This is a genomic window from Porcibacter vitabionis (assembly GCF_046263795.1).
Classification (GTDB): domain Bacteria; phylum Bacillota; class Clostridia; order Lachnospirales; family Lachnospiraceae; genus Lachnocurva.
In genome coordinates, this window is record NZ_JBJYZD010000006.1 from 57,499 (window position 1) to 113,865 (window position 56,367).

Sequence of the window (56,367 nt, forward strand, 5' to 3'; positions counted from 1 at the left end):
AGAGTAAAGCAGGGCAATGCTTGGATCGATCAGGAAAAGCCGTTTGTTTTCGGCATGGTCATGGGAGACGCCACTTATTCCGTTGACCAGACCAAGACCGGGAACAAGCGTATGCGTGCTCAGTTCCACATCGAGGAACCCTACAAGGATAGCACCGTCATTGTTTCCGACAAGGCAAACCTGATTTCCAGAAATGACGAGAAGTCCAAGGCTCAGTTCGACAGATTCGTAAAGCATCTGGAAGGTGCCTGCGAGAAGGCAAATCTGGAAACCGTAGCAAATGCAGAATATCGTTTTGAGCGTTATCCGTTCAAGTCGGTCTTCCTGTTCCGTGAGGAAGCAGAGAAGTACAAGGACGATCGTTATGCCCAGATTCAGGAATTCACACCGACCGAGGGCAGGAATCAGGGCAACGTTTACTACTATCGTTCTGAATTCATGTATCAGCCGGACTTCGCAAACTTCGGAGCACTTGACATGGAAGCCATCCAGTCGAGGGAAGAAGAAATGCACGCCTTTAACGACCGTGAGGACACCAAGGCGGAAGAGACCGAGACCAAGGAAGAGGACAATGCCGTTTATGACAATCCGTTCGAGAAAGCCACAGATGACGGCAAGGACTATAACGACCTCTGGTGATTCGGTTAGGTTAGACAACTTGTTTTAGCTTAAAGATCGGGGAATCGGAGAAATCAGCAGGACTGACGAAAGACACCGGTTCCCCGATTTTATAACTCTGTTGGAGATTTCTATGGTTGACGAAGATAAGTATTACATGGACTGGGATGTGTTCGGGAACAATGCGGATGACGCACAGAAAATGTTTCCGATCAAGGATGTACTGGCCGTTCACTTCGGCATTACTCCCAATAGCGTAGGGCGTTGTCCCTGTCCGATTCATGGCGGTCATAAACCAAACATGGCCATCTATGAATCTGATAACACGGTGCATTGTTTCAGCGACTGTGGAAAGTCATGGAATGCGATCACTCTGGTGCAGAATGATTTGCAGAATCAGGGCTACAATCAAGGGTCTTATAAGAAAGCTTTCCTGACCCTCTGTGACGAGTTCGGTATGGATCCACTCAGTTTCCCCGGAATCTCCCTCCGACATGAGACACGGACAAAGACAGAGACAAAGATAAAACCAATGTCTGACTTAGAAAAACTGTTTCAGAGCAAACACCCGAATTACAAACAACTGCTTTATCTTTCCAGAAACCCCTTTCAGCCGATGGTACAAAAGCACCTGTCCCCCGATGGAAAGGAGACGCTTACCACCTACCACATCACAGACAAAGAAGTGGCGTTTCTCGTCTTTCAGGAACTGAAACGAAAGGCAAAAGACCTGCACCGGGCCATGGTGATAACGAACGACATCTTGGGAGAAAATACCAGTCCTGCCTTTCAGGAACTGGCACATTGTTACGATAACATCCTAAAGGCAGTACAGAAGGTCGGAATGGAAGAACCAAAGAACAAGGACGACCTGAAAAAGGCTTTGGAATTGGATACAAATAGCAGAGAGTACAAAACCCTTCCATTTCCAACCTTGTTTGACCGTTATGACATGACGGAAGTCGAATTTGATCGGGAGAACCCAAGCGTTCCCCTGAAAAGCGTTTCCATGGAAGAAGTCGAGCATGGTCTGTGGAGTCCGATCCCGAAATTATTCGACCAGAAAACGGAAGACTTCATCCGAGACGAATTCCATTTCCCCATTCCACATACAGGAGACAGGATACCAAGTCCTGACGGAAAGTTTCTCGCCGTACCGGATGTATTGGCATGGTGTGATAAGGCATTCATCTATGTGGACAGTAAAAAAGACCTTCTGAACACCTTGAGCGATACCTTAGCGAAGGAGTTCAAGGACTTTTCAAAAGCCACGGATATGCTTTCGGTATTGCAGGATGAAATTCAGCGGAAGTTAGCCTATTGTGACCGCATGGAAGAAATCCTGTTTGACATAGAGAACCATGAAAAAGAGCACGAAGAAGAGAGAGAAGAACGAGAAGAGAGCAGTTTAGAGAGGTAATGTACCATGAATTTATTTGAGAAGAAAGCCAATGATGCGATTGTTTCCGTTCACACGAAAAAGCAAAAGGTCATGGACTTGAAGGGGGAGTATCATTATTCCGAACTCATTTCCGGAGACGAACCCCTTCAGTTACAGATGCAGAATCAGTTACTGGATCGCTTGCAGTTTGCAAAGACATTAGGATATGACGGCATTGGAAAGTTTGAGACCTATGGTGACTTCACGGCGACCCTGAAACGGTTCGACACCTTCAATCAGAATGCGGAGCGGTTAAAGGAAATCGCATCCGAAATCATCGAGATCGAAAACATCACCAAGGAAACCAATGCGTTCATTCAGAAGAACCTGCCGTTTCTTCCGACCGAAGAGCAGCAGCTTATTCCGGAGCACAAAGCCCTGTACGAGGTCGCAAAGGAATATCTGATCAAGTCCCCGATGATCCATACCTTCGAGCGTGCCAATTTACGAACCAATATCATTCGGGAAGCCTTAATGGATCTGTCCGAAAAGCAGATCACTATGGCCGTGGATCGGAAGATGATTGAGAAGGAAGATGTCATGGACATCAGCCACGTCATTGACCTGTCCGGAGAAAAGGCAAAGCACTTTGAGCATAATCTGGACTATGTGTTAAAGAAGTTTGGTGTGACACAGGAAGCTAACAAGGAATACAAGGAACTCCATACGAACGTCCGAGGAACCAGTTTCAAAAATGACGACACCGGAATTGAACGGCAGGTGATTTTAGACAGACTGAATGACTGGGTCAAGGCAGAAAAGCCGGTCTATTTCAAACTGAATAAGACTGTTGTTCATGACAAGCCTGCTTATGAAGTGCTCTGGGGACATGACAATTCGATTGAGCGTCTTGGCTATCTTGCGGACTATCTGGCACAGCAGATGGATAAGGTCTATGGCGATGCTGAAATTCCGATTGTCTTCGATCAGGTGACCGGTGGTGGAGTTGGTCGGAACGGAAAGTCTTACAGTTTCGGATGTAACTTCACCTTGCGGCTCCCTGACCTTGCAAAGGCAGAACGAATCGTCCCGTCCGAAAGACAGACTCCTGCACCAGAGCCGACTCCTGCACAGGAACAGAACAATGCCTTGGAGAACGCTCGGAATCAGCTCTTAGCTTCCCTAGACTCCCTTCAGCCCGCACAAGGACAGGCACAGACCGCAGAAATCCCTGACCCGACTACCAGACAGAATCAGTCCCAGAATATTTTACGATAAAGAAGATGTAAGAGATAAAAGGTCTGCAACAACAGAATTCTGTTGTTTCTTTTGGGAGACCTTGAAACCGCCTGAATGTAACCTTTCGAGAACAAGGACATGGAAAATTTGGTCAATGGGTTGGAAAAATCAGGCCGTCTATTCGGGAAAATTTGGAGCAAAAGAGGGAAATATTGGCAGATGGGTGGAAAGATTGGCAGACCAAATCTTTTCAATGACAGTACCAATGTCTCCCTTCTTGGATTGTGGTGGAAAATTTGGCAGACAGGAAAATATTTTCTCTGCCATTTTTTCCACCCTTTCTTTTTGTACATCTTTTGTACGACAAAATCGGAGCATAATAGGAGCATTTTCCTGTCTTATCTTTCGCAAACCGACACTCTTCTGCCAATCCTTCTCCCTTTTCCCTTGCAATCTGCCTTTTCTTCCCCTATACTAGGGGTAGTTTTTCTGCCATTTCTTCTACCGACAGAGAAAAGCTACCAATTTTTCCACCCAAAAAAGAAGGGGATTACCTTGTATCACGATACGGCACCATTGCAGGAACTGTCCGTTCGGAAGTCGAACGAAATGGTCTCTGCAAAATACAAAAGCACCTTATTAGAAAACCAGATCATGACGATTGCTCTGACACGGATCGAGGAACGGGCACGGGATGAAAATGCACCGCTTATGGCAACCTTATATCCCGGGGAACTCAAACGAATCATTGGGGATCCGTCTCACATCTACCGAACCTTAAAGACCGTTTCGAAGACCATGGTGGGTCATACCATGTTTCTGGAAGACCGGCAGGGTAATTTCCATGCCTATGCCATTGTGACCGATGCCGAATATCAGGACGGTGTGTTCCGTGTCAAGTTCAATGAAAGCCTGCGGAATCACATTCTTGGACTGGAGAAGAACTATACGACCTATGAACTGTCCGTGCTGACCGACTTCAAGAGCAATTCTTCCTTCCGACTGTATGAACTGTTGAAAAAGGAAATTTACAAAAGCAGAAAGAACGTCAATAACGGCAGGGTGGATGTGGAATATCGTCTGTCAGAACTTCGCTTTATGATCGGTCTTGCGAACTCGGACGATGCAGGCGTGAAGAATGCCATGGGACGTATGGGCGAGGACATTGACTGGGACGCCCTGTATGACCTTCTGGACAAGAAGGACAAGAAGTATGAAGCGTGGAAGGACATGAGACGGTATGTCATTGAGCCTGCTCAAATCGAACTGGAAGAAAAGTCCAATATCCGATTTGACTTTGACGCTTATCGGAGTGGCAGACGGATCGACCGGATCGTGTTCCATGTCTATCCCAATGTCCCGAGGAATCAGGACATCTTGGACGAGCGACAGGTCCTGATCGAGAAACAGAAGAACCGACAGTTGGAGATCCCACGAGACCTGCCAAAATATCAACCCCTGTATGCCGAATTTACCGGGCATAACGGACTGACCGAAGAAGACATTGACCTTTTGTTGAAGAAGGCGAATGGAGACCCCGAACAGGTACGTTCTGCCATTCTGCTCTGCGACAAGCAGGAGTCCGTGCAAAATTACATGGGTTGGTTGATCCGTTGCATTGAACGGAACTACACCACGACAGAGACCGCCCTTGGCTCAAAACAAACGGCAGAGATCACTCATGCCATGCGAAAGGAAATGACGGAACAGGCGGACAATCTGGCAGCCGTCTTCTGGAAACGCACCAAGGAGCGAAACGGGGAGAAGTTTCAGGCGTTTGTGCAGATGTTGTCGGAACATGGACTGACCTTGGAACTATTTGAAGAAGCGTGCTCCGGCAATGCAGAGTGCGGAGAGCGTTACATTGCATGGACCAAAGGAAAACTAAAGTCGGTTCTGTAAGTAGAAAGAAACACATAAAAAGCGGACACCTCAAAGGAGAGATGTCCGTTTTTGTTATTTGTTCGGTAAAAACTTGTATTCTTTTGTCCACACGGTACCGTCTGCACGAATGGGGTATCCCTTGTTATTGACCAGAAAGTCCATACCATTGTCCGATGTGACTTCGTACCAGTCGTGTTCCTTGTCGCAGGTAAAGGGTTTGACCGTCCAGACGTTTGCCTGTTCTGCCTGCAAGTCGAACGAGGTTTTCGGATGGGCACAGGCAGCCCAGAGCGGGATCAACAGAAACACGGCGGAAAGCATGGCCATGGAAAGAGAAATGCGTTTCCAAAGCACCGAGGAATCCCTTTCTTTTTCCAAGACACCGAAGGCGATACTGTCTGCCATAGCGATAGCAGACAGTACGATAAACAGGATCTTCACGAGAGTTCACGCTTTCTTACTTTCTGATGGTACTTCGGCATCTGAGCTTTCGCAAAGCGAAAGCGAGGAATTAAAGATCGTAGAGCGAATATTGGCATCCATGCCACAATGTCGGTCATGGTAAACCATTCCTCGTGATCGTCCATAAATCCGGGCGGAGTAGCAGAATCGTAGGTAAATCGGGTGATGTACCCGGTTTTGTCCACGCCAAGAACAACCTGCTTGTTTCTCGGGCGTTTGTCTTTTAATAAATGCCATGCTGAGTCCATTATTCTACGTCACCTACACTTTCAGTATCTGCCTTACAGTAAGCGGATTCCTTGGGAGAAATCTGATTGACTGACATACATACGTCATTGTTAAAAATGGCTGTCCAGAGGGTAGAGTCCTTCGAACCGTAGAGGACGATTCGCTGACTGTCAACCCCGGGAATTTCAGAGTAGGTCAGAAGGACACCCTTTCCGCACTTCTTTACCATATCTTCATACTTCACGTTTTCCCCAAAGGTCTGAATGTCCGTAGACTTGACCTTCTTGTTGGGAGCGAAGAGAGAGGTCTGTCCCTTACCAACGACCTTGCCACCGGATACCAGAACGGAGAATCCATACCGGTTTTCAGCGGCTACAAAATCGTACTGCGTGCAGTCCACATCGGACACCTTAGTCTTACTCTTGGCATTGAAGTCCATGCCGACTGCCGAAAGCATTTCCTGTTCGCTCATGCCGACCTTGACCTTGGGGAAGGCCTTCTGCATGGACTGAATCTGTTTCTTCTCCTTGGAGGTCGGCTTGTAGTTGTCCGTCACGGCGGATGTTTCTGTCTGGGCCTCTTGACTCTTCTCCGCCTTCTTTATCTTTCCTGCCAGAAGAATAGATGTCATAGCAAAGCCAATGGTCAGGATACAAAGAATCACAATGGCAAGCTGACGCTTGTCGATTCTGACCTTCTTCTTGGTTTCGGGGGTCTGGGGTTCCATCATAAGCTCCATAATTTGTTTTCCTTTCTTTTTGTGAAAATTACATTAAAATTGAGTGGAACGCATCGTTTGTGGCGGGTTGTTCCTCTTCTTTTGCTGCTTCCTGCATCCGAAGATATTTTTGTTCTTCTTCGTAGTTGTACTTATAAATCAGCTCGTAGTTGTAGTCGTGCGTCTGGTCGTTAAATCCATGGATTTCCAAGATGGTTCGTACCTTGTAGCCTTCCATGTAAACGACCGTGTCCATGGACGCAAGCATTCGTCTGGCATCTTCGAAACTGTAATCCGAACCATACTTTACAAGGTCGGCCAGTTTGTTCATGGTCTCGTAGGCATTGGTCGAGTGAACGGTGAGTGCTGCATAGCCACCGGCATTCAAAAGAGTCATGACGGAACGCATTTCTCCGCCCTTGACCTCACCGATGATGAATTCATTACAGCCTTCGACCAGAGCCATCTGGCCCAAGTCCTGCAAGGTATAGGGGCGATTGCCGTCATATCCATGGGTAACGTGCTTGAACATAAATCCCGGCTGATTGGTAAACAACTCATCATTTTCCTGAATGACCAAGGTCTCACGGGTCTTTGGAATGTGCTCAATGAAGGCATTCAAGGCGGTGGTCTTGCCACTTCCGGGCTCTCCGGCGAACACGATCCCTTTGGAATACTTGGCACGGTTTCTCAGATAGTCTGCAATCTGCGGAGTCATCATGTGGTTCTGCTTTGCCGTACATAAGTCCGCAAAGGTGGGTTTCACCTTCGGAATTTTTCGGATATGGAGATACGGATAGTCCACCGCATTGACCATGGGATCGGAAATAACGAATCGGAGAATGTAATTTTTGTCATGTGCGTCAGCAAAGGTAATGACCGGAGTCCGACCGAATTTCATCTTGTTCCGAATGCAGATGGCCGACACAAACATTTTGAGGTCATACTCGTTTTCAAAGCATTCCGAGGAATTGTATGCCTTGCCCTTGATCCGGACACGAATATCCTTCGGTCCGCAGACCTTAATATCGGTCGTGTCGGGATTATCAATCAACGGCTGTAAGACGTAGTATCCGAAAACTGCCGTGTGCAGTCGGGTCAGCATGACACGCTCATCGGATTCATAAGAGCAGATGATCGGGTGCAGTCTGGCAATGTCGTTGTGCAGTCTGGTATAGAATTCCTTGTCGGAAATTTCCCCGGACTGGCAACGATCGAAAAATAGGGATTCTGTCGTTTCGTAGTAGTTCAACATCTTATGGAAGATGTCATTGAACTGCCGTTGGTTGATATGGATTCGAGTCTGGATATTCGAATTCCGAAACTGAGCCATACTGGTATCAAACAGAATCGCTTTGTCGTCTTCCTGTGTCCGTTCCTTTCCCTGATCGGGAGCATAGGGAAGGTTCTTTTCTTCCAGAGCGTTGAGATAGGGGAGTGTCCGACTGGCTTGGGTCTTCTCGTAATTTTCTTTTGTCAAGATACACCACCCTTTCGATATTGTTCGATAAATGCCTGCTTCTTTGCCCGGCTGAACGGATTGGACTTCCAGTCGTCCATCTTCTGCCGTAACAGGTCATGGTAGGCAACGAGGAATTGTTCCCGTGTGAGATAGGTCCGGCAGACGTTCCATAGGTCATCCATCGAAACCCCGCACCCGACATAGGCTTCCTGAAAACTATGCTTTGTGTCGTAACTCAAGCGGAGGGTGTTGCCCGTTTTGAAAGCAAATGCAACCAAAGTTATCAATCCTTTCTATTTTCTCTACAGTTCTTCTATGGATAAAAAATTAAGAAGAAAACAGGATTTCTGAAAATTGGTTGAAAAATTTTTGGATGATAAATTTGAGCAAAAGAAAAGACCTACCAAACAGAGTTCTCTGTCAGTAGGTCTTGTTTATTTACCGCTCTATTTCGTAATCCGGTTCATATCCCCGCATACTGCAAATATTATCAAAAACCTCTTCCGGTAACTGACGGATAATGTCTTCGTCTCTTGGTAGTTGTAAAGCCGTTGCCATGCTAATATAATCTGCTACCGCTTTGTTAAACCCGTGAAGGTTGAATTTGATACCGAAATAGTTCTCCCATTCTTTCAGTTGATCGTATGCCTGAACCAAATGACGAACACCGTCTTTGACATTAAAATCGTCTTCAAAATGGATAACATTTCTTCGATCCCAATCGCCTGCATCACCTTCCATTTCATATTCAAGAATCTTCTTTGCCTGCTCTTTTAATTCGGGATGCTGCTTTGCCACTTCCACATGAATGCCATATCCGCAAAGACCGAAATGTTCTTCACCCCATCTTCTTGTCAGGTTACTACAAGCAAATCGTTCATCGAACAGTCTGGCAAGGCTTCCATCGTCCTCATCAAAATCCATCATCTCCCATGCCAAGTCTTCCTGAAACTTACGCAATTTTTCAGGATGGTTCTTCTTTATATCAGATTTCAGAATATCAATCACCGTTTTGCTGTACTGATCCATAAATGTCTCTCCTCTTGAACCGAATTGGTTTTCTTATTTCTATCCCTTCTATGCGTAAATTTTATGGAAAAATGCGGAAGTACAAAGTAAGGGAAATCAGCGAACTTTCCTTATTTTTACGCATAGAAAGGGTGTAAAGAAAAACGGCGTCTGCTGCCTGACGCAGACGGGTCAAGGTTGATCCGATAAGGATGGAAAAGGAGAAATAGAAATCTATGAGAAGTTCTAGTGAACTCACACCGCAGGCTTTTTGCGGGAAAAATCAGAACACCAACCTGACGGCACACAAGGAATTTATTATCCGTGCTTCTGCCGTCAAGGAAGTATGGAACATGGTGCTTGCAGGAGATCTGCCAAACGATGAGCAGGAAATCCGGGACGAACTGGCATCCGCTTTTGAGATGCGTGGCATCGTCTTTGAGCAGCAGTATCAGAAACAGGGCATTATCAATATGTATGCAGGTCTGATTCATGACTACTGCAACTGGGAACAGAGAAATGTCATTTTACCCGAAATGGCAGACCCGACCAATCCTTCTTCTCCCCTGTTGTTTCCCGACTCGCACGGGAACATGGTCGATAATGTCGTGACATGGCTAGACGGAAAACCCATCCGTGCCGTGTGTGACTACATCACAAAGAACGGAAATGAGGTCACGATCGTGCGGGAGCACACCGGTCGAACCAAGGCACAGAAAGACATTTCCCAGATGGATGAGATCTATCCTTTGATCCTGTTGGGAAAGAAGCTCTATCCGAATGCCAAGATCCGTGTCGAAGAGAACTTCCTTCGGAATCAGAGTTCGAAAGAGGATAAGTTTGCACAGGAACATCAGTTTTCCTATGAGCCGTCCGAAGAAGAACTTCGTGCTGCTCACAGGCTTCCCCGGTCCTATCCGCAGAGACGGCACGTCATTTTAGACACCCCGGAACTGGAAGCCGAGCTTGTCGAGCACTATGACGAGAGCATGGAAAATGAGGTCTTAGACGGGGAAAATTGTAATGACTGTCCGAGATACAACATTTGCCACTATACCGAACCGCCCATTCCACGGACGACCGATGTCAATATCCGCCCGTTCTCGGAAATTCAGATGAACGACAGTCAGCAGGCCGTGGTCGAGAACGATTCCGGAATCAGCCGCGTCAATGCCGGTGCAGGATCCGGAAAGACCATGACGGTTGCCATGCGGAATGTCCGGCTTTTACAGAACGGCGTGTTACCCGAGAATATCTTAAACATCACCTTTACCAATGCAGGTGCAAGTGAAATGAAGGAACGGATCAAGCGGTACGCTGCCTTCTCCGGTGTAGATGTCGATTTTGATAAGTTGCGGGTACAGACCTTTAATTCCTATTGTCAGGACTTGATTTCGGAATATTATGAGGAGCTTGGATATACCGCTCCGCCAAGACCCTTACAGCCGGATCATGAAATCCGTGCTGCCATCATCAATGACATTCTGGGAAAGTACCCGAAGATCAGTTGTTGGGCGGGGTCTTATGAACGATTCCAGAGCACGACCTCCTTCTTCAATGCGTCTGCCTTGGATAAGTGCAAAGACGTCTTCACCCGAATCAAGGAAGGCGATAAACTGGGTTCTTTTACGAGAGACCGGAATCCTTGGCTGAATCCGGTCACATCGCCCATTAAGTTTACCCGTGGCGACTTGGACAACATCTTTCTCATGTATGACGAGTATAACAACACCTTAAAGGCACACAATCTGGTGGAGTTTGCCGACCAGATCAAGGGCGTACAGGAACTGGTACACCTGCATCCGACCTTATTCGACACCATCGGATTTGAGCATATCATGGTCGATGAATTTCAGGACACCGACTTTCCACAGGTTCAGCTCTTACAGGAATTAAAGGAGTCGGCAAAGTTCAAGTCTTTGATGTGCATTGGCGATGACAGTCAGGCCATCTTCGGATTCCGTCATACCAGTCCGGAGTACATGATAAACTTTGGCCGGTATTTGGGCGAAGGAAATGAAGCGGTCGGCTATACCTTCAACGACTTCAACATTCTGGAGAATTACCGGAGCACCGGGAACATCATTCAGGGAGCAAACGCCGTCATTGACCTGTCCGACAACCGAATTGATAAGACCCTGACTCCGACCCGGGAAGAGGGTGCACCGGTTCTGGTGAACGGATGCTACACCGAGAAACAGGAATACGAAACCGTTGCACAGAAAATCAAAGACATGGTCGACCATGGAACCGACCCTGCCGACATCTCCTTTTTGGCATCGACCGGAGCACAGTTACAGAAGATGGCAGACGCTCTGACAAAGATCGGTGTTCCATCCATCTTAATGAACCCGATTCCATACAGTCAGAACAGCCGTTGTGCAGCAGTCGCATCCTTCTTTGATTCTTACCTGTACCGTACCACACAGGGCGTTGCCGACTATCTCAATGCGAAACTGCACGGTGGTTTGATGGATGCAAGCAATGAACAGATCGAAGACCAGATCAAGACCTTTACCGAGGAACATCTGGGCGAAGAGCCGAGCGTGGAAGATTTCCTTTCTATGTGTGATGAACTGGACCCCGATCAGACAGATGAGTGCTTTCAGGACTTTCTGGACACCAAACTTCGTCCCTGTAAGTCTATGGATGAACTCATCAATTTGTTCGATGCCATTCGAAAATATGGTCAGTCCTCCAAGTTCAAGCGGGAAAAGCAGTATGACGGTGTTGCCCTGTCCACCATCCATTCCGCAAAGGGCAGAGAATGGTGTCATGTCTTCTATACGCTTGACAACTTCGATTCTCCTTCCTTCCGTCACATGGCAGGGTGTCACAACGAAGCCATGGAAGAAAAGTACCGTCTGTGGTTCGTTGCTGCATCGAGAGCCAGAGATACCTGTGAATGTGTCGGCACATACACGACCAAGGCCAATCCTGCCAAGGGCGAGTACAATCTGAACGGATTCTTAAAAGAAGCCTATAACGTGGTCGGAAGACCCTTCGGATTCAATTCCATGAGCCTGTGGGCGGAGATTTCGAGAGAAAAGCAGGAAGCAAAAGAACAGGCAGAACGGGTTGCCGAGCGGAGCAGAGAACGTGCCCTGACCCGTGGAGCAAGACAGAACGACCGACTCTGGCCGGACAATCCCAATGAAAGGCAGACACCTCTGAACGGAAGAGTGGAGGGCTATCAGCCCATGACTCCAGAGCAACGGGCACACGTTATGGACCATCTGTCATTTGAAGGGCAGATGTCGATTGACGACTACGTTAACGAGCAGAACTGATCGGAAAGGATTACCGCTATGGTACTTTTTAATGGAGAAGCACAGAAATATACACCCAAGCATATCAAGAATGACAACATCGTGATCGACATTTTGTCAGACCGGCTGTTGGAAGAGGTTTTAGGATTCATTGAACAGGGAGAACCCCTGCCGGAGGGAACGACCGTCAAAGCCTTCCATCGTTCCGATCAGGAACCGCATTATGACATCGACAATCCGATCTTAGAGGACGGTGTCTTATACGATAATACATATCTGACCGAGGAAGACCTGATCGAAATGGACGATGACTTCTACGAAGAGCCGGATCTTTTGACGAGGTATCGCCCCTTCCGAAACGGGGTACTGGAACGGCAGCATAGTTTTTCTTCCTTTACCCCGGAGAAGAAGACATTGACCGATGAGATTCAGGACGCTCTGGGGATCCTGCCTACGCTGATGAACGTGTCCGAACCCATTCGGGAACGGATCCGCCTGTCGCAGGTTGGAAATGACCTGTTCTGGCATTTCAATGATGATGAGGGACGTATCTCTTCCAAAAACCGCTATCCGGACGTTGACACGATCCGATACTACGACAAATTCACCCCGTATGAGAAACGGATCGTTACCGAAGGACATATTCATCCACGGAAGTTTGTGGAATTAAAACGAAAGATCGAAGAAGAACGACCGGGATACATTTTAACCAAACAGGCGTTTGACCTGATGAAGGATAAAGAGAGCAATTACTATATCAGCGGAACAACGCCCATCGTAACCGTTGGTTCTTCCCTGTCTCTGGAAGACGTCCGAAGGGCGTTACTATATCCGTCTATGGAAGTTCAGCACGCAAACGAAATGGATGAGTGTGTCAATAAGGCGGATGCAGAGTTCAAGCGAATCATTGGCCGATCTCCACGGGTCTTACGGGAATATGTCGTTTCTCATTGCATGAGAGAAGGACACGTCCTGTCAGATGACGAAATTCGGAAAATGGTCGCCGACTTCTCTCTTCCGAGCCTGAGTAAGGTGGCACGGATGCACAACTTTGCCCTGTATGCCCTTGCCGACAAAATCCGTTTTCAGGAAACACCGAAGGAACACATTGAAGCCTTTGCAACATTCCTTGACCCGAATAAGATAAATCTGTATGAAAAACGAGGGTTCTTTACATGGTACAACGCTCATAAGGACATGAAAACGGCAGAACTGATGACGGTCATGGAATCCATTGACGACATTAAGGAATTCGGCGAAAACAAGTCCGTAACAGAACTAATCTATGACATCAGGCAGAACCGTGGGAAACAGGATGCGGAAAGGTTTAAGAACAGTTACCGCATTGATTTTGCAGATACCGACCTTTCCATCCGTGGACGAAACATTGAAGTGACGGACGGCAAGTACACCATTCTCATGTTGGATGCGAAGGACTACCGAAATCTTCTGGTCGGCTATGATACGCATTGCTGCCAGAGATTCGATGAAGCGGGCGAGTCCTGTGTCCGTGACATTATCACCAGTCCGACCTCCGGAATCACGGCGATCGTCCGAAACCGTGACATGAAGGACGGACAATGGGTTTCCGGGAAATGTCTGGCACAGGCCTATACCTGGGTCAATGAAGAGCATAGCACCATCGTGTTCGATAACATGGAGTTTGCAGACGACCGGAAGGTGTCGGAATTCTCTGACCTGATTGCGATGTGGGCGGAGCGAATGCCTTATCAGAACGTACACGTTGGCACGGGCTATAATCAGGGCATGACCGGTTGGGGCATTCGTGTTCCAAAAACGGTTGCCAAGCCCACCTTGTACGATGGCGATTCTCTGTATAGCGACTATCACGAAAACGCACGAGCCTTGAAGAATAACGGTGCTATGATGCTTGCTATCAAACACCCCGAAAAGCTCCATGTCAGCGAGAGAGCACTCATTCCGTCACGCTATGACCTTTTGATGAAACCGGAACTGGCGTGGTTGTCCCATGTGGTTATGCCACTACCCAGTCGGTTACATCTGGGGCAGGCATTCCTTTCTGATCCGGACAACAAGGACATTCAGATGCGAGCAGTTCGGTTAAACGGTGAAGCCATTAAGTTCATTGAACACCCTGACCTTACGGTTCAGCAGGAAATCGTGCGGTGTCACCCGGAACTCATTCCTTCGATCCAGAACCCCGACCCGTCCATCTACAATATCCTTTTGGAACAGAATCCCAGAGCCATTCTTACCATGGCACACCCGTCTAAGGAAGCATGGCAGATTGCCCTGTCGAGAAACGGACTGTTACTGAAGAACTGCCCCTATCGGGACAAGGACTTGGTCTTATCCGCCGTACGGCAGAACGGCATTGCCATTCAGTTTGCGGGGAATCTCCAGAACGACCCGGAAGTGCAGATGGAAGCCGTAGAGCAGAATTCGATTGCCTACAAGCACATTCAGAACCCGACCGAAGAGGTGACGATTCTGGCTGCCGAAAAGAATATCGACAATATCAGCAAAGAAACCGACCTGCCGATCCTCATGCAACGGGAACTGGTCGAGGACAATCCCACCAATATTCTGAATTTTAAGGACAAGGCAGACCCGAGCGTGGTGCTTTTGGCTTTGAGTAAGAACGGACTGTTACTTCGGAATTTCCGTCAGGCAGACGAAGAAATGCAGATGACTGCCGTGCAGAACAACGGTCTTGCCATTCGATATATCCGTACCCCAAGCATGGATCTGCTTAAAGCAGCCTACGAGAGCAACCCCCGTTCTCTTCGGTATATGCGGATTACACCAAACCAGAAGGCAGAACTCCTTCGGGAAGTCGAGGAAGGCGAAGAACTAAGCCGTTAACAAAGGTGACTTACAAAAGGACGGGCAGGTAAAGTTCGACCTTCGGTCATTAACTCTGACCCTTTGCTTTGCAAAGGCTCAGAAACTGCCTGTCTCTTTTTGTACTGAGAGAAATACACGAATATGAAAAGTCATCTCCGTATGAATTTGGGGGTATGGACATCGAAATGGTATAATGAAATTGTAAGGAAATATAGTTACGTTTGAAAATGTATTGAGGTGGATTTATGGAAATGTTATTGGCTGTATTCATGGTTTTGAAAGCATTGTTTTGGGGAATTGTATATACCTTTGCGTATAAGACGCCACGGACGATTGCCCTTTCTATTCTTATTCCTGCTGGCGTTTATGGTCTCCTTTCGGCAAGCCATGTAGGAAATATGACAACGGCGATGATGGCTATTTTTGCCCTGCTTTTGTATTACAGTATCGAGTTTCATTTCTTTACCAAGGTTGCGATTTTTGCGTTGGGTATGCTTGTCGTATTCATCACAAGTTTTACCATTATCGCTCGGACATGGAATGCAAACGAGGACGCTGTAGACATGGATACTGTTTACCCTGTTATCGGTCAGATCATAGACCAGTCGCAAACAGATAAAAAACTCAATCCTGTCAATTCGATAAAGAAATTTGCAGTCGTTGGTATGACGGCAGACGCTTACCATTATGGTGTGTCTGATGCTGAACACCCTGAGCTTTTAACTTCTCCTGTCTATGCCAATCCAAAGTATGCCAAGGAACGGGTATTACTGGAGAAGTACAAGGCATTGGAAGATAAGAAGAATACGGAACTGAACGCTTTACGGCAAGACGAAAGGTCGGACTGGTTGAAGACGTATGTGAACAAGCCAGTCGCTTATGCCGTCCAAGAAATCGGCTTTTGTTTCCGCTTTGCGTGGATGGAGCTTGCACCACTCTTCCTGCTCCTCGGCGGGATTACGGTTGGTCTGGACGTGCTTTTGATATTTCTGCTTTGAACTTTGGGAGGGTTTCATGAACGTTTATCTTGTGGTCTTTTGTATTGCATTCCTCATTGCCATCTACCGTGTGGTTCGTACCTTCTTGGTTCAGCACGGTGTGGAACATGGCATGACCGAGCATGAAGCTCAAAGGCGGTATGACAACCTCTTCTCCCTGCTTTGGATACGCCATCGGGAGAAACGGAAGAAACAACAAACGAAGGTATCGGACAAACCATTAGACGTACCCAAGACCGAGCCAGAGACACCCAAACGGGTACAAACTCGATGGACGTCCATCGGAACAAAGGTTCGGAAAGAACGCTAAAGAACAACCCCTTGCATCCTACGATGTGAGGGGTATTTTTTTGCCTTTTTCTGCAACTTCTTCCCCACTCAACTTGACGTATTATATAATGATATGCTATTATATAACTATCAAAGGAAAAGAGAAAGAGAGGACAGAAGATGTATTTTATTCGGGAAGAACGGGATAACGGACAAGTTTTTATCCATAGATATAACAGATACAGAAAAGAGGAAGAAGTTCTTTATTTTGCAGACCATATGTGGGAGCAATACATCTCTGACAATGAGAAAAGCCACATCACATCCTTCTGCCTGATGGAATCTGAGCCTTCGCAAAGCAAAGGCGAAGAATTAAAGACCGAAGGTCGAAAGTCAGAAGACCCTGACGGAAACGATGGCAGAATAGTGAAACGGTACAAGGGAAACGACCGTTTACACGATGGAAAGGAAAAAGAATTATGATGACAATTACCTGTTCCGAAGCGGAAAAAGAGTGGTTGGAAAAGCTGATGATCGAAAGCGAGCATTGTGACCTTGATTGTCATTGTGACCTGTTAGGCGACACCAGTAAAACAAATATGCGTCACATCTGCAAGGAGTGTATCGAAGAGAACGTAGACTTCGAGATCGAGAGGTAGAAAGGACAAAGCCCATGAGGTACGGTGTCTATCAATGTAAAGAAACGAAATGTACAACCTACTGGGCATTCTCCTCGGATATCTGTGAAGAAGCAGAAAAAAGGGGATTTATGAAGGTAAAAGAGACAGAAACGGAAATGGAAGCCATTCAGGAAGCGAGACGATTAAACGCCCTGATAGCAAATCAGAAAGGAAGACATTGAAATGTTCAAGTACGGTATGCGACTTCGCCCATTTTCCATTGGATGTCAGCCGATGGCAGGATTGCTGAAAGTGGAGGAGGATCCGACAGGGGACTACTGGAACATCCTCTACTATGCCGACCCGCTGAACGACCATGAGCAGGACGGATTTGAACTGGACTATCTGGGAGAGGAAAGGGAGAAGGATGACTACGACAGATAACAGATTGATTTCCTGTAATGAGAGAATGCCAGAGCACAACGAACGGTATGAGGACAGGACACGCAAACACTATCTCATTCTGGACGAATATGGAGACTTCCACGTTGCTTATTACACAAGCATCGGATGGATTCCAACAGACGGTTTCCATATCACAGACAATGAAGTGGAAGTAATCGCATGGATGCCACTACCGGAGAGACTGGAAATAGAGAGGGAAGAAAGATGACGAAAGCAGAAATGATGGATTCACTCAATCGGGCAAAAACATTATTAAAAGCCACAAAAGACCTGTTAGAGAAACAGGAAAATTCTTATTATGTTCTGAATTTATTAGAAGAAACCGTTTTCTATGATGGGGCAGAGTGTGATGGCACTTGTTTGAAAGACGATATAGACGATTGGTTCGATGAATTAGAGGAGCAGACAAAAACGGAGCCTAGGGAAGAGGAGAGGGGAGAAAGATGACGAGAGAGGATGCAATCAACAGAGTTCAGGGGTATTTGACCGATTATCTTCCAGTCGAAGACCTTGACGAATTGGAAGAAATTATCAAAGCTCTAAAGCAAAAGCCAAAGTGGATTTCTTGCAACGAACGACTTCCGAAAGAATCTGGTAAATATTTGTGTACATTCGGTGGGACGAATCTTACAGGAATTGACTCATATACTACGGAATCCTATGCGAAAACAATCTTTGATGTTGCCGAAGAATGTGATATTGGTTGGCAGTCAAAAAATGTAATAGCGTGGATGCCGTTACCGATTCCGTACAAAGCAGAACTGGAGAGATGAAATGACGATTGACGAAGCAATTCAAAGATATGTCGATAATGCCGAATATGAACGTACTCACGGAAACTTACAAGGGTTTTTGGAATTCACGCAGTTGGAGAAGTGGCTAAAAGAATTAAGAGCTTATCGAAAGATAGATGATCGCTTGAGGGCAGAAAGTAAGGAACGAAATGACAAGTGAAGAATCAAACGCAAGACGGATATGCTGCCCTATGTGTGACAAGAAGAAGTGTGACAGAGAAGCGGATGACTGCGATGTAAAAATTTACTTGGAAAGCAGGAAAGGTGAAGAAGAATGACCATACAGAAGAAGGCAATCGAACAACTGGAACGGATCAGCAACCATTTAGCTTCCATCGGAGAAAAAGAAGACTACACCGATGTGGCCATTCAAGCCTTAGAGCAGACAAGATGGATTCCTTGCAGCGAACGACTGCCGAAAGAAAACGAGTATGTGGACAATGTAAGAAAACATTATCTCGTACAGAACGAGTACGGAGATATGTTCGTTGCAAGCTATATCAAGAAGGACTATTGGGAAGAGATTTATCACATAGGACCTGTTACCGACAAGATTGTAGCGTGGATGCCGTTGCCTGAGAGGTATCAGGAGAGAGAAAAAGAGGAAGAAGTGCATGAGTATTCTGACAAATCCCTCTGACACACTTACGCTCAAAACAATGTACAAGTGTCAGAAGAAAACAATTCGTTTTCACACCTCTTCCATCGTAAGGACGGGAGGGGAGAGTGGAATCGAACTGACCGAACGGTGCAAGAATTTCTTGGACGAACTAAAAAAGGATGGAAACAAGATATGGCAGATATAGACGAGAGATACATAATCAACATCTTAACCACATTGGATAATCTCAAGGATGAGTATGGCGATACGTTTTCCTCTGCTTATCCGGAAGAAGCCAAGCTGATCGAAGACGCTCTTTACTTGTATTACGACAAGGTTAAAGAGGAAAGGGGAGAAGAAAAGATATGAGCGACTTAATCAAAGAGACGGTCTTTTATAAAAAAATCACCAGTAGGATCTATGACGATGGTAAGCCGCTATGCAGGCATGAAGTTACAGAAGAAGAAATCAATATCATTACTTGCAAAGAGTGTAAGTATTGGAACAGGAAGGAAGGGTATTGCAAGCATTTATCTACCAAAATGGGGTATTTAGAGGATGAGTGCTATCTGGTATGTACAGATGCAGACTTCTTTTGTGCAGATGGAGAAAAGAGGGAATAAGGCATGAGTGTTCCAATCAATGAACAGGAGACGACCTTTGTTTTCAAGCGGAATAGCGACAAAGCGACGATTCACTCCTCTGACGAAACCGTACTTGCAAAACTGCATGAGTTTGTGAAGAAAAACCCGAACGAATGGAAACTGATCGATCAGGTCAAAATAGGCGAAGAAATCGTCAGCGAAACGTTCGAGTGTCCACGAAAGGAAGGAAATAAAGTATGAAGTATGTGGCAATTTTAGATAGCCTTGATGAATTATCAGAAGAAGCAATCGAACAGATGAAGAACGTAGTTTTTTCCGGTGGCGGTGAACAAGCCCCGTGGTGCTTTGACATTACAAGTATTGAGAAGGTCAAAGAGGAAGTCAAAGAGGAAAGAATAGAGGATAAAGGAGAAGAAAGAGTATGAGTATTTCTACAAGAGAGCAAGAAACAACAGTTGTTTTTGAACGTAATTCCAAAAAGGCAACCATTTATACCTCTGACGCAACAATGCTTACAAAATTACACAAACTAATGGAGAAAAACCCTAAAGAATGGAGACTAATTGGTAAGGGAAGATTAAACGGAGATATAGTTAGCGAGACTTTCGAGTGCCCGAAGAAATTGATTAGTTTTAGAACGTCTACGACTTCAAGAGTGATGACGGAAGAACAGAGAGAAGCGGCCGCCGAACGTCTGAAGAAATGGATGAAAAACAAGCGGTACGAGAAGGTAGAGGACATTTAACTATGAAGATTCGGATTGTGGTATATGATAGATGTAAGTATGAATACAATTCCAAAGTTGTCTGGATAGACACTCAGGAGATTACACGCTTTAAGGTGAAGCAAATCCCGAAAGAAGAGATCTTAAAAGAGACCAGTTTCGATAGTGTGGATCCTTTGGATGAATATTTAATTCTCGATTGGAGCAATGGGGGGAACAAGTACCTATCGAAACAGTTTTGTTGATATTTTTGCATATTGATATAATTGATATAATGGAGAAAAGTTCATTGTAACGATTGACAATAATTCATAGAGTATATGCTGACCTAACGGCGAACGGGGGAAAGAAAGGAAGGAAAATCACATGAGTGATTGTATGGAATACAAATCGAACAACGGATATATAGGCCGAATGTACGGCAAGTCATCCCTTTCAATCTTTGATGCAAACGGGAAAGAAGTATTCCATACAGGGTTTCGGAAATGCAATAGTTTGACAGAGTTACAGGAACAAGTAGATGAATTTCCAAAATTCTTAGCCGTAATCGGTAAAAGACAATAATCAGCAAAAGGCAATAGAAAGGAACAATAATGCAGAAAATTATCAGGGGAAAACGATATAATACAGAAACCGCACACCTTTGTGGGGACCGGGAATTCGGTGACACCCCAGAGGAACGTGCCTACGAAGCCTTATTCCAGAAGCGGACCGGGGAATTTTTCCTGTACGGATCTGGTGAATCAAAGTCCAAGTATGCCAAGGAAGTCAGTCTGAACAACTGGGCGTATGGGGAAGAGATTATTCCCTTGACCGAGACACAGGCAAAGGAATGGGCAGAAACCCATCTGTACCCGGTAGAGTACCAGAATCTCTTTACCATCAAAACACCGACCGACCCCGGGAAGAAGATCCAGTCCTTCTCCCTGTCCGGGGATGTGATCGCAAAGCTCACACAACTGTCAAGGAAACACAAGATGTCACGATCCAAGATCATCGAGGATTTGGTTCGGAAGGCAGACTGATTCCTTCCAAACTTGGAACTAACTTGGGACTAACTTGGAACTAACTCGGAACTGAAAATAGCGGAAAACGTCTCAAACATCGTCTTTGTTGACTCTAACTTGGGACTAACTTGGAACTAATTGCGACCAGATTACGACCAGATTATGACTAATTGCGACTAGATTGACTAGGTTGCAATTAGTATTAGGAGAGAAAGCATGGTAGAAAAGAAAATAGACTTTTGTACAAAATGCAGAAAAGAAACAAAATATTCCTTCACGAAGAAAGGCATCGTAAAGAATATCGAAGGCAGGGACTACTGCTTTTTCGTTACCGCAGCCATCTGTAAAGAGTGTGGTGCGATGATGAGTCCTCCGGGCCTGATCGACCAGAATGTTCGGGAAGTCGAGGAACAGTATCAAAAAATGCAGGAACGTATCTGACTTTCACCTGTTTGATGTTAGAATGTCTGAGCTTTCGTATAACGAAAGCGAAGAGTTAAAGACCGAAGTTCGACCTACGGTCGTTAACTCTTCGTTATCGCTCTGCGATAACTCAGAAGGTCGAACTTAGATTAACAGTTCACTCCACACCTCTTTACTTTATGTAAATGTGCCAAACGGAGAGACTTTTTTTTGATTTCAGGAGAACTAGAATGGATAAAAAAGAATCGATCGTCAGAGTTAAGACGTGGGAACGTGTCACAATAGACGGATACACGTTCACAGTTAAGGTGTTTTTCATCAATCACCAAATCGACAAAATACAGTTGGTTCCTATTCTGGAAAGGAAGGATCCGGGGTATCCCGATAAAGAATATCAGGAAGAAAAGAAGAAAGTGACAGATTCTTTTTTGCGTTCCAAACTGGGTAATCCTTCCAAAGAGAGCAAATCTGTCCTGTACTACGAATTTGACTGGGGCAGCGTTTCATCGGTAGCGTTTTTAAGTGGGCGGAATGAATACGCGGGTGGATTTATCGACATTTGTATGTAGTTAGTATATATTTGTCAAATCAAAGAGAAAGCGGCTTTCATCCCACAGGCAAGCCTGTGGGTTTTGCGCCGCTAATCCGCTAATTATAACCAGTAAAACAGTCTGAGAAGTACACTCTCTTTTTGAAGTCTCCGAAACTCCTGATAGTTTGGATTTGCTTGTAACTTCAAGAAAAGAGCGTCCGTATCCTCTTTGGAAACAACGGGGGCTGTATCTATTGTTGCACTAGAAGTCTTTTTCATGTTTTGTCTGTTTCCTCTTCTTCATCAATTATTTAGCCAACGATTGGTCAATTTTTCTCTACCTTTTCTATGCGTAAAATCTTATACAAATGACAAAAAAAGAGAGTACGATTAGGTACTCTCTTTCGTTTGGATCCATGTTACTGGGAAAGGTTCGAGAAGAACTGGTTCATGAGCTTGGCCGTGTTCGGACAAGCCTGAGCGAACGTGTCGGGATGTAGGACATACTCGGTAAACGCTTCCTCAAACCATGTTGCCGGGTCTGAGGTTTCTGTCATGGTATTGTCGACTCCGCTGATCTGATTACTCTCTGATATTGTGTTTTGCCAGTCAGGTTCATTAGACCACTTCTTCAGGTCATTGATCTGTTTGGCAAATTCCGTCATGATCTCTGTCTGGATCAGGTTGTCATTTGCCACGGTGTCCTGATTGACATAGATGGTTCTGGACGTGAGATCGGAACATACCGTTGCTCCATTGGAGCTACTCGGCATAGCGTCTGTGGTTACAATCTCGATCGAACCGCCTGCGGATTCAAAGGTCTGCCGTATCGACTGCGGAATGGTCTGATAAGCCGACTGAACGGCTACATTGGCGTTGTTCTTTTTCTCCGCATCTGCCTTGGCTTTTTCCGCTTCCTCGGCTTTTCTTTGTTCCTCGATTGCCAGTTGACGCTGACGTTCCTCTTCCTCCTGTCTGGCCTTTTCCTCGGCGGTCTTTCTGTTCACGAACGATGTCAGAAGGTCGTTCAGCGTATTGGAATCCCGATAGGCACTTTTATACTTTCCCTTTGCCATGTCGTCTGCAATCGTGGAAATAAGCGTGTTCTTCTCTGCAAGGACCTCGCTATCAGTATAATATCCGTCATCGCTCGGGAATTTGGACAGCGTATTCGCCTTTTCTGCAATGCCCTTGGAATTCCGATATGCCCAGAGAATCGAAGAGTAGGCATTGACCGGGTCTTTCTGTAACAGTTCTTCATACGTTTGGTTGGCAGAGTCGGACTGGATCGTTTCGGTCAGCAGTCGTTCTCCTGCGATTCGATATGTTCCTTCCTTGGGGTCAGAAAGCTTCGTAAATCCGTATGCGGCTAATGGATTCTCCCGTTTTGGTACGATCGTCTTTTTTTGTTCCGGTTTCTTTGGTTTCGGTTGATTGGTCACCATACCAAGGAACGCCCCCAGAGCCAGACATGGCACGATCAGGACTGCAATGAGCGTTTGTTTCGTAGTAGACTTCATTGGTTTTCATCCCCTTTCGTCAATGCTTCCGATTCTGAGTCTTTACTTCGTAAAGACGAAGCGTTAAAGTTCGTAGAACGAACTTCTGAGCCATTGCGTAGCGATGGCGAAGAGTTAAAGTTCAAAGAACGAACTTCAGTAAGACTCTTGTCATTGAGATTCCCGAAGATTTCGGAAAGCTGTTTTCTCGTGTCCGATCGTGTGTTCGTGTTCTGGATTTCTTCCATGTCCCTTGTCAACTCGGCTACGAAATCGTTTTTGTCTTGGTCTGTGCCCTTAAATGCTTTTGCCTTTTTCAGCACCTCGTTTTCCATCGCTATATCGTCTCGATAGTCCTTGACCGTATAGCCCTGTTGAATGACCTCGTTTGAGAAGTAATAGGGGAGCGGTTCATTCTCGTGCGGAATCGTAAGGTTCACTTTCAGCTTTCCCGTTCCTGCTGCTTCAAAATGAGCCGGTTGTTTTCTATTGACCAAATTCTGCATGACGTCTTTCCAGAGATAAGCCGGAGCGACCGAGGAGATCTGTCCGTCCATGCTTTTGGCATCATCACGTCCCATCCAGACGGAAGCGGTATAGTAGGGCGTGTATCCTGTAAACCAGACATCCTTGGTACTATTCGTTGTTCCGGTCTTTCCGGCAGAATCAATGTCGCCTTCGATCGGGCCTGCTTTCCTTGCCGTACCTTCCGTCAGTACGCCCTTCATCAGGTCTGCCATCTGGTCAACCGTGTCCCGGGAATAAACCTTCACTTCATCGGGTTCTTCATAGATATTGGTGCCGTTCATGTCAAGAACGCCTGTCACACAGGTCGGGAATCGGTAATATCCCTGATTGGTAAAGGTACTGTAAGCCGAAGCCATCTCCACGGGATTTGTACCATAGGTCATACCGCCGAGAGCAGTCGAAAGGGAATTGTCCTCGGGGGAAAGACCGCCAAAATACATTTTCGACAAAGCGTCCATTCCTGACGAAACACCGATCTTGGCAGAGAGCCAGTAGGCAGGACCGTTCATGGAACGGATCAGAGCCGTGTACAAGTCCACCGGAGCACCGCCAAGAGCAAGGACATTCTTACTATGCTTGGCAACGGACACCGTGACATTGGTGAGCTTGGAAGCTCGGTTATAGCCCCGGTCAATCGCAGGAGCGTAGACAAACAACGGCTTCATGGTAGACCCCGGCTGACGGTAGGACTGAAAGGAACGGTCAAACGACCCGCCGTTTTCCTGCGACCGGCCACCGACCGTTGCGATGATTTTTCCGGAATTGTTATCGTAGACCGCCATTGCTGACTGAACGGAATACAGACCATTGTCCCCTGTTTTCGGAAAGGACGACATCGCCTTGTCGAGAGACCCCTGTGCGAGTTGGTAAACCGCCGGGTCGATTGCCGTCTGAATGGTGTACCGTCTCTTGTAGAGCCGTTCCTTTGCTGATGTATAGGCATCTTTGTAGGTCCTGTCGTATGCCTTCTTTTCGTCATCGGTAGGGAATGCCGACTGGAAGGTAAATCCGTTTTCCCGCATCAGTTCTTCTACGGCACAATGAATGGCAAAGGACTGTTCTGCCGGGCAGGAAGAGGTGTTGAATGCCTTGGCGGATTCCTGTTTCGGCTGAACTTGGATCGGTTCTTTCTCTGCCTGTGCCTTTTCGGATGCGGTGATAAATCCGCACTCTGCCATATCATTTAAGATCTTCCGTTGCCTTTTGATAGCGTTGTCTTTGTTTTTCCACGGGTCATAGTAGGACGGACTGTTCGGGATCGCACAAAGGTAGGCGGTCTCACCGAGCGTCAGGTCTTTAGCAGGTTTTCCAAAATAGACATTGGCTGCCTTCTCAATGCCATAGATATTATTGGCAAAGCAACAGTTGTTGATGTAGAAAGTCAAAATGTCCTCTTTGGAATAATGCTTGGTCAGTTCATAGGCGTAGAACATCTCCTTGACCTTTCGGGAAATGGTCTGCTCAGGAGAGAGGAAAGTCATCTTCGCAAGCTGCTGCGTGATCGTGGACGCTCCATGCCGTTCTTTTCCCCCTGTCAGGGCAAACCGTAACAGGACTCGTGTCTGTCCTTTGAGGTCAAGGCCTTTATTTTTGTAAAAGGTTCGATCCTCAATGGAAATAAACGCCTGCTTGGTCCACTTGGGAATGTCTTTCCCATCCAGATAGGTAAAGATCTTATATTCCTTCGTTGCAACGGCAAGGACGTTTCCATCCTTATCAAGGATCCGGGATGCCATGTCGGGATAGAAGGTATCTTTCGAGGATAAGGCGACATCCTTTTTCGCCTGATCCCAGTCCTTGGACAGGGTGGGGTAGAAGGCAAGGAAGGAAAGCAGAATGCCTACGATTCCAAGCAGGATCAGATATTTGATTAAATTTCCTAAGATAGCAAGTGTTTTCTTTATCATCGTTCCAACTCTATTTCTTCTTCTTTTTCCTGTGTCATGAATTCTCGAATGGTAGTTAAGAAATTTTGAATCTCTTCTCGATCTGTTCCATGGATTTGTTCAGGCGGTGTGAATGGAAAGGCAAGACCTTCCGACAAGGAGAGGAACTTCTTGGTCGGGATACAAAGGGTATATTGAATCCGCCTGTCTTTTTTCCATGTAAACAGTAAATCGCCCAATGGGAATCCGAAGTCGTCCACTTCTTCATTGACAGAAAATCCGGGGCATTGATTCCGCACTAAATCGCTATAATCTTTGCATAATCGTTCCCGTTCCGCAGTTAAAAAATACTCGGGATGTTGTTCCATCTGGTAAAGGAAAAGACCTCTTACACGTTCTATCAGGTCTTTCGGATAGATTTTGGAACATTTATCCAAAGATACCTCCAAATCTTCTAACGTATATTTGGTTCGAAACAAAGAACTTACGCCACAAATCTGTTCAATGGCATTTACTTGCAAGGAATGTGTTTTCGAAAAAGGCACAGAGAAAGCCAGATTCGAGATTGTTTCCATCGAAAGATCCGGATGTTGTAATAGTTCCTTGGTCATAAAAGAACGACCATTATCAAAAACGATCGGCAGATATGTCCCGTCTGGCTTTTGAAGCAGGCTAATGTTTCCAAAATTCCGGTCTGTATTTAATACCAACTGGTCAAATTCCAAAAGTTTGCAGAGAAGTGTGCTGATGTCATATCCATCGGTTTTCTCTTTTGCAAGTTGAATGAACTCTCGAATGGTTTGCTCTGTTGGCTGCTCTTTTCGAAGTCGTTCCGGGTCAAAATTAGTCCTGCTAATGATATTCGTTCCTGTTACGAGCCGATTGTCTTTTAGGAAGTTGGGACTTTCGCATCCACGAAATGTAGAAAGACCTACCTGAATTCGCACGGGGCGATAATGTGCATGGAGTCCAATGTTTGACTGGTCTAAGAGGTCGGAACAGATTGTTTCCGCTAATCCTTCGCAACCACCGTATGATTTTTTATCATCCGCTTTGAGAAAAGAATCTGTCTTTGAATCATACCATTTTGACTGTGTTCCACCATTCTGTAATGGCTTTAAGAATCTCATCTTACTTTTCCTCAATAAAATCAATCCAACAATGATCTGCTGCAAAGCGTCCTTTGAAATAACGAACCAATGCTTCGGGGTCATACTCTTTCAGATGGCAGGATTTGAGAATGTCTTTAATATCAGAACGTCCTCTTGGAAAACAACGCTCTTCGAAGAAGTCAAGAACGTCTTGCCATGTCGGGTTTTGCTTTCCGTTGAACACTTGCAGAACCGGGGTTTTGTCATATTTATAATTCTGATACCTGACTGTCTGCCGGTCTGCCGACACCCAGACCTCTGTGATTGGGCTATCGTCATAGTCCCGAAAGATAAAATGAATCGGTTTCTGTTTTTTCTGAAATAGCATAAATTTATCCTTTCTTTGAAATTCCAGAGAATCCAGTCTCTTTGATCGTCTGTTGTAAGGCGTCCATGTGCTTTCCATCCCGGGAGATGCCGACCAGAAGAACGGTATGTGACCTTGCACCATACCCTGCCACGCCGTTTCCTTCTGCATGAACGACGGAGCGGTGTCGTGTGTCCAGTTCGACATTGACCGTACCGATCTTTCCCAAATGTTCCTTGACGGCATCCATCATGGCGTCAGCGGTATTCTCTTCAGCAGGAAGAAGGAGATACCAGACGATATTGTTGTTTATGTCTACGAATCCTTCTGTGCCGTCAGGAAGACCGTCCTTTGCGATGGTATCGCTGTCTGACCCTTTGCGTAGCAAAGGGTCAGAGTTAAAGTTCGTAGAACGAACGTCCAGTCGGGTACAATGATGGTTTAGGAGATAAGTCTCCACCGACTCCTCTGTGATGGTTGGAACTTTGCTTTCGGTCTTTTCCTTGTGATAGACCTTTGTTCGGACAGGATCTGTCCAGAACTCATAAAATGCAAAGGCAAACAGGAGTTCTGCCAAAATGATAAGACCGATGGTACTGATCCGGTTGACTTTATGTACAAACTTCATTTGATTTTTCCTTTTGCTTGTTTTTGTTTCCTTCTTTTTCTATGCGTAAAATCTTAGGGATCATACAGATCGAATCAAAAAAAAGACAAAAAAAAATTCCCATTAGAATTGATCTAATGGGAATTGATTAAATTGATTATTTCTTGAAGTTCTTTGGGAATCTGGGATGATTTATTCACCTTTCTTCCCCGTATTCATCCTTTGAATCGTTTCCAAGTTCTCGCCCTTCGCCCATGAGCTTGTTATATTGCGGAAGCAAAACCTTTTCGTATCGAACCTCTAGTTCTCTCCGATATTCCTCGTTTCGTATCGGCGAAAGAACGGAATGTCCGAAACTTTGCTCCGGGATTTCCAGAATCATTTCTTCTATTTCCGGCAACTTGTCTTTGATTTTAGGAACAAGCCGAAGAATCGCATTATTCAATTCTGGAATGTCCTGTTTCAAAATCTGCGAGAAAAAGGCAGCAGTATTTCCGTCTAATGTATATGCTGTCCGAATAGAGGTTGCCGACTGTACTAAAATATTATCGTCTCTTAACCGATTGACCAGTTTTTCTTCTGGTACATTTGGTGAAAATGATGCTCCATTATCATAGACAGGAGATAAGGTATCGCCTTCCGGTCCTCTCAGCAAGCCCCAATTTCCATTATTCCGGTCGTTATTGTTGATAAATCCATCAATGACAAGGCAGTCCCAGAAACGGTCTTTCATGTTTGGAATACAAGTAAATGCAGGATTGTAGTCCAGATGAAGTATGATGGCTTTTAGACTGGTAAAGTGCAGACTGCTTTGCGTAGAACTAAAACTTTCATCCAATTTCTCATTTAATTCCTGATTGAAGACATTTTTCAACTGGCGAAATTCAATCAACTGGTGGTTATCATCGCACAAGTCTTTACAAGCCACAACAATTCTATTGTTTCGAAATCCCAAAATGGTTTCATGTACAGGAATTCCCAAAATATGATAAATGTGACTACCGATATATTCAGAAACAGGGGAGGTATTGTATGATAGTTTCTTATCGACAGACAATTTTTGTATGCTCTGCGGATAGCTTTTCGGATATTTTACGATCCATCTTGCACCATCAAATATGATTCCCTCTTTGCTTCCGGAATTGCCACCATAAATACCATCACGATTACTTTTTGAGCAATTCTGCAAATCATAAATCCTCATCCGCTAATTCCTTTCTCAAAACGATTTCCTCATGCTCCCAATATTTTTTATAGATGGTTTTCCAATCATCGTGTGTCATTTGCCCATCTGCAATCGCATTCTTTACTAAGACACACAGATTATCCAATTCAGCATCATAAATTCCATATTGCCCCTTTTGGTCATATTTGTGCAGGCAGTTCAAAAGATCCTGTACATAGCTTGGCAAGCCTTTTGGGTCAGGAATGGAATGGTCAATATATGATTCTGTGTGCATGGGTACACCTCTACCTTCTGCAAATTCATTTTGAAATATTCACTTTGTATTTTAGCATATTTCTACTTCTTTTATGTTCGTAGAAGGAGAGAAAAGTCAACTAAGGATAGAAAATTCAATTACAGTCCACCGTAATACATTGCCATGCTTTCCTTACGAATCACATGGTCACATCCTGCCCCTTCGGGAAGACCTTTCTTTGCCATTCGCCAAGGATCTTCCATCTGCGTCAACTGGCTCAGTCGCTCTGCACTTTGGTATCCATAGGACAACAGAACCTGATCTATGGTGTATTTCTGGTCGTTCGTGAGATTGCCTTCCCCGCCGGTCTCGTCTTTGGCACTTACGGTATCTTTTCCTCGTGTCTTTTCAAACAATTCCGGACAGACCGGCCCATTCGCCAACGCCTGAAAGTCCTCCGAAAACAGGGGAGTGTCGTCCCAAACAAACGACCAAGCCTGTGCGTAATAGCACAACTTCTGAAGTTTCATAGCCGACATCGGGCCAGACTGCTCCAAAATGTATTTTGCCGTATCAAAAACATTTGCCATTTTTCGTCTCCTCTTAATAGTTCTTAAATTTTGGCATTATCTAGCGTCAGCCTTTTGACTCTTCCAAGTCTTTCTCTACATCGTGTAAAATGCCACGCTCCTTAACCTCTTCGATCATAGCATCAAAGTAAGTATTGAATAGCTTCCGTTCTTCTCCGTGCGGAGCAGTCAGGTCGCCTTCGGCATGACCGGAAAGGTAGTCATCGTGAATGCCCATCTCTTCGCACTTGTCCTTGATGTAGCAGGCACCGGCCCGTGCCAGAAGTTCGGCAGGATCTGACCAATAGTTTCCGTGCTCTTTCTGGAAGGTCGCATCCATTTTGACGGCGTTATTGTAGAAGTCGGTATGTATAAAATAGTCCTGATCCTTATTCGGATTCGGCTTATATTTCAACGCTTCCATTAACTTTCCAAGTGTAGGGAAGTCGCTATATCGTTGCAGATATATGTTGTGGTTGTCCGTAGCCATGGCAGCCATACTCGGTCTTCCGGTTTTCTCTGCGATGGCGACTCCGATGGCATGGTCGAGGGCATGGATCCATTCGTGCGACAGACTGCCTGCACCTTTCAGCTTGGTCAGGTTGATGACATTCTTGACCGGCTCAAAATGTGCCATGGCACCTCCTTGCCCTCTGGCACCAAAGGCGATCGCAAGATTCTGTCCCAGAGAAACATCAACATCATTGATACCCAATGCACAAGCAAGATTATGGAATGCGACAGAACACATATTGAGATTGGTCTGTCGTTCTTTCTGCGATTCATACTCTCCGAACTCACCGCCACGAAAACCAAACGTCTGCATAAGGTCTTCCCCAGTCTTATCCATGCAAAGGATTGGTACGGAATGATCCGTCTGGTCGATGTGGGATAGTTCCTTTGGAATATAACGTTTCTTTCGTGTCACCATCTTTGCAGGTTCATTACTCTCTTGTGCAATCGCCCATTTTTCTGCCATCTCCAAGGTCTGGAATCCGTATGCTTTCAGGTTGTGCCCCTGAATGACCAGATAGCCGGTTTCGTTCTCCAAGTCTGCTTGTAACTTTTCCATATCCATTCCCTTATCGGGATAGATATAGGTGGTCATCCCATGGACAGGTTCATACCTGAGATACATCTTGCTTTCCTTGCCCCATGAACTATGTTCAATGGACATGGTGGTTTTGTCCAGAGCAGGGAACGTGTAATGCGACAGAATCTTTTCCTCCCGTGTCATAAGAAAGCCTTTTTTGATCCGCTCATTGCAGAAGAACAGGATATTGTCGCTTTTCATGGCAAGAGTCACGAACCGTTTACTGGCATAAGGATTCCAGATCATGACGCTTCTGCCTTCATTGGTCACAAACCTGTGCTCCAACATCCAGTTGATTCCCGACTTTGCCATATCCGAAATGGTTGTTATCTTCTCGCACTCATCACGAGCAGCACTTACCAGACGGAAATACTTTTCGTATGCCCCGTGTGGATCCAAAGAATAGTGCCCTGTCTTCGGATTCGATGGCAGGCTGTCGCGAAGTGCTTTCCGATAGTACAGAACGACGGGATCAATTCCTTCCGCTTGCAATTTCTCATAATCCGGTTTCGGGAAGATATTGTCTTTTGTCAAATTGGTGAACAACTGGTCGTCCGTCATTTGCTCGAAATCCGACAATAGCATTGCTTCCCCGGTATGCCAACGGTCATATTTCGAATCGCCGATATGTTCTCCGAATGTGCGTTTAATCTCTGAGCTTTCGCTATGCGAAGGCGAAGAATTAAAGCTCGTAGAGCGAATTTCTTGATCCACTATGGCCATAGTTATGTCCTCAACTTTCTATTTCAAGATCGCTTGAAAACAAGCTAAAATGTGGTATGATTAAAGTTAACAGAGTTGCCAAGGTGCGAATAACACTTGGGACCAAGCCGAGCGTTGAGCTTGGCTTTTTTACTTTATGGAGATTGTCTTATTCTCTTCTCATCCATAGATTTGTTGTTACTTCAATCAAACCGATCAACAACAAACTACCAATCACAAAACACACAAAATATTCAGGATGCAATGCAAATGTTTCTTCTGGTGTCATGTGTTTGATCGTGTTCCACACGTCACTTTGAAGAAACCGATGTTCGACCTTCGGTCGTTAACTCCTCGCTTTCGCAAGGCGAAAGCTCGGAATACCAATAGAGATAACTATGCACCATACGCTGAATACACCAATTTTACGAATGATTCCATCACCCATGAGCTTATCTCCCTGACAAAAGAAGGATTACTAACAACGATTCCCGCAACGGCTATGACAAGAGCCAGTCGAACGATCCATCGCACGATCCAAAGATGTTGATGTCGTCCGATTTTGCCTTTCAGGATCCATAGTCCGGTTTTGGTTCCTTTCGACTGATTACATCGGAGACAGGCAGGAACAAGGTTCATGGGGTCGTTGACGGACGTTGCACCCATCTTTTTCAGATGTTCCTTTAATTTGGTGTTCGACCGTACCTTTGCGACCGGGTAAAGATGGTCGATCGAAATCCAGTTTTTCTTGTACAATCTTCCACAGTAAGCGCAAAAATACTTGTCCCCGAAGATGGGCGGGTAGGTCTGGAAAAAGACCTTTCTGTAATCGGAACTTCTCTTACTGAACGAATCGCAGGTCTCAAAGCGTAGGTTATGCCAGAAGCAGTAGCGTTCGATCCTTTGTAACTGCTTTTGATCGGTTATCGTTGCATAATAACATCGCTCTGCTTTCGAGTAGGACAGTCCAAAAGACTTCATTTTTCTTTCTATTCTTGTCGAATCGCTCGTTTCTCTCGCGATACTTCCACATACTCCGGTTTCTCTGTTTTCTGGATACTTTAATTTCTGTATTCATTCCGAAATGATCCACTTTCTCCATTCATCACCCATGGAAAAACACAGTACCTTTTCGCCAATGGCGTAGTCCTTTCTTCCAGTCCAATCGTGAAGAAGAAGCGATGGTGATATTCCCCAGTATTCCTGATCGGTGTCGTCTGCTGCAACCAGATACCAATTCGCTTTCATAGAACGATAAGCTTTCGGTTGTACCTCTTTAATAACACCCTCGGTAACAAAAACCGGCGTCTTTTGAGCAAAGGTGGTAAATACCGATCCTATGAACACGATAAGACACGCCAAAACGATACTCATGAGTACGACATCGTGTCGTACAGAAAGACCATAATGAACTGCCCGAATGATGTTATACGCTATGGCACAAAGGCAAAAGATACCACAAAGCAATACACCAAGTGCATCTATTTTTTGTATGTCTTGAAACTCCCGATATTCGGGATTCGTCTGTAATTTTCGTAAAAGGAGTTCCTTTTGTTCCATAATGGGTTAACCTCCACGGTTTGTTATTTGTTGCCACTCTGCTTTTTCCGTTCAAACAAAGTTGCAAAGATACTTGGCAGTACGATAAAGATAATCGGAATGACTACCCATGCAGGAATGGTAAGATAAGTTCCTACAATCTTGTTCAGTCCTGTGAACCATGCTGCGGTAAGAGAAACCGTAACCGGGGATATTCTTGCCCGTATTTTTACAAACGAGAAGTTCAGAAAAAACAGGTCAAAACTGATGTTTAGGTGAAAACCGAACAGTCCGATTTCCAATACGAGAAATATCATTGCTAAAACAAGAAAAATTATCATTATTGACGATCCTTTCTTTCAAAGAGCAAATAGCCATTTCCCTTGACCACCTGTTTGTAGGACTTATCTTGTTTCAGGTAGTAGAGAAAGGCGTTAACCCTGTTTCGACACAAGACATAATCACCCCGATACCGATTCATGGTCTTTTGGTATTCTGCCTTGGTGAGATCCTCGTCATAAAAGAGATGAATCAAGTCTTCTGCAACCGGCTTTCCACCGATAACTTTGGAATAGCACTCCGGGCGACTGTCACAAGAGACCAGATAGCCCTTCCATTGCAGGAAAGAACCATAGTCGTGAAAACAGAGAACTTTGTCCCCTTCGTGATGATCCAGATACCGAATCGCCTTGACTGGAGTAATGACGTCATCCTGTGGTTGGAAAAAGACCTTTGTCTGCTCCTGAAAGGGGGTAAAGACCAGAAAGACCAGACCACACAGAATCCAGAGATTCCGCATGGACTTCGGGTTGACTTTCATGTGCTTGTTTCGGATCCATTCACAAACATAGAAGAAGGCATAGGACAAGAGGATAGCAAAGACAATGTCCATCCAGATGATCTGCCGAACTCGTGTTACGGACAAAACCAGAAGACCAAGGAGAATACAAAGGTCTGACACACGAACACGTTTTCCTTCCCTCCAAAAGGCAGTCAGTAGAATGACCGTGAAAGTCAGGCCATAGACCCATCGGAAAAAAGGGTGAAAAACGAGAGAAAGAAGATACAGATGAGTGGGGAAATGGTTGGGATGTAATTCTGCGATATAGCCCCCATGCACTCGTAGGAATTTCATAGATCGAAAGATATAAAGGATTCCGTCTAATCCATACGGATTCCACAAGGCAAGAGCAGAAGAAACAATGGAAAACAGTCCCCATTTCCACGGAAGTGACCGTACCGACACATGGGTTAAGACCGGATGCAAAAACAGCCGTTTCGGGAAAAGATAGGGTAATAAGACCAGAACGTGCATGGGCCACATACTTCCGTGGAAGGACATCTCCAAGGCGAAAGTTCCCGGTACAAACCAGAGCCATCGGAACTGTTTGGTACGAAGACTTCGCTCGATGGCAGAAAGTTCAATCATCAAAAGTCCAAGGGTCAGAAGTTCCGGGCGAACTCCATGATAGCCATTCAGTCCTTCCAGTCCTGCGGCCAGAAGAAAAGCCATGCTCCAAGGCAGGCCCTGTTCCCGAAAAAACCAAACAAAGCCGATGGTAAAAACAGTCGTGGAGCAACCGACCAGAAGGAAGGTTCCAAGGAGATGTCCAAAAGTTTTTACAAGCCATGCAGCAAGGACACAGTAAGCCCATTGCTGTAAAATGAGCTTCTGTCCCGGAATGTAGGAAAAGACATTGGTACTGGGCAGTCTGCCATGATCTAAGATCCATTGTCCGTCTGCCAACATATAGTAGAAATCTACTGACTTTCCGCCAAAATTCATAGACCTGTAAATCAGGAAGGCAATGGCACAGAAAACGATGGCCTGATGTAGTTGTTTATATTTTAGTGCCGTAGAATCCATGCGATGATTTTCCCTCCATCCCGAATGACATGAATCTTGGTTTTCCCTTCCGTTCGATCCCGATAGGAAATCTCCCTCGTGATGTAGGGGATATGATGACGAAGTAAGGTCGTTGTAAGTTCCGTTTCCACGGAAAACCCTCCGGACTGAATGGGAAAGGTAGTGAAGAAACTGCTTTTAATGGCCCGAAGACCAGACATCACGTCTACGGTTTCCTTGGCATGGCAACGGGTTTTTACAAGCCATGGAACCAGACGATTGCCCAAGGCATGAAGGATGGACTTGTTCTCGGAAAAGTAAGCCCTTCTTCGATCGCCGATAGCCATGGCAGCATTCGGGTTCTTTATCAAATCCAAGACCAGTCGCTTTCCATCCCATGCCGAGTAGGTTCCATCCCCGTCTATGGTGAGATAAATCTCCGCCGGTACTGCCTGAATCATGGTTCGTAAGGCATTGCCCTTCCCGGGGGTCGGGCAGGGAATCACCGTGACACCCAGTCGCTCGGCAATGGCACGGGTCTTGTCTGTGCATAAGTTATCCCCGACCACGATGGTGGCATGGGGGAGTTCCCGCTTGCAATCCAGAACCACTTCCCGAATGGATCCCTCTTCATTCTTACAGGGGATAAGAATAGCAACAGACGGGGATTTTTCCTGATTCTCCATCTCCACCGTCATTTCTGATCCTCGAAGGCATCATCGAAGGCGGCATTCAGTAACTTCTCTGCCTTTTTCAGTTGGTCGGGATTCAGTTTGTAAAGATTCTGCTGAATCCGCTCCATCCGTTTCAAAGATACGGATTCAGACGCACCCAAAAGATCGTCCGTGGTCGTCCCTAAAGCTTTTGCTATTTGGACTAAGGTGTCGTTGCGGGGTATCCTGCGTCCTCTGGCGTAGTGCGATATGGCTTGTTCTGTTACCCCGATTTTCTGTGCCAATTCTCTCTGAGTCCATCCATTCTTCTTTATTAAGGCGTTCAACCGCTCGCTAAATACTGACATCTTTGTAACCTCGCTTTGTTATTTCATCATTTTGCTTATCATTTCCGTTGTGTCTCTCTACTGTTCCTTGCTCATGCTGATTATCAGACAGGCAATGCTCAGGACAAACCCTCCCATGAGAAGGATGGTGTCCAAGAAAGCGGTATGCCATACAAAGGGAGCACCCATCAAATGTCGAATAAAGAGAAAAGTGCTTACAAGGGCAAAGGATAGAATAGTGTCTGCCAGAATAAAGGTGCAGATAACTGGCCAGTTATAGTGACTCATGGTCGTTTTCAGTTTCTTCAATGTGTTTCATTCCTTTCCGTTAAAGTTCTCTACTTCTTCTATGCGTAAAAAAGTTGGAAAAAACCAAGAATCTGAAAACTTTTTGCAGAAAGAAGTGATATTTCATACAGGCTACAAAGCAATGGAAGGATCCCATTCGTAGTCCTTTTCCAGACTCCCATACGGTTCTCCCCGTTCTCCCATAGGACAGACGGATGTGGTCTGGGTTACGGGTGGTGCAGAATGATTCCGAGGGCGTAGTCCTGCGAGGAATCGAATGTCCAGTCCACCGCAGTCGTACATGATCTCTTCCTTGGTCAGGACATGACCGAACCAAAAAAAGGCCGTCTGGTCAGAAGCCTTCTCCACTTCCTGAATCTGCCGTTCGGTCATGTGGTAAGGCTGAATTTCTTTTCTAGGTTTTCTCTTGGTACGAACGTCTGCCATGGAAACGATCTTTTCGGACTGCTTGGTAGCGTATTCCTGCCTTTCGGATTCCTTCAGGTAGTAGTAGACCGTGCGTCTGCTGACGGAAAGCTCCCTTGCAATGTCCATGACGCTGTATCCTTCGGAACGAAGTTTCTTGGCCTTAGCCTTCATCACTTCCCTTTTCTGCTGAAAGAGCTTCCCCTGTTTCTTTTCGATGGAACGCTTTTCCTTGTAGTACGCCTTGCCGTAGGCTCTGTTGTACTCGGGGTCTCGGGTGGTCACCTTTTCCATCCCGAACTGGCGGTAGAAGGTCTCGCTCTTTAGGGAATAGACCTTCCTGACCCGTGCGGAACGGACTTCGCTCCGGGAAAGGGGAACCTCAAAGTTTTGGTTGAAGTCTACAAGCTTCTCGTAGGCTTCTTCCCTCGTGTTCCCCATGGAAAGGCAGAGATTATGGAAATTCCAACACATGGTTTCCCGCATTCCGATGCAGGAACCTTGCCTTTGCAACTGGAGAAGGGTCTCTAACCGCTCGGTACGATAGTCCTTCCCTCCACGGATTCCCCGAACATGGATACTGCTCCGCTTGGTCTTATGTTCCTTCTTCCATTCCTGAAGATCGACATAAGTTTTCTTCTCGGTCATCACATAGTCGGCGTAGAACTGGAGATCGTGGGACTTCCCACCACCGGGAATGATCTGGATGACACTCTTGCAGACGGTGACGCAACGATTGTGCACCTTGTCAAAGCAGGTCTTTCGGTTGATGGACCCTGCCGGACGGAAGGTCGAGGTCAGCTTTTGTCCCTCGGCATGATACTGGGGGTCAATGGCATTGATTCGGTCAGCATAGGAATGAGCGACCTTCTGAACGAACCGAATGGCACGTTCCCGTCTTTTCCCCTTGAGACCACGAAGGATGTAGGGATGTTCCAAGGCATAGAGAAACCGCATCCTGTGACCGTACTCGATGAAGGTAGGGAAAGGGATGGGAGATCCACATCCGTCCCCGATCAGCTCATTCATGAGTTTTTCCACCACGGTCTCTGCCGGAAGGTCAAAGGAATAGTCGATGTCGATGGCAAAGAAGTTGATGGATGAAAGATTGTCCTTCGTTCCACCCTTCTTTGGAGTGACATATTCTCCCAGACTGATCCCGAGGTTGTACAAGTTCCCGTTAAAGTAGGAGAGGGGGTCGGTTAACTCATTGGAAGGACAGAATACCCCCTTCCTGTTCTTCCCGCTATTCAGTTTGACGTACCCCCTTGGACTTCCTGTAATAGGACAGGAGTTCTTCGGTACTTATCGGTTTTACACTCTGAATGGAGAATTCCATACATTCCACCTCGTTAACACTACGGATAGAAACGGTCGTTTTTTCTGTCACCGTTTCTATGGATAAAAAGTTGTGAGGAAAAACAGGAATTTGGAAAGAAATGGAAAATTATTTTGAGAGGACTGAAAGGACACCCTTTGGGGATACCCTTGGAAAGATTTGGGAATGCCTTTGGATAGGTCTAAGGAAGGGCTTTGTGGAGGGCTAGGGGGCAGGTCTATGAATTGGTACATATAAACTTGACACTTTTTGCACACTTTTTGGGATAGGTATCTAAGGGTATCTAGGGTGGTCGGAAACAGGTAAAGGCATGGGTATAAAGTGTGCAAATTCTGTCAAGTCTATATGTACCAAGTCCTGTATCCCCAGTCAGGGGCATCCATGGCAGGGTAGTACCCCTTCCAACCATGACAGGGTAGAACCGTAGGTACCAAACGGGTATGGAGTTCCAACATAGGTACCAACTGTACCTAACCAAGTAATGAGCTACTCGACTGCAACCAAACGGGTGGGGTAACAACGGTGTCCAACATTGTCACCAACCTAGCAACAAGTTGCTAGATTGTAGCCAAACGGATAGCAAGCTATCCGATTGCAACCAACCGAATAACAAGTTATTCGGTTGTACAGAATCCAGTACAAAATGCTCCGTTTTTCTAAATAACGTTTTAACCATAGAAAAGATGGGAACAGGAAGTCGGGATAATTCCTTCCTGTTTCCTTCCCATTGTTCATACGAAAAGGAGAATGATACATGACGTTTATCGAGATTGCGGATGCAATTACCAAAGCAAAGGAAAGCCTGTCAGATACCAGTCTGGTATCAGCGTGTGATGCCATGGTGGAGAAGGCATTGTTCTTAGCCTACCGTACCGGGGAACTGAAGAAGAACCGTGGTCAGGTGAAAGAAAAGGATGAAGAAGACGAGGACATGGAAAAACTCGCCAAGGAGTACGGACTCACCCTAGAAGAGTACAAAGAGATCTTTGGGGATGACGAGGATGATGTAGAAGAAGAGGATGATGACTACGATTTCCTCTCTGACGATGACACAGAGACAACTAAGTCTTCTAGTCCTTCTAAGGATTCTACCGAAGACGACCTCTTGGAAGATTCCAATGATGAAAGTGAAGAGGATGAATACAACTTCTGGGATGATGATGAAGAGGACGATACCCCGAATCCAACAGTTGATGAACCTGTTCCAGAGGAAACTGAGAAACACTTTGGTTCCAGAATCCCCGAAGTACAGACTCCCTCTTTCTTAAAAAAGCGGATGGAACACGATCAGGAACTGGAGGAAGAAGAAAACGAACCTTCCTTTGACGACCTGATGGCAGAAGCCAAGGCATCCCAGAAGGTTCCGGAAAAAGCTGCTGACATGGCACAGGATATGCTAGAACGGGTAGAAATGCCGGAACCTTCCAAGCCTGACAAAGAGGACGTTTCGGACAAAGAGACCGTTCCTGCTCCGGAGCAGACTCCTTCCATTCAGCCCGTACCAAGAAATCCTCTGGTCGAGGAAAAGAAGAAAGCCCTTGGTACCTTCCAGTATGACCAGATGGCACTTACCGTTTCCTCTTCGGACAACACCAAGCATGATGAAGTGATCATTACGGTCTATCCTCTGACCAATGAAGAGAATATGGTCAACAGTCCGATCTTTGTTGTCCTGTCCTCTCCGCATGACGTGAACCCTGTTTTTGCCTGCTCCTATGAAACCGACAAGGGCAACATGATTCGGGCATCCATTGACGGTCATGAGTTCATCATCTATGCCGAGATCAAGGATGGAAAGTTCACCGCTACCGCAATGCTCTCCGGAAAGAGCATGGAAGCCCATGAAGTCCTGAACGTGGTTCAGCACAAGGCTCATAATCCAAAGCATGAGATTTTGAAGAACGGACACATCAAGTTCACCTACGATGCCGGTGCAGGGGTCTTAGGACAGATCGAGGTCTTCCCGTTCGGTCAGAACTTTGTCTACATTCATAAGGTCGAGAACTTCTGTGACATGAGACTGTACGGAAACAATGACGTTGCCATTCAGACCGCAGACGGCAGGATGATGCAGGTGGTCATCCATCGGAAGGATGAAAAGCCCGGAGAAATGACCGAGCGTTCGATCATGTCGGCCGATCTTGTTCCCTTTCAGGCAGGCTGAAGGGGGCGACAGCCGGGGGAGAAGGTAAGGAAAGCAAAATCCCGACTCTCCCGGGTACTGTCGAAGGCTCTGCCCGGCTTCCTTCTTCTCATGGCCGTCAGTCTTGGTCTGGTTTTTTGGCGAACCGGCCTTCTGACATCTTTTCTGGAGATCCTGAGTCGAAAGAGCACAGAGTTACCTCTTCCGTAGTACATGAATGAACGAATCGAACCATTTGACCAATAGAAAGGTATTTCATGGAATCTTACAACGACTGCTATCTGATTGGATTTGTCGGGGACAAGCCGACAGAATCCGCACACATGGACGTTTGGAAAGGAACTTTCCCCTTGTGCTTTTTATCCCCGGACAACCGGCTTTCTTCCATCCCGGTTGTTCTGAAAGACAAAGGGAAAAAGGCAGACTTTATGAAACGGCAGCTTTATGAGACCTTGGTCTTACACGGACACTTGCAAAAGAACGAGCAGGGTACGTCCTACCTCTACCTTTTGGACTTCTTCCCGGTCTCCAATCATAAGTGCAAGCGTTCTGCCATCTTAAGTCTGGTTGACCATATCGGATCCCGGGTGTTCTTACAGGGAATGCAGGGAAAGGACGGACTGTTCGTTCCCCGGGTCGGACAGAAAAAGAATGTGACCAAGGGAGACTGGTTTCCCGTCAATGAAATCTGTTCCGGGCGGTACAGTCTGACCGTGGACAATGAGCTGATCCGGGCGTCTGACCATATAGAAGAGGACGAGACAGAATTAAATGGAGAAATGCAATGATGGATATGTTAGAACAGACCCTTCCCGAGCTTACGGACTTAAACAATTCCGAAAACAAGGATGAGTCCAAGGTCGAGAAGGAAAAGAAAGCGTTCGATAAGGTCTGGCGGGACTATATCAATAATCCCAGTAACCGTGTCTACTTGCAGGTGCAGAAAAAGACCTTGGATCGAAACGAATTCCGACAGAGAATTCTGGAGGACGGAAAGAAGCGGAAAATTTCCACGGAAGCTGCCACCGCCGTTGCAGACGACATTGACAAAGCTCTGTGGGGATTTGACATCATAGACGATTTGATCAATAACGATGACGAAATCTCCGACATCCGTCTGGTGAATGAGAACGACATCTGCATTAAGAAACGGGGCAAGCGGTATCCGGCAACCGACAAAGACGGAAACCCCATCCGATTCCCCTCGAAGGATGCCTACATTCGGTTTATTGAGCATATCACGACCAGAAACAATACCAACACGGCCATCAGTAATGCAGCACAGGTCTTTACGGATAAGGACTCTTCGAACAATTCCATCCTCCGGTTCTCTCTGGTATCCGACCTTGTAAACACGAATGACCGGCCAACCCTTCTGATCCGAAAGATCTTAAAGCATAAAAAGACCTTTGACACGCTTGTCCAGTCCCACTACATGACCGAGAAACAGAAACAATGGATCAAGGACCGTTGGCTTAATGGGCACAGTTTCTTAATCTGCGGACCCAATGGTTCCGGAAAGACCACTCTCATCAATGCGGTACTGGACGTGACCCCGAAGAACCGTTCCTGCGATGTCATTCAGGAGTCCGAGGAGCTGTTCTGTGACGACCACCCTGAGATGGTCTTTCGAAGGATCGTACCGAAGAAGAACGGCACCAGTATTTCCTACTCCATTGTCGACATCGGACGACTGGCCCTGATGGAATCGTTTGACATTATCGTCATCGGTGAGGTCAAAGGTCCTGAAGCTGCACAGATTGCCTACGCCACCTATACCGGATCGCAATGTATGACTTCCGTGCATTCCATTTCCGCCCATGACGGATACCAGAAGATGATCGACTACGCCATGGAATCGGACTCAAAAATGACCGCCAAGCAGTATGCCAACCAGTTTCAGGCCATGGACACGGTCATTTATGTCAAGGACTACCATATCTCAGAGATCGTCACGGCAAAGTATAACCCCAAGGTCGAAGGATTCTTCGACTTCCATGACGTGTATAACGAGAGCAAGGGCATTGATCGGATCGGAGAAGATGGTAAGGAAATCGAAGAGCCGGTCGAAGAAGATGATGTGGACTATGACATGATTACGGAATCCGTGAAGGAGCCGTCCAAGGCTTCTGTAAAAGAACCGTCCAAGGAACAGGTAGAACCTGAAGACGATAAGGTAGAATTCTTAGCGGACTTTCCAAAAGAACCTGAAGAAGACCATCAGCCAGAGAAATCCATTCCGTCAGAACCCGAAGAGATCGTTGTGGAGGAATCAACAGATATGCAAACAAACACCAATACCATCGAAGAAACTGTGTCGGAAGGGATACGACCAGTCTCGGAAGAACTGGCAGAACAGTCCAAGGCAGATGAGGAGCGTTGGAACTGCCTGAATGATAAGCTTTCCGAGCTGAATCAGAAACTGGATGACCTTCTGAAAGAGCGGCAGGAAGAGCATACCGTAGAACCGGAGACCCCGACTCCGCAGGAAGAGGTTCTCCAGACAGAAGAAGAATCCTATCCTTCAACTTCTGAGAAAGAACCTGTATCCATGGGGATTGACTTTGCTACTGGGGAAGAAATGGACGATCCCTTCCCGGAAGAGGAAGAAAACCCTCTGGACTATCTCATGCCTGACTTTGACAAGGCAGAACTATCCGACTCTGACCCTGACAAAGCAGATAATGAATTACCCGACTTAACAGAGTTAGATAATGAGTTACCTGACCCTGACGAGTTAGAACATGGGAAAGACGACATCATCTATCAGAATGACAAAGAAACCTTTATTGACGATGTTTCAGATGATGCAGACATCTCGCATGGCGTAGAGGATGTCGCATTCGAAATGATGGGCTTTTAAGAGAAAGGAACTCTGCTATGCAGACTTATATCTATTTAACCTATGCCTTATGGATTGCCCTAGGTGTTGCCGTAGGATTTTTTGTCTACCACTTGGTGAAGTGGTTGGCGAAAGATCAGGTCTTTGCCATTTTGGGAGCAAAGATCGCCGGGAACATGGAGAAGGTGTCTTCCCTTCGGCGAAAAGCCTTGGCACAGAAGTTGCAGGAAGACCGTGCCGGGGTTGCCGACATTAAGTTCTCGTCTTGGGACAAGCTCTTCCGATTTATCGGTCAGACCGGTATTCTGGACAAGATTCCGGGGGCGAACGAAGCTTCGGTACTGGCCGGGGTGATCCTCCTGTTGTTAGGAATCGGACTTGCCGTGTCCGTCCTTGCCAAGTCCATTCTTCTGGGACTGATTGTCGTAGTGGTTGTCCTGATTGCGATTGTTCAGGTGTCACGAACCATTATCGGACATCGGAAGATGAAGATTGACAGCGAACTTCTCCCCTTCATCAACTCCTGTATGTCGAGTGCAGCAGGACAGGCGGACATTATTTCTATCTTTCAGGACATTTATCCCAGTATGGATGAACCACTCCGTTCCATGCTCGAAACCTGTGTGGCGGAAGCCAATGCGACCAACAATAAGCAGCTCGCCATTCGGCATTTAAGTGAGCGGAGTGCATCCGACCAGTTTTATGCAACCATCAATAATCTCTATCTTTGTTCTGAGACCTCGGGCGAGTACGGAAAGACGATTCGTGCCCTGTCGAAGACCCTGATCGTGTACAACAACACGTTGGAGAAAAAGAAGGCCATCCTTCGAAATGCCAGAGTGAACGGTGCCATGCTTGCCGGTATGGGAATCGTTGCGATCGTGTCCTGTAATGGATTCTATGCAGGATTCTTAAACATTATCCTGCACAATACCATCAGCCTTGCGATTATGGCGGCCATGGTGGTGATTGCGATTCTGGCCCTGACGATCTCGGCAGACTAACTTTTTCTGAATAACGTTTTAACCATAGAAGTATTGGAAAGGCAAAGAGAAAGCGAATGGAACTTACGAACATATATCCGATTGTGCATATCTTAAAAATCATCGCCATGTGCGGAATCGCCGGTTTCGCTTCCATTCTGGTCGTGGTTCTTCTGATGAAAGCCTTTACGGAGGACAATCAGAAGGCGGCCATGGAAGGATTTGACCATGCCTTAACAAAGGTCCTTTCTTCCGACAAGACAAGGAGATTCAAGCGGTATCTCATCCAGACGGGCATACAGGATCGGTTTAATTTTCCCGTTACTCCGGCAACCTACATTCTTTTGATGTTAGTGTCGGGTGCCGTGATTGCGGTGGGTGTTCAGCTCCTGTTTGACAAGTTTGCCGTCTTTGGATTTCTTGCCGGGTTCTTCGGATTTGACCTTTTGATGCGTGCCATGAATTCCTCGGACAATCGGGAGATCCAAAAGGATGTCTTTATGATCCTGATGAACCTTCGGGTGCAACTGGGAGCCAACCTCTTTATCACGGACGCTCTGATGGCGTGTGAACCCTTGGTCAAGAACAAGCGGTTCAAGAAGGCTCTGGATGCCTTAATCAATGACTTTGGCAATCAGAACGTTTCCAATCTGGATGCGATTGAAGCCTTTGACAGTAAGTTCAAGAACTTAAACGTCATGAACTTAAAGATTTTCCTAAGGAACTATATGTTGTATGGCGTGAACGACAAGTATCTGGACGATATGATGACACAGGTCAATTCCATGTCGGAAGCGGAAGGCATGGCAGAAGAGAACGACCTTGACCAGAAAATGGGACTGTTTTCCCTCGGATTCTTTGCCTTGATCTTTTTCCTGATGATTTTCGGCATGGCACAGGTCATTAAGGTTCAGGGAATCTTTGGCTAAGTGATTTTTCTGAATAACACTTTAACCATAGAATATATAACCACAGAAATCACAGAAAGAAATCTTTTCTTTCTGCAACTTTTTACAAAAAGGAAGGTAAAAGTTATGAATTGGTGCAAGAAGAAACTACAGGCTGCTTATCTCAAAGCAAAGGAAAAGCGAAACGGTGAGAAGGGCGGTATGGAAATCACCACCGTCATCGGACTGGTCATCGTTGCCATCGTTGTCCTTGTCATTGCGAAGAATATGTTCGTAAAGACAACCCATAAAATGAGCGACAGTACAACCAATGCTATCAATAGTTTGTATAACACTACGAATGATAGCGGTAATGTTGACGGTCAGCACTAATCCGACCATGTAGTGTATCAAAGGATGGGGCGTGCTTGACACGCCCTAACCTTTTCTCTTCATTAAGAAAAAGGAAACATCATGCAGAAGGCAAACAAAAAGGAACAAGGAAGTGCGGTCGACTTATTTGAAGTCATGCTCGTCTTTGTCATTATTTCTGCCCTCATGCTGTTATATCTGGACTTTGCGAAGAGCATTCGAATGAAAATGGCGATTGATCTGGCCGCAAAGAACACGCTCTATCAGATGGAAGAAACGGGTGCATGGACCGATGAAATTGACAAAAACTTTCGGTCAGCCTTGGCAGAGAATGGCATCCATTTAACGCCAAGCACGAGTGATACCGCCGTTGCATCCAAAGACAATTCCAATATCGATCTGAAAAGCCCGCAAGTCAATAAAAGTTCCGGAATTGGGACGGTTCCAAAGGCAAAGAACGGGGAACAGGTCAAGATGGACATTACCATTTATTTCTACACCCCGATGAAAGACGTCTTTGGAAAGGTATGGATCGGTGGAGCACCGGAGAAGAAACATCCCATTACCTATCACATCGTAAGGAGTACCGTATGTCGGAATTAAGGAAAGAGCGGGGTGCGACCAATGCCCTGATTACTGTACTCTGCATGACTTTGTTTATTCTTGTGGCGGTACTGTTGCATTATCAAATGTTAAACGATAATGCGGAACTGGCACAGGAAGAACTGCATAACGGAACACAGATTGCCCTGTCCGATGCGATTTGGTCGAATCATACCGATACGGAGCAGGGCCGCCAGTACATCATCGAAACCTTTGCCGGAAACGGGTCGGCGAAAGCATCTGCTTCTGCCAAGCAGCACACGGCAGACGTTTTCAATCAGGCCATCAAGCGAAACTTTGACCTTGGTGGTGACTTCCGACCACAGAGCGGATCGTTACATAACATGGCATCCGACAAGCGGATTCAGGTACTGGAGTTCTTTGTAGTCGAGCGGATCGGAAATACGAACACCGCCGACTCTTACCGGGTGTACCCTTACGACTGCACCGATGGAAAAGTAGGAGCGTGTCATAGTCCGGCAGACCAGATTTCCAGTATTACCGGAACTTCTGCCAAACCGTATCTGAAAAAGATCACTCAGAAGGACAATGTGTTCCCGGTCGGATCGACCATTTATGCACGGGTCGCCTTTGCCAACCGTACCGACAATGGACTAAAGCAGATTCTTCTGACCCGTGGTTCGACTATGGACACCGGCAAGGGATCCATGATTGAGTTTGACAATCGAACCAACGGCGATGCTCCGGTGGAGACAAAAAATGCAGAGAACTACCATGTAGGTGCTTCTGTAACGGGAACGCTTCCTGCGGTTGCAGTAACAGAGATGATGGATATTACAGCGTTTGAGAATGACGGACGAGGGTAAAATTTATGGCATTATTCAAAAAGAAACCAAAAGAAGAGGAAATGCTTGTCGAAGGGCTTTCCGACACACCAACGGTTCAGAACCTGCATCTGAAGGAAAAGAAGGAAAAAGGGCAGTATGTCTATGCCATCATTGGCGTAATTGTTGCCCTTGGCATTTTCTGTGGACTGGTCTATCTGGAGCGGTATATCAATACCCCGAAATCTTCCACGATGACGGTCATTGCAAAGACAGAGATTCCACGGGGAACCGTTCTGACCAAGGATAACTGGAAGGACTTTCTCACAGGAATCAACATGGACGACACTTACCGCCCGAAGGACGCCCTTTCTTCGGTAAACGACCTGATCGACACCAAGACCACCGTGGACATCGGAAAGGGTTCGATTCTCTCGACCAAGGAGACGGTATCGACAAAGGATGTGGAAAACACCTTTACCGACCCCGTGGAAGTTTCTCTCTCCATTTCAGCGGAGAATGCGGATGCCGGACTGTTACGAAAGGGTGATCTGGTCAACTTTGTAAAGACCGAGGACGGTGATGACGGCTCGGGTGCAACGGCCGGATTTGCTCTGGAAAACATCTATGTGAAGAACGCCTTTGACGGTGACGGCAAAGCCATTGACACATCGGATCGAACCACGAGAGCCAGTATGTTGCAGATTCTTCTTAACCGTAGCGATCAGCCTGCATTCACACAGGCAACGAATGGTGGCAAGTCCATGGCAATCTCCCGTGTGGTAGACACCCAGACCGGATATGAGAAGATCTTGCAGAAGGACAAGGCCAATCAGGACGCTGCTAACGTAACCGATGCAGACCAGACAGACAAGAGTCAGGATGCAAAAGCATCGGATACAAACCAGAATACTGAAAACAATACAGACGACCAGTAAGTATTAACAGGAATACCTGTAAGGAGAAAATCCTTGCAGGTATTTTTTTGCTTTTTTTATCATTCCATTGGATTTTCTTTTTATATTTTACGCATAGAAGAATTGTAAGGATGGAAGTACGACCTACGGTCTTTAACTCCTCGCTTTCGCAAGACGAAAGCTCAGAAGTTCAACTTATAGTTTTTAACTCTGACCCTTTGTTACGCAAAGACTCAGAAATAGGAAAGGGGCACACAAAATGTATGCGAAAAATACAGAAATCGTTCAAAGCCTGAGACGGGCTTACCCGGACTATGTGTATGTGGATAGTGATGAAAAGCAGTTGCAGATGATCGAGAACGTTCGGAAGGGAAAAGACCCGATTGAGTTTATCTGCCGGAATCTCGGTCTGATTTGTCTGACCGTAGACAAATATTATTACGGAAGCGATAAGGAAGACGCCATCACGGAAGCCATTCTGACGCTCCTAAAAGCAGCAGAGTTGTATGACCCAAGCCACGAGGTTCGGTTTTCGACCTATGCCGGGAACGCCATCATGCGAATGGTACAGAGAAAACAGATCAAAGAAGAATCCGATGTGAACCTTGCCGTCTATATGATGATTCCCTTGCAGAAATACAAGAAGAATTATCAGGAGTTCGATGCCATGACGGATGAAGAGGTGGCAGAGCAGTTCCACATCAATGTGCAGGCCGTTCCTGCCCTGCGGGAAACGGCTCATACCCACACCATCCGTCTGGATAAGCCGGTCTTGAACCCGGACGACCAGACGGACTCCACGGTGGGTGACTTCATCGAAGACGACACCACACAACGAATGATGGAAGCGTTCGAGGACAAGGAAACCCTGCGTGCTCTGATGGATCGGGCAAACTTAAGCCCGAAAGACCGCTACATTCTGACCTGTCGATATGGCCTTGACGGGAACGAGGGAATGACCTTGAGAGAGGTGGGAGCCATCTTAGGTGTTTCCCGAGAGCGGGTTCGCCAGTTGGAAGCACAAGCTATTAAGAAGATTCGTATTGCTGCCGGAATCTACCAAGAACCGAAAAAGAGATTGGCATATCGGTAAGACACAAATTTCTCTCCGTATCAATTTGACGCATTATATAACGAAATGATATTATATATATGCTAAGAAAAAAAAGAAGGCAATATTTGTAGGAGGGCATTTTCCATGATGGTAAACACAGAGACAGTAGCATTTATCGGTTTAATGAACTGAAAACAGATGCGCAATCCCCTTCCTCAACGACGTAGGGAGGGGTTAGCACCGTCAACAACTATAACCTTACGGAAAGGAGAAGTCTTATGGCATATAAAGCCTATGTTTACGCTATATACCCAAATAAAGAACAAGCTGAATTATGTCAAAAGACTTTTGGCTGTTGCAGATTTGTGTATAATCAGATGCTTAGTGTACAACAAGAACGATATAAGAATGGAGAAAAACATCTATCCAAACTGGCAGCGAATACTTATTGTACCCAACATCTAAAGACAGATTTTTTATTCCTAAAGGAAGTTGATAAGTATGCCCTAACCAATGCAATTTTCCATTTGGCTGATGGCTTTGACAGATTTTTCAAAAAACAAGGCGGGTATCCTAAGTATAAAAAGAAGCATAAAGCAAAGAAAACATACACAACGAACTTTACGCATAACAACATAGAAATTGGCGATGATTATGTCAAACTGCCAAAGTTAGGGAAAGTAAAAGCTAAAATACACAGAAAACCCAATAGAGACTGGAAACTGAAATCAGCTACCATCACTCAAAATCGGGATAATACATACCAAGTATCTGCTTTATTTGAGTATGAAACCGAGGAGCTATATGTTCCTGTAACATCAAAGAATACATTAGGTTTGGATTATAAATCAGATGGGTTATATGTAGATAGCAATGGTAATGACTGCGATATGTCACATTACTATAGATTGTCGCAAGATAAGTTAGCAAAGTCACAACGTAAGCTGAGACACAAGACGATTGGTAGTAATAATTATCGTAAGCAACAAAAGAAAATAGCCAAGATATATAGACACATAGCGAATCAAAGAAAAGATTTTCTACATAAGAAATCTACTGAGATAGCCAATCAGTACACTTGTGTATGCGTAGAAAATCTGAATATGAGGTCTATGGCAAATAAAGGCTTCGGAAATGGAAAAGCTACTTTAGATAATGGCTACGGAATGTTTGTAAACTTCTTGGAATACAAACTAAAAGACCGAGGTGGTTATCTGGTAAAAGTAGATAAATGGTTCCCAAGTTCCCAACTCTGTCATTGGTGCGGATATAGGAATGAAAGTCTCAAAGACCTTAAAATCCGTAAATGGGATTGTCCTCATTGCGGTCACAAAGGAATAGATAGGGATTGGAATGCCGCTATCAATATCAAGGCAGAAGGATTGAGGATTTTAGAATCAGCGTAACTATAAACAATAGGGTAGGAACGATCCGAATTTACGCCTGTGGACATTGTATAAGACGAGCCGACAAGGTAACTTGTTAGGAACGCAGTAGTGGTTGAAGCAGGAAGCGCCGACTTCAATAAGTCGGAGTAGTTCACAGGAAATGTCATGGTAAATGCGATGCTTTGCATTCTCGGACGGTCAGGGGCAGGAAAGGACACCCTTGCTATGCGGATAGAAGAGAAATATGGCCTAGACCGGGTGATTTCCTATACCACCCGACCGAAACGGCAGGGAGAGACGGGGACACATCTCTTTGTCACGAAAGAGGAAGCTGACCGGCTGACCGACCGTGCTGCGGAAACAAAGATCGGGGAGTATGAATATTTCACGACCGAAGACCAGATCGACAACTGCGACATCTATGTGATTGATCCGATCGGACTGGATCAGTTGACCAAGAGGTTTCCTGACCGGAACTTCCTTGCCGTGTATGTATCGTCTGACCCTATGGAAGCACGAAAGCACGCTATCATTCGAGGAAAGTCCGAAAAGGAAGGTGCCATCTTTGACAGAAGGAGACTGGCAGAAGACGAAGAGTTCTCCCGATTTGAGAGCAAGGCAAAATCCTGTGACGGAAGGTATTGTGACAACTGTGAGGTCATGTGGATCGACAATGATTACACAAAGGAGTGTATGGACAACGCCGTAGAACAAGTAGTAGAACATTACAGAGTCATTGAGGACAGAGCAAGGAATGAACCATTGCGGTAAAGAAAAGAAACCGATCTGTTTTTGGCATAAGTTTTTAACCATAGAAATAATGTAAGAGCACCATGAGCAGATACTTTCCTCCAACGCTCGTTTTGGTTCTTCCAAACGGGCGTGACCTTGGGAAGAAAAGAAAGAGACAAACGTTTCTCCTTTCAAAAGAAAAACCTTAGAAAAGTACTTCATAATAACGTTTGCGATAGGGACGCATTCTTTTCCTCGCTTTTATGCGTTCCCTACCGAATTTCTTTCTTTTGGTTCTAGGCAAGTTCGACTCCTGCCCTTCCCACTTGCCGCTGTGAAGCGGTAGTTCCTCCTTTCATAAAGAAGAAAGACAATATATTTGGTTACGCTCGGGCAGAAAAGGTCTGTCGAAAGAATCTGTTGGGAAACAGATTCCGGCTCTGGGTTCTGAGGGTTTTACCCGAAGACCCATTATGGGTTCTGAGGACTCCGTCCGAAGGCCCATAAGGGTTCGACTCCCGGCGGGCGTACTCTTCCGAGACAAGCAACAAGTTGCTTGATTCGGAAGGATCAATTTGTACGGATAAAAGTACAATGATTTGTTTGGTAAGTCGTTGTTTTGCATAAATTCTAACCATAGAATAATTGTAAGGAATTTATGAATCCAATGAATGGATTTAATGTGGATTGGAAAGGAATTTTTATTTATGGATGGGACATTAAAGAGACTTTTAACCATGCAGAAGGAAGTCAAGGCGTTGAATAAGGAGAATGCCAAGATCGGAAAGAAGATCATCCGTCTTGGAAATATGCCGGACACCTTGGAGAATCAGGCCAAGCTTGCAGCATTGACCGACCGTAATCGTGAAATCATTGCACGTCTGGATGAACTGGACAATGAGCTGACAGAGATCGAAAAGACCCTGTAAGGCTTTCTGAGCCTTTGCATAGCAAAGGGTCAGAGTTAAAGACCGAAGTTCGACCTACGGTCGTTAACTCTTCGTTATCGCTCTGCGATAACTCAGAAGGTCGAACTTTTTGGAAAGACAAAGGCTATGAGAGAGAGGAATCGTTTCTTCTCTCTCTTTTTTTTATTTTTAACCATAGATATTTTGCATAAGATTTTACGCATAGAAGAAATAGAGAAATTTGAGCGTAAAGCAGTCGAAATGTTTTTTAGAAAGGGCGGACTTTTTTATGAAGCGGAAAGAAATCGTTCGGGTATTGTCCGTACTGATCTTGTCGGCTTCGATGGTACTTCCGGTCTCTGCGGATGAAATAAATGCCACGGGAGCAAAGCATGACCGGATCGAAGTCAACATGGGCCAGTCAGACGGGAATACCACGAACAAAACACCAAAGACGGGTGCGGACGGAAAGGTTATCTATGCAGACCCCAGTCTGGACGGGGGCTATACCTACGACAGTACCAAGGGTACCCATGACCAACAGGCTAAGACCGACTCGCCGTGGTATCTGATACGAAACACCACGGTCAGTACCGAAGGACAGTTTGTGGACCGGGACTACACCTATACGGCAGAAGAACCTGTTCCCTATGACGAATCCAAGTGGGTGAGCAGTCCGATCGTGATCCGGGCAAAGGACGATGACAAGCTGCTCCAGAAGCCGGACTTCTTGGGTTCGGGCGTACAGAAACAGCTCATTACAAGAGAAGGACAGAAAGGACATAGCGAGTCAGGCGACCTTGCATCCTTACACAAGGGATGGAACGGGTCGGACTGGGATCCGCAGTCCATTGCAAACTCGATCGGCAATACCGGAACAACGGCTACGGACACCGTAGAAGGTGCGGTCGAGTGGAAGGTCTGGACGGCGGACAATCTCTACGAAGGCAAAAAGCTGTACCCGGAGAACTTTGGTTACAAGTACGCTCCGCATTACACGGCAGAGAATCACACCTTAAAGTATGACAAGACAAAGCCGGTCGTAAGTGCCTTGAACATCACCCAGACACGGTTCTCTGACCTCACGGACATGAATTCAAAGAGCATTGCCAGTCAGACGAGAAACAGTCAGTATGGAGACAACCGTACCATTAAGTCCGATCAGGACTATGCCACCGAACTGGATCAGAAGATGACAACGACCATTCAACTGACCGTGACCGACAAGAACAGTCAAGCGTTCCATAACAACTGTGACGTGTCCGGCATCCAGAACATTCTGGTTCGGATTCAGGGCAATCATGGAAAGACGAAGACCCTGACCTATCAGAATGGACAATCGTCTGACCTGACACGTACCGGAGGGCAGAAAAACAGGGAAGGTAGTGCAGACGCCTATGCAACCTACACATGGACGGGCAATCTCTACAAAGACCCTGACCTGACCGGAGAAACGGACCTGACCGTTTCAGTCGAAGTGACCGATCAGGCAGGCAATCAACAGACCGATGTGAAGAACGATGTGATTACGAATAACCACCCGGGTGACGACATCGGACATAATGTGAGTGGTAACAAGACCCACATCCGAAACTTCGATGCCGTATCCTCGATTTATCGGAACGACAGTCTGAACGAAAAGCTGAACGGTGCTTATGTCACCCCGCATTCCAATGCCTATGCAGGAACGATCTGGAACAATTACGGAAGTTATGATGCCTTCTTCAAGGCAAACTACAACGTCTTCCAGTATGGCGAGTTCGCTACGGTAAAGTCGATTTCTTATGGATCAAGTGTAACTGGTTATGGTACCGACTTCGACTACGGAAATGCCAACATGAATGCTCTGGTATTGAAGAAACGTACCATTTACACCCAGTCTCCGCTCATTGACCGTACCTTTGGTGAACAGGACGGAAGTGAAGCCGGGCATACGGTCAGCACCACCATCGGAGCGGCCAAGATCCTGACCTACAACACCAGATTCCCGATCGTGAGTGCATCGGATGGCATTGCCAAGGGCAAGAAGGACTACAAGTACGCTCTTGACCTGACCATCAATAGCAGCGGAAAGACGGCAACAGAGAAGGCATACCGTACACCTGCATATCATATCTACTACAAATGGAAACCAAACGAACCGCCTGACCTTCGTGTTCGAATCTCCACCAACCATGGAAATGGAACCCTCCAGTATAAGTAATCCTTTCTTAGCATAGTAACAAAAGACCTATCAGAGCTTTCGCAAAGCGAAAGCGAGGAAGTAAAGACTGTAAGTCGACCTATCAGCAATATGTCTGGTAGGTCTTTTTTATTTGTTCCATAAGAATTTACGCATAGAAGAAGCGTAAAGAAAAATTTGTGCTTTGACACTACAAATGGTGATGCTATGGAAGAATTAGTGACAGTCTGCCGTATTCAGACAAAATAGCGTAGCAAAGGAGAACAAAAGCATGAATGTAGTAACGGCGTCATTTGATTATGAATCAGTTAAAAATGCAATCAAACAGCACTATCTGGGGATCGACTTTGATAAATGGGAACAGATGCCCGATGAGGAAAAAGTTCCTTTCTACTTACGTTTGTTTTCCAATCTGCTAATACCGTATGGGATAGAAGATGATTCCGTAAAATTAAGAAGGGATGAATAAACACGAGACGAATTTATTGAAAGGAAATAAGGGAATAAATCAATGAATAGTGCAACTGTCATCCTGCTTTTAATTCTCCTTCTAGGTTTTGCCGTCATCATTGCCGCCTTCTTTTTCTCCGTATCGAAACGCAATAGGCAGAAATACACGAATCTGACGCATGAGATTGCTGAGGAGGAAGAAGAGAAACGTGCCACGGCTCGCCGTAGGTATGTGACCAAGGCAATGAAGCAGCACGTCTTGGAGCGTGACCATTACACCTGTCAGATATGTGGCATATCGAAGGGATATTTGGACGATCTGGTTCCGGGTCTCGGTGATTTCCTTCTTCTGGAGATAGATCATATCGTTCCCGTTGCGAATGGCGGGAGCGGTGATGATGAGACGAATCTCCAGACGCTATGTTGGCGATGTAACCGCAAGAAGGGCAAGAACAGGACGAATGATGAGGTCAGGGCCGTGATTAACTATGGTCGTGACCGATTGAAATAAAAAAAAGAATGTATGAGGTGATAAGAGTATGACTCAGAACGAAAAGCATTTTTGCGATGCAGCCAAGAAGGTATTCAACGAGGACGGCAGTATTCGGGTATGCGGACGGGATGCCGTACGAAGCCTTATTGAAGCGGCCGAACAGGTGGATCCCACAAGGGATTTCGGCAACAAGGAGATTGGCAGAATGAATGCTGATACAGTCTGGAATCTCCTGACCGAAATCGAAAAGAAGGAATGAACGATGCCGAAGGTAAGAAATAAGCTCCTGTATTACGCTCACCGGAAATACGGAAAAGACATCACCGTAAGAAAAGAAGAAGATGGCGTTTTGCGGTTCTGGACAGAGTTTTATGCGATCACGCTGACGCTTACGCCCGATGGCAAGGTCGAAGAAAAGGTCCGGAAACGGGAAGGCACAAGTGCCAAGCAATACTTTGACGGCAAAGCCAAACCAAAGACCAATCCACCAGTTAAAGCACGGAAGAAAGTGACTGTGAAGAAAACGGTCACGAGGACTGCACCAAAGAAGAAATCCGAGAAAGTAACAGCAAAGGCAAAGACACCTGTTCAAGAGCCAAAGCGTGAGAAAGCCGTTACACCGAAAGCAACAAAAAGATGTACAAGGACCGTGCGTACAAAACTTCGTCCCGGTGACGTTGTAAAGTCCATCTATTGTGATGACCTGTACACCATCCTTTCAAATGAGGGTGACGGGATCGTTCGTGTGGCAGCAGGGCAGGTGTCTCAGAACGATGCAAAGTACCATTCCGAGTATCTTATGACGCAGTATGACCTTACAGAACTGCATAGGAAAGGAAGGACACAATAAAAAATAAGCACCTCTTTCCTTTTGGAAGGGGGTGCTTTTGCTTGCATTTGCTTGCATTTCCGATCTTTCCCTAACGAGCAAGACGATATAGCTTGTCAAAACCTTATCGTTCCTGCAAAGCGATGTCCGTCAGAGAACGTATAGTCGTCTTTGCTTGCTTTCCCGGTAAACTGGAAGGCGTCTTCCTTTTCCTGTTCGGACATCCGATCCATGACAGAGGAAAACGTTCCTGCATAGTCCGACAGACCGGGTGTCTTGTACTCCCCAAAGGGGAAGTTATTGTTATCATAGTCAAAGGTTACCTTTACCATTGTTCTTGCCATAGCGAAATACCTACCTTCCTTTCTTTACATAACGATGACTGGCACAAACATATCGCCGTTTTCGAGAGCCGTAATGAGAGCACGCAGTTGGTAGAGCTTGCCTTGATAGAGGTGCCG

Annotated in this window: 66 protein-coding genes (2 of these 66 cut by a window edge); 43 read left to right on the forward strand and 23 right to left on the reverse strand. The window is 45.9% G+C overall.

Annotated elements, in window-relative coordinates; all coding sequences use genetic code 11:
- The 3 genes from ACKX2L_RS06175 to ACKX2L_RS06185 all read left to right on the forward strand — a co-directional run.
- Positions 1–639, forward strand: the 3' portion of a protein-coding gene (locus tag ACKX2L_RS06175) for a hypothetical protein (protein WP_497550901.1). 312 nt of this gene lie to the left of the window's left edge; only the last 639 of its 951 coding nucleotides appear in the window; its start codon lies beyond the left edge, outside the window; its stop codon occupies positions 637–639.
- Between the two features lie 112 nt (positions 640–751).
- Positions 752–2,038, forward strand: coding sequence for a hypothetical protein (locus ACKX2L_RS06180; protein WP_497552868.1), 1,287 nt, complete (start codon positions 752–754; stop codon positions 2,036–2,038).
- Positions 2,039–2,044: 6 nt separating this feature from the next.
- On the forward strand, positions 2,045–3,277 hold the full coding sequence (locus ACKX2L_RS06185; protein WP_497552869.1) for a hypothetical protein: 1,233 nt from the start codon (positions 2,045–2,047) through the stop codon (positions 3,275–3,277).
- Between the two features lie 138 nt (positions 3,278–3,415).
- Here the strand turns inward: ACKX2L_RS06185 and ACKX2L_RS06190 are convergent, their stop codons facing one another.
- Positions 3,416–3,565: a hypothetical protein gene (locus ACKX2L_RS06190; protein WP_497552870.1), complete on the reverse strand. Its 150-nt coding sequence runs from the start codon at positions 3,563–3,565 to the stop codon at positions 3,416–3,418.
- A 228-nt stretch (positions 3,566–3,793) separates the two neighbouring features.
- Here ACKX2L_RS06190 and ACKX2L_RS06195 point away from each other — a divergent pair, with 228 nt between their 5' ends.
- A complete protein-coding gene (locus tag ACKX2L_RS06195; protein WP_497550904.1) occupies positions 3,794–5,140 on the forward strand; it encodes a replication initiation protein in 1,347 nt (448 codons plus the stop codon).
- A gap of 54 nt (positions 5,141–5,194) precedes the next feature.
- On the opposite strand, the gene ACKX2L_RS06200 is transcribed toward ACKX2L_RS06195, so the two are convergent.
- The 6 genes from ACKX2L_RS06200 to ACKX2L_RS06225 form a co-directional block, all read right to left on the reverse strand.
- Positions 5,195–5,563, reverse strand: a complete 369-nt coding sequence (locus tag ACKX2L_RS06200; RefSeq protein ID WP_497552871.1) for a hypothetical protein — start codon at positions 5,561–5,563, stop codon at positions 5,195–5,197.
- Complete coding sequence (locus tag ACKX2L_RS06205) at positions 5,560–5,832, reverse strand: hypothetical protein (RefSeq protein ID WP_497552872.1); 273 nt, start codon at positions 5,830–5,832, stop codon at positions 5,560–5,562. The genes ACKX2L_RS06200 and ACKX2L_RS06205 overlap by 4 nt, the downstream gene beginning before the upstream one ends.
- A complete protein-coding gene (locus ACKX2L_RS06210) occupies positions 5,832–6,551 on the reverse strand; it encodes a hypothetical protein (protein WP_497550907.1) in 720 nt (239 codons plus the stop codon). The genes ACKX2L_RS06205 and ACKX2L_RS06210 overlap by 1 nt, the downstream gene beginning before the upstream one ends.
- Positions 6,552–6,579: 28 nt before the next feature.
- The gene (locus tag ACKX2L_RS06215; RefSeq protein WP_497550908.1) at positions 6,580–8,010 is read right to left on the reverse strand and encodes an ATPase, T2SS/T4P/T4SS family; all 1,431 of its coding nucleotides are present in this window, start codon (positions 8,008–8,010) and stop codon (positions 6,580–6,582) included.
- Entirely contained in the window at positions 8,007–8,231 is a 225-nt protein-coding gene (locus ACKX2L_RS06220) for a hypothetical protein (protein WP_497550909.1), read from the reverse strand. Before ACKX2L_RS06220 ends, ACKX2L_RS06215 begins: the two co-directional genes overlap by 4 nt.
- Before the next feature lie 199 nt (positions 8,232–8,430).
- Positions 8,431–9,021 (reverse strand): hypothetical protein, encoded by a 591-nt coding sequence (locus tag ACKX2L_RS06225; protein WP_497552873.1) that lies wholly within the window; start codon positions 9,019–9,021, stop codon positions 8,431–8,433.
- 215 nt (positions 9,022–9,236) lie between these two features.
- Here ACKX2L_RS06225 and ACKX2L_RS06230 point away from each other — a divergent pair, with 215 nt between their 5' ends.
- From ACKX2L_RS06230 to ACKX2L_RS06325, 20 genes are all read left to right on the forward strand, one after another.
- The gene (locus ACKX2L_RS06230) at positions 9,237–12,290 is read left to right on the forward strand and encodes a UvrD-helicase domain-containing protein (protein ID WP_497552874.1); all 3,054 of its coding nucleotides are present in this window, start codon (positions 9,237–9,239) and stop codon (positions 12,288–12,290) included.
- A gap of 18 nt (positions 12,291–12,308) precedes the next feature.
- Positions 12,309–15,116: a DUF4116 domain-containing protein gene (locus tag ACKX2L_RS06235; RefSeq protein WP_497552875.1), complete on the forward strand. Its 2,808-nt coding sequence runs from the start codon at positions 12,309–12,311 to the stop codon at positions 15,114–15,116.
- Between the two features lie 227 nt (positions 15,117–15,343).
- Positions 15,344–16,096: a hypothetical protein gene (locus ACKX2L_RS06240; protein WP_497550912.1), complete on the forward strand. Its 753-nt coding sequence runs from the start codon at positions 15,344–15,346 to the stop codon at positions 16,094–16,096.
- Positions 16,097–16,112: 16 nt separating this feature from the next.
- A complete protein-coding gene (locus tag ACKX2L_RS06245) occupies positions 16,113–16,406 on the forward strand; it encodes a hypothetical protein (protein ID WP_497550913.1) in 294 nt (97 codons plus the stop codon).
- Between the two features lie 140 nt (positions 16,407–16,546).
- Positions 16,547–16,849 carry a hypothetical protein gene (locus ACKX2L_RS06250; protein ID WP_497550914.1) on the forward strand — a complete coding sequence of 101 codons (303 nt, stop codon included), beginning with the start codon at positions 16,547–16,549 and terminating at the stop codon, positions 16,847–16,849.
- Positions 16,846–17,025: a hypothetical protein gene (locus ACKX2L_RS06255; protein WP_497550915.1), complete on the forward strand. Its 180-nt coding sequence runs from the start codon at positions 16,846–16,848 to the stop codon at positions 17,023–17,025. The genes ACKX2L_RS06250 and ACKX2L_RS06255 overlap by 4 nt, the downstream gene beginning before the upstream one ends.
- Before the next feature lie 204 nt (positions 17,026–17,229).
- On the forward strand, positions 17,230–17,430 hold the full coding sequence (locus ACKX2L_RS06260) for a defense against restriction DarA-related protein (RefSeq protein ID WP_497550917.1): 201 nt from the start codon (positions 17,230–17,232) through the stop codon (positions 17,428–17,430).
- Positions 17,414–17,659: a DUF551 domain-containing protein gene (locus ACKX2L_RS06265; protein WP_497551039.1), complete on the forward strand. Its 246-nt coding sequence runs from the start codon at positions 17,414–17,416 to the stop codon at positions 17,657–17,659. The genes ACKX2L_RS06260 and ACKX2L_RS06265 overlap by 17 nt, the downstream gene beginning before the upstream one ends.
- Complete coding sequence (locus ACKX2L_RS06270) at positions 17,611–17,898, forward strand: hypothetical protein (protein WP_497550918.1); 288 nt, start codon at positions 17,611–17,613, stop codon at positions 17,896–17,898. Before ACKX2L_RS06265 ends, ACKX2L_RS06270 begins: the two co-directional genes overlap by 49 nt.
- A complete protein-coding gene (locus tag ACKX2L_RS06275; protein WP_497550919.1) occupies positions 17,895–18,224 on the forward strand; it encodes a DUF551 domain-containing protein in 330 nt (109 codons plus the stop codon). The genes ACKX2L_RS06270 and ACKX2L_RS06275 overlap by 4 nt, the downstream gene beginning before the upstream one ends.
- A 1-nt stretch (position 18,225) precedes the next feature.
- On the forward strand, positions 18,226–18,405 hold the full coding sequence (locus ACKX2L_RS06280) for a hypothetical protein (protein ID WP_497550920.1): 180 nt from the start codon (positions 18,226–18,228) through the stop codon (positions 18,403–18,405).
- A gap of 114 nt (positions 18,406–18,519) precedes the next feature.
- Positions 18,520–18,885 (forward strand): DUF551 domain-containing protein, encoded by a 366-nt coding sequence (locus ACKX2L_RS06285; protein ID WP_497550921.1) that lies wholly within the window; start codon positions 18,520–18,522, stop codon positions 18,883–18,885.
- A 153-nt stretch (positions 18,886–19,038) separates the two neighbouring features.
- Positions 19,039–19,215 (forward strand): hypothetical protein, encoded by a 177-nt coding sequence (locus tag ACKX2L_RS06290; RefSeq protein WP_497550922.1) that lies wholly within the window; start codon positions 19,039–19,041, stop codon positions 19,213–19,215.
- Positions 19,212–19,469, forward strand: coding sequence for a hypothetical protein (locus ACKX2L_RS06295; protein WP_497550923.1), 258 nt, complete (start codon positions 19,212–19,214; stop codon positions 19,467–19,469). Before ACKX2L_RS06290 ends, ACKX2L_RS06295 begins: the two co-directional genes overlap by 4 nt.
- 3 nt (positions 19,470–19,472) lie before the next feature.
- Positions 19,473–19,691: a hypothetical protein gene (locus tag ACKX2L_RS06300; protein WP_497550924.1), complete on the forward strand. Its 219-nt coding sequence runs from the start codon at positions 19,473–19,475 to the stop codon at positions 19,689–19,691.
- A complete protein-coding gene (locus tag ACKX2L_RS06305) occupies positions 19,688–19,876 on the forward strand; it encodes a hypothetical protein (protein WP_497550925.1) in 189 nt (62 codons plus the stop codon). The genes ACKX2L_RS06300 and ACKX2L_RS06305 overlap by 4 nt, the downstream gene beginning before the upstream one ends.
- Complete coding sequence (locus tag ACKX2L_RS06310; protein WP_497550926.1) at positions 19,873–20,196, forward strand: hypothetical protein; 324 nt, start codon at positions 19,873–19,875, stop codon at positions 20,194–20,196. The genes ACKX2L_RS06305 and ACKX2L_RS06310 overlap by 4 nt, the downstream gene beginning before the upstream one ends.
- A 572-nt stretch (positions 20,197–20,768) precedes the next feature.
- Entirely contained in the window at positions 20,769–21,200 is a 432-nt protein-coding gene (locus ACKX2L_RS06315) for a hypothetical protein (protein WP_497552876.1), read from the forward strand.
- A 198-nt stretch (positions 21,201–21,398) separates the two neighbouring features.
- Entirely contained in the window at positions 21,399–21,623 is a 225-nt protein-coding gene (locus ACKX2L_RS06320) for a hypothetical protein (RefSeq protein ID WP_497550930.1), read from the forward strand.
- Between the two features lie 212 nt (positions 21,624–21,835).
- Complete coding sequence (locus ACKX2L_RS06325) at positions 21,836–22,174, forward strand: hypothetical protein (protein WP_497552877.1); 339 nt, start codon at positions 21,836–21,838, stop codon at positions 22,172–22,174.
- A gap of 382 nt (positions 22,175–22,556) precedes the next feature.
- Here ACKX2L_RS06325 and ACKX2L_RS06330 read toward each other — a convergent pair whose 3' ends face one another.
- The 14 genes from ACKX2L_RS06330 to ACKX2L_RS06395 all read right to left on the reverse strand — a co-directional run bounded on the left by ACKX2L_RS06330 (position 22,557) and on the right by ACKX2L_RS06395 (position 38,172).
- Positions 22,557–23,657 (reverse strand): hypothetical protein, encoded by a 1,101-nt coding sequence (locus ACKX2L_RS06330; RefSeq protein ID WP_497552878.1) that lies wholly within the window; start codon positions 23,655–23,657, stop codon positions 22,557–22,559.
- Positions 23,654–26,071 carry a transglycosylase domain-containing protein gene (locus ACKX2L_RS06335; RefSeq protein WP_497552879.1) on the reverse strand — a complete coding sequence of 806 codons (2,418 nt, stop codon included), beginning with the start codon at positions 26,069–26,071 and terminating at the stop codon, positions 23,654–23,656. The genes ACKX2L_RS06330 and ACKX2L_RS06335 overlap by 4 nt, the downstream gene beginning before the upstream one ends.
- Positions 26,068–27,180: a hypothetical protein gene (locus tag ACKX2L_RS06340; protein ID WP_497550933.1), complete on the reverse strand. Its 1,113-nt coding sequence runs from the start codon at positions 27,178–27,180 to the stop codon at positions 26,068–26,070. Before ACKX2L_RS06340 ends, ACKX2L_RS06335 begins: the two co-directional genes overlap by 4 nt.
- 1 nt (position 27,181) lies before the next feature.
- Entirely contained in the window at positions 27,182–27,529 is a 348-nt protein-coding gene (locus ACKX2L_RS06345; RefSeq protein WP_497550934.1) for a hypothetical protein, read from the reverse strand.
- A 4-nt stretch (positions 27,530–27,533) separates the two neighbouring features.
- Positions 27,534–28,136: a hypothetical protein gene (locus ACKX2L_RS06350; RefSeq protein WP_497550935.1), complete on the reverse strand. Its 603-nt coding sequence runs from the start codon at positions 28,134–28,136 to the stop codon at positions 27,534–27,536.
- 175 nt (positions 28,137–28,311) lie between these two features.
- Complete coding sequence (locus ACKX2L_RS06355) at positions 28,312–29,319, reverse strand: hypothetical protein (protein WP_497550936.1); 1,008 nt, start codon at positions 29,317–29,319, stop codon at positions 28,312–28,314.
- Positions 29,306–29,575, reverse strand: coding sequence for a hypothetical protein (locus tag ACKX2L_RS06360; RefSeq protein ID WP_497550937.1), 270 nt, complete (start codon positions 29,573–29,575; stop codon positions 29,306–29,308). The genes ACKX2L_RS06355 and ACKX2L_RS06360 overlap by 14 nt, the downstream gene beginning before the upstream one ends.
- Positions 29,576–29,694: 119 nt before the next feature.
- Positions 29,695–30,126, reverse strand: coding sequence for a Panacea domain-containing protein (locus ACKX2L_RS06365; RefSeq protein ID WP_497552880.1), 432 nt, complete (start codon positions 30,124–30,126; stop codon positions 29,695–29,697).
- Between the two features lie 46 nt (positions 30,127–30,172).
- Positions 30,173–31,921 carry an LPD1 domain-containing protein gene (locus tag ACKX2L_RS06370; RefSeq protein ID WP_497552881.1) on the reverse strand — a complete coding sequence of 583 codons (1,749 nt, stop codon included), beginning with the start codon at positions 31,919–31,921 and terminating at the stop codon, positions 30,173–30,175.
- Positions 31,922–32,974: 1,053 nt separating this feature from the next.
- A complete protein-coding gene (locus ACKX2L_RS06375) occupies positions 32,975–33,460 on the reverse strand; it encodes a hypothetical protein (RefSeq protein WP_497550939.1) in 486 nt (161 codons plus the stop codon).
- 319 nt (positions 33,461–33,779) lie between these two features.
- Positions 33,780–35,306 carry a hypothetical protein gene (locus tag ACKX2L_RS06380; RefSeq protein WP_497550940.1) on the reverse strand — a complete coding sequence of 509 codons (1,527 nt, stop codon included), beginning with the start codon at positions 35,304–35,306 and terminating at the stop codon, positions 33,780–33,782.
- Entirely contained in the window at positions 35,288–35,983 is a 696-nt protein-coding gene (locus ACKX2L_RS06385; RefSeq protein ID WP_497550941.1) for a glycosyltransferase, read from the reverse strand. The genes ACKX2L_RS06380 and ACKX2L_RS06385 overlap by 19 nt, the downstream gene beginning before the upstream one ends.
- Positions 35,980–36,306, reverse strand: a complete 327-nt coding sequence (locus tag ACKX2L_RS06390) for a helix-turn-helix domain-containing protein (protein ID WP_497552882.1) — start codon at positions 36,304–36,306, stop codon at positions 35,980–35,982. Before ACKX2L_RS06390 ends, ACKX2L_RS06385 begins: the two co-directional genes overlap by 4 nt.
- Positions 36,307–36,705: 399 nt before the next feature.
- The gene (locus ACKX2L_RS06395; RefSeq protein WP_497552883.1) at positions 36,706–38,172 is read right to left on the reverse strand and encodes a helix-turn-helix domain-containing protein; all 1,467 of its coding nucleotides are present in this window, start codon (positions 38,170–38,172) and stop codon (positions 36,706–36,708) included.
- Between the two features lie 920 nt (positions 38,173–39,092).
- Between ACKX2L_RS06395 and ACKX2L_RS06400 the strand changes: the two genes are divergently transcribed.
- The 19 genes from ACKX2L_RS06400 (at position 39,093) to ACKX2L_RS06490 (ending at position 55,927) form a co-directional block, all read left to right on the forward strand.
- A complete protein-coding gene (locus ACKX2L_RS06400; protein ID WP_497550944.1) occupies positions 39,093–40,502 on the forward strand; it encodes a hypothetical protein in 1,410 nt (469 codons plus the stop codon).
- Positions 40,503–40,738: 236 nt separating this feature from the next.
- Positions 40,739–41,269, forward strand: a complete 531-nt coding sequence (locus ACKX2L_RS06405; RefSeq protein ID WP_497550945.1) for a hypothetical protein — start codon at positions 40,739–40,741, stop codon at positions 41,267–41,269.
- Positions 41,266–43,344, forward strand: coding sequence for an ATPase, T2SS/T4P/T4SS family (locus tag ACKX2L_RS06410; RefSeq protein WP_497550946.1), 2,079 nt, complete (start codon positions 41,266–41,268; stop codon positions 43,342–43,344). The genes ACKX2L_RS06405 and ACKX2L_RS06410 overlap by 4 nt, the downstream gene beginning before the upstream one ends.
- A gap of 17 nt (positions 43,345–43,361) precedes the next feature.
- The gene (locus ACKX2L_RS06415) at positions 43,362–44,327 is read left to right on the forward strand and encodes a hypothetical protein (RefSeq protein WP_497550947.1); all 966 of its coding nucleotides are present in this window, start codon (positions 43,362–43,364) and stop codon (positions 44,325–44,327) included.
- Positions 44,328–44,383: 56 nt separating this feature from the next.
- Positions 44,384–45,235 carry a hypothetical protein gene (locus tag ACKX2L_RS06420; RefSeq protein WP_497550948.1) on the forward strand — a complete coding sequence of 284 codons (852 nt, stop codon included), beginning with the start codon at positions 44,384–44,386 and terminating at the stop codon, positions 45,233–45,235.
- A 105-nt stretch (positions 45,236–45,340) separates the two neighbouring features.
- A complete protein-coding gene (locus ACKX2L_RS06425; protein ID WP_497550949.1) occupies positions 45,341–45,586 on the forward strand; it encodes a hypothetical protein in 246 nt (81 codons plus the stop codon).
- 81 nt (positions 45,587–45,667) lie between these two features.
- Entirely contained in the window at positions 45,668–46,168 is a 501-nt protein-coding gene (locus tag ACKX2L_RS06430) for a hypothetical protein (protein WP_497550950.1), read from the forward strand.
- Positions 46,156–46,995 carry a hypothetical protein gene (locus ACKX2L_RS06435; protein WP_497552884.1) on the forward strand — a complete coding sequence of 280 codons (840 nt, stop codon included), beginning with the start codon at positions 46,156–46,158 and terminating at the stop codon, positions 46,993–46,995. The genes ACKX2L_RS06430 and ACKX2L_RS06435 overlap by 13 nt, the downstream gene beginning before the upstream one ends.
- Before the next feature lie 5 nt (positions 46,996–47,000).
- A complete protein-coding gene (locus ACKX2L_RS06440) occupies positions 47,001–47,891 on the forward strand; it encodes a CpaB family protein (RefSeq protein WP_497552885.1) in 891 nt (296 codons plus the stop codon).
- A gap of 238 nt (positions 47,892–48,129) precedes the next feature.
- On the forward strand, positions 48,130–48,963 hold the full coding sequence (locus ACKX2L_RS06445) for a sigma-70 family RNA polymerase sigma factor (protein WP_497552886.1): 834 nt from the start codon (positions 48,130–48,132) through the stop codon (positions 48,961–48,963).
- Positions 48,964–49,202: 239 nt separating this feature from the next.
- Positions 49,203–50,330, forward strand: a complete 1,128-nt coding sequence (locus tag ACKX2L_RS06450) for an RNA-guided endonuclease TnpB family protein (RefSeq protein ID WP_497552887.1) — start codon at positions 49,203–49,205, stop codon at positions 50,328–50,330.
- 147 nt (positions 50,331–50,477) lie between these two features.
- Complete coding sequence (locus ACKX2L_RS06455) at positions 50,478–51,083, forward strand: hypothetical protein (RefSeq protein WP_497552888.1); 606 nt, start codon at positions 50,478–50,480, stop codon at positions 51,081–51,083.
- Between the two features lie 668 nt (positions 51,084–51,751).
- On the forward strand, positions 51,752–51,973 hold the full coding sequence (locus ACKX2L_RS06460) for a hypothetical protein (RefSeq protein ID WP_497550963.1): 222 nt from the start codon (positions 51,752–51,754) through the stop codon (positions 51,971–51,973).
- A gap of 126 nt (positions 51,974–52,099) precedes the next feature.
- On the forward strand, positions 52,100–52,321 hold the full coding sequence (locus tag ACKX2L_RS06465; RefSeq protein ID WP_497552889.1) for a hypothetical protein: 222 nt from the start codon (positions 52,100–52,102) through the stop codon (positions 52,319–52,321).
- On the forward strand, positions 52,242–54,155 hold the full coding sequence (locus ACKX2L_RS06470) for a hypothetical protein (protein WP_497552890.1): 1,914 nt from the start codon (positions 52,242–52,244) through the stop codon (positions 54,153–54,155). Before ACKX2L_RS06465 ends, ACKX2L_RS06470 begins: the two co-directional genes overlap by 80 nt.
- 250 nt (positions 54,156–54,405) lie before the next feature.
- Positions 54,406–54,603, forward strand: coding sequence for a hypothetical protein (locus ACKX2L_RS06475; RefSeq protein ID WP_497550965.1), 198 nt, complete (start codon positions 54,406–54,408; stop codon positions 54,601–54,603).
- Between the two features lie 42 nt (positions 54,604–54,645).
- Positions 54,646–55,095 carry an HNH endonuclease gene (locus ACKX2L_RS06480; RefSeq protein ID WP_497550966.1) on the forward strand — a complete coding sequence of 150 codons (450 nt, stop codon included), beginning with the start codon at positions 54,646–54,648 and terminating at the stop codon, positions 55,093–55,095.
- 28 nt (positions 55,096–55,123) lie between these two features.
- The gene (locus ACKX2L_RS06485; RefSeq protein WP_497550967.1) at positions 55,124–55,336 is read left to right on the forward strand and encodes a hypothetical protein; all 213 of its coding nucleotides are present in this window, start codon (positions 55,124–55,126) and stop codon (positions 55,334–55,336) included.
- 3 nt (positions 55,337–55,339) lie between these two features.
- Positions 55,340–55,927 carry a hypothetical protein gene (locus ACKX2L_RS06490; RefSeq protein WP_497550968.1) on the forward strand — a complete coding sequence of 196 codons (588 nt, stop codon included), beginning with the start codon at positions 55,340–55,342 and terminating at the stop codon, positions 55,925–55,927.
- Positions 55,928–56,022: 95 nt separating this feature from the next.
- Here the strand turns inward: ACKX2L_RS06490 and ACKX2L_RS06495 are convergent, their stop codons facing one another.
- Entirely contained in the window at positions 56,023–56,250 is a 228-nt protein-coding gene (locus tag ACKX2L_RS06495; protein ID WP_497552891.1) for a hypothetical protein, read from the reverse strand.
- A 24-nt stretch (positions 56,251–56,274) separates the two neighbouring features.
- On the reverse strand, positions 56,275–56,367 hold the final stretch of the coding sequence (locus tag ACKX2L_RS06500) for a hypothetical protein (RefSeq protein ID WP_497552892.1). The gene runs 426 nt beyond the window's last position; the window shows 93 of its 519 coding nt (coding positions 427–519); its start codon lies beyond the right edge, outside the window — the gene reads right to left on this strand; it ends in the stop codon at positions 56,275–56,277.

Excerpts from the sequence above, each read along its gene's own strand:
- ACKX2L_RS06210 (WP_497550907.1), bottom strand. The coding sequence starts at position 6,551 with ATGGAGCTTATGATGGAACCCCAGACCCCCGAAACCAAGAAGAAGGTC.
- ACKX2L_RS06245 (WP_497550913.1), top strand. The coding sequence starts at position 16,113 with ATGAACGTTTATCTTGTGGTCTTTTGTATTGCATTCCTCATTGCCATC.
- ACKX2L_RS06410 (WP_497550946.1), top strand. The coding sequence starts at position 41,266 with ATGATGGATATGTTAGAACAGACCCTTCCCGAGCTTACGGACTTAAAC.
- ACKX2L_RS06300 (WP_497550924.1), top strand. The coding sequence starts at position 19,473 with ATGAGTGTTCCAATCAATGAACAGGAGACGACCTTTGTTTTCAAGCGG.
- ACKX2L_RS06465 (WP_497552889.1), top strand. The coding sequence starts at position 52,100 with ATGAGAGAGAGGAATCGTTTCTTCTCTCTCTTTTTTTTATTTTTAACC.
- ACKX2L_RS06375 (WP_497550939.1), bottom strand. The coding sequence starts at position 33,460 with ATGGAACAAAAGGAACTCCTTTTACGAAAATTACAGACGAATCCCGAA.
- ACKX2L_RS06425 (WP_497550949.1), top strand. The coding sequence starts at position 45,341 with ATGAATTGGTGCAAGAAGAAACTACAGGCTGCTTATCTCAAAGCAAAG.
- ACKX2L_RS06445 (WP_497552886.1), top strand. The coding sequence starts at position 48,130 with ATGTATGCGAAAAATACAGAAATCGTTCAAAGCCTGAGACGGGCTTAC.
- ACKX2L_RS06390 (WP_497552882.1), bottom strand. The coding sequence starts at position 36,306 with ATGTCAGTATTTAGCGAGCGGTTGAACGCCTTAATAAAGAAGAATGGA.
- ACKX2L_RS06205 (WP_497552872.1), bottom strand. The coding sequence starts at position 5,832 with ATGGACTCAGCATGGCATTTATTAAAAGACAAACGCCCGAGAAACAAG.
- ACKX2L_RS06485 (WP_497550967.1), top strand. The coding sequence starts at position 55,124 with ATGACTCAGAACGAAAAGCATTTTTGCGATGCAGCCAAGAAGGTATTC.
- ACKX2L_RS06305 (WP_497550925.1), top strand. The coding sequence starts at position 19,688 with ATGAAGTATGTGGCAATTTTAGATAGCCTTGATGAATTATCAGAAGAA.
- ACKX2L_RS06230 (WP_497552874.1), top strand. The coding sequence starts at position 9,237 with ATGAGAAGTTCTAGTGAACTCACACCGCAGGCTTTTTGCGGGAAAAAT.
- ACKX2L_RS06440 (WP_497552885.1), top strand. The coding sequence starts at position 47,001 with ATGGCATTATTCAAAAAGAAACCAAAAGAAGAGGAAATGCTTGTCGAA.
- ACKX2L_RS06295 (WP_497550923.1), top strand. The coding sequence starts at position 19,212 with ATGAGCGACTTAATCAAAGAGACGGTCTTTTATAAAAAAATCACCAGT.
- ACKX2L_RS06180 (WP_497552868.1), top strand. The coding sequence starts at position 752 with ATGGTTGACGAAGATAAGTATTACATGGACTGGGATGTGTTCGGGAAC.
- ACKX2L_RS06240 (WP_497550912.1), top strand. The coding sequence starts at position 15,344 with ATGGAAATGTTATTGGCTGTATTCATGGTTTTGAAAGCATTGTTTTGG.
- ACKX2L_RS06450 (WP_497552887.1), top strand. The coding sequence starts at position 49,203 with ATGGCATATAAAGCCTATGTTTACGCTATATACCCAAATAAAGAACAA.
- ACKX2L_RS06345 (WP_497550934.1), bottom strand. The coding sequence starts at position 27,529 with ATGCTATTTCAGAAAAAACAGAAACCGATTCATTTTATCTTTCGGGAC.
- ACKX2L_RS06320 (WP_497550930.1), top strand. The coding sequence starts at position 21,399 with ATGGTAGAAAAGAAAATAGACTTTTGTACAAAATGCAGAAAAGAAACA.
- ACKX2L_RS06325 (WP_497552877.1), top strand. The coding sequence starts at position 21,836 with ATGGATAAAAAAGAATCGATCGTCAGAGTTAAGACGTGGGAACGTGTC.
- ACKX2L_RS06340 (WP_497550933.1), bottom strand. The coding sequence starts at position 27,180 with ATGAGATTCTTAAAGCCATTACAGAATGGTGGAACACAGTCAAAATGG.
- ACKX2L_RS06385 (WP_497550941.1), bottom strand. The coding sequence starts at position 35,983 with ATGACGGTGGAGATGGAGAATCAGGAAAAATCCCCGTCTGTTGCTATT.
- ACKX2L_RS06480 (WP_497550966.1), top strand. The coding sequence starts at position 54,646 with ATGAATAGTGCAACTGTCATCCTGCTTTTAATTCTCCTTCTAGGTTTT.
- ACKX2L_RS06275 (WP_497550919.1), top strand. The coding sequence starts at position 17,895 with ATGACGAGAGAGGATGCAATCAACAGAGTTCAGGGGTATTTGACCGAT.
- ACKX2L_RS06225 (WP_497552873.1), bottom strand. The coding sequence starts at position 9,021 with ATGGATCAGTACAGCAAAACGGTGATTGATATTCTGAAATCTGATATA.
- ACKX2L_RS06370 (WP_497552881.1), bottom strand. The coding sequence starts at position 31,921 with ATGGCCATAGTGGATCAAGAAATTCGCTCTACGAGCTTTAATTCTTCG.
- ACKX2L_RS06355 (WP_497550936.1), bottom strand. The coding sequence starts at position 29,319 with ATGAGGATTTATGATTTGCAGAATTGCTCAAAAAGTAATCGTGATGGT.
- ACKX2L_RS06260 (WP_497550917.1), top strand. The coding sequence starts at position 17,230 with ATGTTCAAGTACGGTATGCGACTTCGCCCATTTTCCATTGGATGTCAG.
- ACKX2L_RS06190 (WP_497552870.1), bottom strand. The coding sequence starts at position 3,565 with ATGGCAGAGAAAATATTTTCCTGTCTGCCAAATTTTCCACCACAATCC.
- ACKX2L_RS06280 (WP_497550920.1), top strand. The coding sequence starts at position 18,226 with ATGACGATTGACGAAGCAATTCAAAGATATGTCGATAATGCCGAATAT.
- ACKX2L_RS06470 (WP_497552890.1), top strand. The coding sequence starts at position 52,242 with ATGAAGCGGAAAGAAATCGTTCGGGTATTGTCCGTACTGATCTTGTCG.
- ACKX2L_RS06265 (WP_497551039.1), top strand. The coding sequence starts at position 17,414 with ATGACTACGACAGATAACAGATTGATTTCCTGTAATGAGAGAATGCCA.
- ACKX2L_RS06430 (WP_497550950.1), top strand. The coding sequence starts at position 45,668 with ATGCAGAAGGCAAACAAAAAGGAACAAGGAAGTGCGGTCGACTTATTT.
- ACKX2L_RS06495 (WP_497552891.1), bottom strand. The coding sequence starts at position 56,250 with ATGGCAAGAACAATGGTAAAGGTAACCTTTGACTATGATAACAATAAC.
- ACKX2L_RS06405 (WP_497550945.1), top strand. The coding sequence starts at position 40,739 with ATGGAATCTTACAACGACTGCTATCTGATTGGATTTGTCGGGGACAAG.
- ACKX2L_RS06315 (WP_497552876.1), top strand. The coding sequence starts at position 20,769 with ATGCAGAAAATTATCAGGGGAAAACGATATAATACAGAAACCGCACAC.
- ACKX2L_RS06330 (WP_497552878.1), bottom strand. The coding sequence starts at position 23,657 with ATGAAGTCTACTACGAAACAAACGCTCATTGCAGTCCTGATCGTGCCA.
- ACKX2L_RS06455 (WP_497552888.1), top strand. The coding sequence starts at position 50,478 with ATGGTAAATGCGATGCTTTGCATTCTCGGACGGTCAGGGGCAGGAAAG.
- ACKX2L_RS06420 (WP_497550948.1), top strand. The coding sequence starts at position 44,384 with ATGGAACTTACGAACATATATCCGATTGTGCATATCTTAAAAATCATC.
- ACKX2L_RS06360 (WP_497550937.1), bottom strand. The coding sequence starts at position 29,575 with ATGCACACAGAATCATATATTGACCATTCCATTCCTGACCCAAAAGGC.
- ACKX2L_RS06400 (WP_497550944.1), top strand. The coding sequence starts at position 39,093 with ATGACGTTTATCGAGATTGCGGATGCAATTACCAAAGCAAAGGAAAGC.
- ACKX2L_RS06250 (WP_497550914.1), top strand. The coding sequence starts at position 16,547 with ATGTATTTTATTCGGGAAGAACGGGATAACGGACAAGTTTTTATCCAT.
- ACKX2L_RS06490 (WP_497550968.1), top strand. The coding sequence starts at position 55,340 with ATGCCGAAGGTAAGAAATAAGCTCCTGTATTACGCTCACCGGAAATAC.
- ACKX2L_RS06335 (WP_497552879.1), bottom strand. The coding sequence starts at position 26,071 with ATGATAAAGAAAACACTTGCTATCTTAGGAAATTTAATCAAATATCTG.
- ACKX2L_RS06290 (WP_497550922.1), top strand. The coding sequence starts at position 19,039 with ATGGCAGATATAGACGAGAGATACATAATCAACATCTTAACCACATTG.
- ACKX2L_RS06415 (WP_497550947.1), top strand. The coding sequence starts at position 43,362 with ATGCAGACTTATATCTATTTAACCTATGCCTTATGGATTGCCCTAGGT.
- ACKX2L_RS06435 (WP_497552884.1), top strand. The coding sequence starts at position 46,156 with ATGTCGGAATTAAGGAAAGAGCGGGGTGCGACCAATGCCCTGATTACT.
- ACKX2L_RS06285 (WP_497550921.1), top strand. The coding sequence starts at position 18,520 with ATGACCATACAGAAGAAGGCAATCGAACAACTGGAACGGATCAGCAAC.
- ACKX2L_RS06460 (WP_497550963.1), top strand. The coding sequence starts at position 51,752 with ATGGATGGGACATTAAAGAGACTTTTAACCATGCAGAAGGAAGTCAAG.
- ACKX2L_RS06380 (WP_497550940.1), bottom strand. The coding sequence starts at position 35,306 with ATGGATTCTACGGCACTAAAATATAAACAACTACATCAGGCCATCGTT.
- ACKX2L_RS06235 (WP_497552875.1), top strand. The coding sequence starts at position 12,309 with ATGGTACTTTTTAATGGAGAAGCACAGAAATATACACCCAAGCATATC.
- ACKX2L_RS06270 (WP_497550918.1), top strand. The coding sequence starts at position 17,611 with ATGGATGCCACTACCGGAGAGACTGGAAATAGAGAGGGAAGAAAGATG.
- ACKX2L_RS06475 (WP_497550965.1), top strand. The coding sequence starts at position 54,406 with ATGAATGTAGTAACGGCGTCATTTGATTATGAATCAGTTAAAAATGCA.
- ACKX2L_RS06255 (WP_497550915.1), top strand. The coding sequence starts at position 16,846 with ATGATGACAATTACCTGTTCCGAAGCGGAAAAAGAGTGGTTGGAAAAG.
- ACKX2L_RS06310 (WP_497550926.1), top strand. The coding sequence starts at position 19,873 with ATGAGTATTTCTACAAGAGAGCAAGAAACAACAGTTGTTTTTGAACGT.
- ACKX2L_RS06365 (WP_497552880.1), bottom strand. The coding sequence starts at position 30,126 with ATGGCAAATGTTTTTGATACGGCAAAATACATTTTGGAGCAGTCTGGC.
- ACKX2L_RS06185 (WP_497552869.1), top strand. The coding sequence starts at position 2,045 with ATGAATTTATTTGAGAAGAAAGCCAATGATGCGATTGTTTCCGTTCAC.
- ACKX2L_RS06350 (WP_497550935.1), bottom strand. The coding sequence starts at position 28,136 with ATGAAGTTTGTACATAAAGTCAACCGGATCAGTACCATCGGTCTTATC.